This is a genomic window from Duganella qianjiadongensis (assembly GCF_009857915.1).
GTDB classification, from domain to species: Bacteria; Pseudomonadota; Gammaproteobacteria; order Burkholderiales; family Burkholderiaceae_D; genus Rugamonas; species Rugamonas qianjiadongensis.
Genome location: NZ_WWCM01000004.1, coordinates 230,686 through 288,356 on the forward strand (window position 1 = coordinate 230,686; position 57,671 = coordinate 288,356).

At 62.5% G+C, this 57,671-nt stretch carries 44 protein-coding genes and 1 tRNA gene (2 of these 45 only partly in view); 20 read left to right on the top strand and 25 right to left on the bottom strand.

Annotated features, from left to right (window positions below; translation table 11 throughout):
* The 6 genes from GTP27_RS08465 to GTP27_RS08490 all read left to right on the top strand — a co-directional run.
* A protein-coding gene (locus tag GTP27_RS08465) for a TonB-dependent receptor (RefSeq protein ID WP_161038724.1) crosses the window boundary here: on the top strand, window positions 1–1,363 show its 3' portion. It extends 770 nt beyond the left edge of the window; only the last 1,363 of its 2,133 coding nucleotides appear in the window; its start codon lies off the left edge, out of view; it ends in the stop codon at window positions 1,361–1,363.
* Window positions 1,364–1,428: 65 nt separating this feature from the next.
* Window positions 1,429–4,617, top strand: coding sequence for a S8 family serine peptidase (locus GTP27_RS08470; RefSeq protein ID WP_161038725.1), 3,189 nt, complete (start codon window positions 1,429–1,431; stop codon window positions 4,615–4,617).
* A gap of 154 nt (window positions 4,618–4,771) precedes the next feature.
* Window positions 4,772–5,992, top strand: coding sequence for a sterol desaturase family protein (locus GTP27_RS08475; protein WP_161038726.1), 1,221 nt, complete (start codon window positions 4,772–4,774; stop codon window positions 5,990–5,992).
* Window positions 5,989–8,394, top strand: a complete 2,406-nt coding sequence (locus tag GTP27_RS08480) for a TonB-dependent receptor (RefSeq protein ID WP_229633545.1) — start codon at window positions 5,989–5,991, stop codon at window positions 8,392–8,394. The genes GTP27_RS08475 and GTP27_RS08480 overlap by 4 nt, the downstream gene beginning before the upstream one ends.
* A gap of 17 nt (window positions 8,395–8,411) precedes the next feature.
* The gene (locus GTP27_RS08485) at window positions 8,412–9,839 is read left to right on the top strand and encodes a serine hydrolase domain-containing protein (RefSeq protein WP_161038728.1); all 1,428 of its coding nucleotides are present in this window, start codon (window positions 8,412–8,414) and stop codon (window positions 9,837–9,839) included.
* A gap of 337 nt (window positions 9,840–10,176) precedes the next feature.
* Window positions 10,177–10,752: an NnrU family protein gene (locus tag GTP27_RS08490; RefSeq protein ID WP_161038729.1), complete on the top strand. Its 576-nt coding sequence runs from the start codon at window positions 10,177–10,179 to the stop codon at window positions 10,750–10,752.
* Between the two features lie 34 nt (window positions 10,753–10,786).
* On the opposite strand, the gene GTP27_RS08495 is transcribed toward GTP27_RS08490, so the two are convergent.
* The 6 genes from GTP27_RS08495 to GTP27_RS08520 all read right to left on the bottom strand — a co-directional run bounded on the left by GTP27_RS08495 (window position 10,787) and on the right by GTP27_RS08520 (window position 19,818).
* Entirely contained in the window at window positions 10,787–11,254 is a 468-nt protein-coding gene (locus GTP27_RS08495; RefSeq protein ID WP_161038730.1) for a hypothetical protein, read from the bottom strand.
* Complete coding sequence (locus GTP27_RS08500; RefSeq protein WP_161038731.1) at window positions 11,251–12,279, bottom strand: GGDEF domain-containing protein; 1,029 nt, start codon at window positions 12,277–12,279, stop codon at window positions 11,251–11,253. The genes GTP27_RS08495 and GTP27_RS08500 overlap by 4 nt, the downstream gene beginning before the upstream one ends.
* Window positions 12,280–12,289: 10 nt before the next feature.
* A complete protein-coding gene (locus GTP27_RS08505) occupies window positions 12,290–15,361 on the bottom strand; it encodes an efflux RND transporter permease subunit (protein WP_161038732.1) in 3,072 nt (1,023 codons plus the stop codon).
* A gap of 13 nt (window positions 15,362–15,374) precedes the next feature.
* The gene (locus tag GTP27_RS08510; protein WP_161038733.1) at window positions 15,375–16,514 is read right to left on the bottom strand and encodes an efflux RND transporter periplasmic adaptor subunit; all 1,140 of its coding nucleotides are present in this window, start codon (window positions 16,512–16,514) and stop codon (window positions 15,375–15,377) included.
* 76 nt (window positions 16,515–16,590) lie between these two features.
* A complete protein-coding gene (locus GTP27_RS08515; RefSeq protein ID WP_371865900.1) occupies window positions 16,591–18,117 on the bottom strand; it encodes an efflux transporter outer membrane subunit in 1,527 nt (508 codons plus the stop codon).
* Window positions 18,118–18,258: 141 nt separating this feature from the next.
* Window positions 18,259–19,818 carry a S53 family peptidase gene (locus GTP27_RS08520; protein WP_161038735.1) on the bottom strand — a complete coding sequence of 520 codons (1,560 nt, stop codon included), beginning with the start codon at window positions 19,816–19,818 and terminating at the stop codon, window positions 18,259–18,261.
* 237 nt (window positions 19,819–20,055) lie between these two features.
* Between GTP27_RS08520 and GTP27_RS08525 the strand changes: the two genes are divergently transcribed.
* The 4 genes from GTP27_RS08525 (at window position 20,056) to GTP27_RS08540 (ending at window position 26,792) form a co-directional block, all read left to right on the top strand.
* Entirely contained in the window at window positions 20,056–21,720 is a 1,665-nt protein-coding gene (locus GTP27_RS08525; protein ID WP_161038736.1) for an alkaline phosphatase family protein, read from the top strand.
* A 146-nt stretch (window positions 21,721–21,866) separates the two neighbouring features.
* Window positions 21,867–24,254, top strand: coding sequence for a M1 family metallopeptidase (locus tag GTP27_RS08530; protein ID WP_161038737.1), 2,388 nt, complete (start codon window positions 21,867–21,869; stop codon window positions 24,252–24,254).
* Window positions 24,251–24,745, top strand: coding sequence for a DUF6702 family protein (locus tag GTP27_RS08535; protein WP_161038738.1), 495 nt, complete (start codon window positions 24,251–24,253; stop codon window positions 24,743–24,745). Before GTP27_RS08530 ends, GTP27_RS08535 begins: the two co-directional genes overlap by 4 nt.
* A 67-nt stretch (window positions 24,746–24,812) precedes the next feature.
* Window positions 24,813–26,792: a TonB-dependent receptor gene (locus GTP27_RS08540; protein WP_229633568.1), complete on the top strand. Its 1,980-nt coding sequence runs from the start codon at window positions 24,813–24,815 to the stop codon at window positions 26,790–26,792.
* A 44-nt stretch (window positions 26,793–26,836) separates the two neighbouring features.
* On the opposite strand, the gene GTP27_RS08545 is transcribed toward GTP27_RS08540, so the two are convergent.
* The 3 genes from GTP27_RS08545 to GTP27_RS08555 form a co-directional block, all read right to left on the bottom strand.
* Window positions 26,837–27,541, bottom strand: coding sequence for a Crp/Fnr family transcriptional regulator (locus GTP27_RS08545; protein WP_161038740.1), 705 nt, complete (start codon window positions 27,539–27,541; stop codon window positions 26,837–26,839).
* A gap of 151 nt (window positions 27,542–27,692) precedes the next feature.
* On the bottom strand, window positions 27,693–27,935 hold the full coding sequence (locus tag GTP27_RS08550; protein WP_161038741.1) for a hypothetical protein: 243 nt from the start codon (window positions 27,933–27,935) through the stop codon (window positions 27,693–27,695).
* Window positions 27,936–28,023: 88 nt separating this feature from the next.
* Window positions 28,024–29,031, bottom strand: a complete 1,008-nt coding sequence (locus GTP27_RS08555; RefSeq protein ID WP_161038742.1) for an alpha/beta hydrolase — start codon at window positions 29,029–29,031, stop codon at window positions 28,024–28,026.
* 134 nt (window positions 29,032–29,165) lie between these two features.
* Between GTP27_RS08555 and GTP27_RS08560 the strand changes: the two genes are divergently transcribed.
* Window positions 29,166–30,011, top strand: coding sequence for a universal stress protein (locus GTP27_RS08560; protein WP_161038743.1), 846 nt, complete (start codon window positions 29,166–29,168; stop codon window positions 30,009–30,011).
* An 8-nt stretch (window positions 30,012–30,019) separates the two neighbouring features.
* A complete protein-coding gene (locus tag GTP27_RS08565; protein WP_161038744.1) occupies window positions 30,020–30,865 on the top strand; it encodes a universal stress protein in 846 nt (281 codons plus the stop codon).
* A gap of 55 nt (window positions 30,866–30,920) precedes the next feature.
* Here the strand turns inward: GTP27_RS08565 and GTP27_RS08570 are convergent, their stop codons facing one another.
* From GTP27_RS08570 to nosZ, 9 genes are all read right to left on the bottom strand, one after another.
* A complete protein-coding gene (locus GTP27_RS08570; protein ID WP_161038745.1) occupies window positions 30,921–33,068 on the bottom strand; it encodes a TonB-dependent receptor in 2,148 nt (715 codons plus the stop codon).
* A gap of 161 nt (window positions 33,069–33,229) precedes the next feature.
* Window positions 33,230–34,285: an FAD:protein FMN transferase gene (locus tag GTP27_RS08575; RefSeq protein ID WP_229633546.1), complete on the bottom strand. Its 1,056-nt coding sequence runs from the start codon at window positions 34,283–34,285 to the stop codon at window positions 33,230–33,232.
* 50 nt (window positions 34,286–34,335) lie between these two features.
* Window positions 34,336–34,650 carry a c-type cytochrome gene (locus GTP27_RS08580; protein ID WP_161038746.1) on the bottom strand — a complete coding sequence of 105 codons (315 nt, stop codon included), beginning with the start codon at window positions 34,648–34,650 and terminating at the stop codon, window positions 34,336–34,338.
* Window positions 34,651–34,749: 99 nt separating this feature from the next.
* Entirely contained in the window at window positions 34,750–35,280 is a 531-nt protein-coding gene (locus tag GTP27_RS08585) for a nitrous oxide reductase accessory protein NosL (protein WP_161038747.1), read from the bottom strand.
* Entirely contained in the window at window positions 35,277–36,101 is an 825-nt protein-coding gene (locus GTP27_RS08590; protein ID WP_202416623.1) for an ABC transporter permease, read from the bottom strand. The genes GTP27_RS08585 and GTP27_RS08590 overlap by 4 nt, the downstream gene beginning before the upstream one ends.
* Entirely contained in the window at window positions 36,085–37,041 is a 957-nt protein-coding gene (locus GTP27_RS08595) for an ABC transporter ATP-binding protein (protein ID WP_161038748.1), read from the bottom strand. Before GTP27_RS08595 ends, GTP27_RS08590 begins: the two co-directional genes overlap by 17 nt.
* Window positions 37,022–38,299: a nitrous oxide reductase family maturation protein NosD gene (locus tag GTP27_RS08600; protein ID WP_371865901.1), complete on the bottom strand. Its 1,278-nt coding sequence runs from the start codon at window positions 38,297–38,299 to the stop codon at window positions 37,022–37,024. Before GTP27_RS08600 ends, GTP27_RS08595 begins: the two co-directional genes overlap by 20 nt.
* Window positions 38,296–40,491 carry a 4Fe-4S binding protein gene (locus GTP27_RS08605; protein ID WP_371865904.1) on the bottom strand — a complete coding sequence of 732 codons (2,196 nt, stop codon included), beginning with the start codon at window positions 40,489–40,491 and terminating at the stop codon, window positions 38,296–38,298. The genes GTP27_RS08600 and GTP27_RS08605 overlap by 4 nt, the downstream gene beginning before the upstream one ends.
* A gap of 77 nt (window positions 40,492–40,568) precedes the next feature.
* Complete coding sequence (gene nosZ, locus GTP27_RS08610; protein WP_161038750.1) at window positions 40,569–42,485, bottom strand: TAT-dependent nitrous-oxide reductase; 1,917 nt, start codon at window positions 42,483–42,485, stop codon at window positions 40,569–40,571.
* Window positions 42,486–42,498: 13 nt separating this feature from the next.
* Here nosZ and GTP27_RS08615 point away from each other — a divergent pair, with 13 nt between their 5' ends.
* Complete coding sequence (locus GTP27_RS08615; protein ID WP_161038751.1) at window positions 42,499–42,720, top strand: hypothetical protein; 222 nt, start codon at window positions 42,499–42,501, stop codon at window positions 42,718–42,720.
* Window positions 42,721–42,726: 6 nt separating this feature from the next.
* On the opposite strand, the gene GTP27_RS08620 is transcribed toward GTP27_RS08615, so the two are convergent.
* Window positions 42,727–42,802, bottom strand: a tRNA-Gly gene (locus GTP27_RS08620).
* Between the two features lie 243 nt (window positions 42,803–43,045).
* Between GTP27_RS08620 and udk the strand changes: the two genes are divergently transcribed.
* Window positions 43,046–43,681 (top strand): uridine kinase, encoded by a 636-nt coding sequence (udk, locus tag GTP27_RS08625; protein ID WP_161038752.1) that lies wholly within the window; start codon window positions 43,046–43,048, stop codon window positions 43,679–43,681.
* Between the two features lie 35 nt (window positions 43,682–43,716).
* On the top strand, window positions 43,717–43,893 hold the full coding sequence (locus GTP27_RS08630) for a hypothetical protein (protein WP_161038753.1): 177 nt from the start codon (window positions 43,717–43,719) through the stop codon (window positions 43,891–43,893).
* 48 nt (window positions 43,894–43,941) lie between these two features.
* Here the strand turns inward: GTP27_RS08630 and GTP27_RS08635 are convergent, their stop codons facing one another.
* A complete protein-coding gene (locus GTP27_RS08635; protein WP_161038754.1) occupies window positions 43,942–44,328 on the bottom strand; it encodes a VOC family protein in 387 nt (128 codons plus the stop codon).
* A gap of 190 nt (window positions 44,329–44,518) precedes the next feature.
* Between GTP27_RS08635 and GTP27_RS08640 the strand changes: the two genes are divergently transcribed.
* Both GTP27_RS08640 and GTP27_RS08645 read left to right on the top strand, forming a co-directional pair.
* The gene (locus tag GTP27_RS08640; protein WP_161038755.1) at window positions 44,519–44,938 is read left to right on the top strand and encodes a hypothetical protein; all 420 of its coding nucleotides are present in this window, start codon (window positions 44,519–44,521) and stop codon (window positions 44,936–44,938) included.
* A complete protein-coding gene (locus tag GTP27_RS08645) occupies window positions 44,935–45,123 on the top strand; it encodes a helix-turn-helix transcriptional regulator (protein WP_161038756.1) in 189 nt (62 codons plus the stop codon). The genes GTP27_RS08640 and GTP27_RS08645 overlap by 4 nt, the downstream gene beginning before the upstream one ends.
* Window positions 45,124–45,185: 62 nt before the next feature.
* Here the strand turns inward: GTP27_RS08645 and GTP27_RS08650 are convergent, their stop codons facing one another.
* Window positions 45,186–45,590 (bottom strand): hypothetical protein, encoded by a 405-nt coding sequence (locus GTP27_RS08650; protein WP_161038757.1) that lies wholly within the window; start codon window positions 45,588–45,590, stop codon window positions 45,186–45,188.
* A gap of 189 nt (window positions 45,591–45,779) precedes the next feature.
* On the opposite strand from GTP27_RS08650, the gene GTP27_RS08655 reads away from it, so the two are divergent.
* The 3 genes from GTP27_RS08655 to GTP27_RS08665 all read left to right on the top strand — a co-directional run bounded on the left by GTP27_RS08655 (window position 45,780) and on the right by GTP27_RS08665 (window position 54,498).
* Window positions 45,780–48,257, top strand: coding sequence for a TonB-dependent receptor plug domain-containing protein (locus GTP27_RS08655; RefSeq protein ID WP_161038758.1), 2,478 nt, complete (start codon window positions 45,780–45,782; stop codon window positions 48,255–48,257).
* 12 nt (window positions 48,258–48,269) lie between these two features.
* Window positions 48,270–49,184 carry an SAM hydrolase/SAM-dependent halogenase family protein gene (locus GTP27_RS08660; RefSeq protein ID WP_161038759.1) on the top strand — a complete coding sequence of 305 codons (915 nt, stop codon included), beginning with the start codon at window positions 48,270–48,272 and terminating at the stop codon, window positions 49,182–49,184.
* Between the two features lie 136 nt (window positions 49,185–49,320).
* A complete protein-coding gene (locus GTP27_RS08665) occupies window positions 49,321–54,498 on the top strand; it encodes an Ig-like domain-containing protein (protein ID WP_161038760.1) in 5,178 nt (1,725 codons plus the stop codon).
* A 48-nt stretch (window positions 54,499–54,546) separates the two neighbouring features.
* Here GTP27_RS08665 and GTP27_RS08670 read toward each other — a convergent pair whose 3' ends face one another.
* From GTP27_RS08670 to cydB, 4 genes are all read right to left on the bottom strand, one after another.
* Window positions 54,547–56,427, bottom strand: coding sequence for a glycoside hydrolase family 35 protein (locus GTP27_RS08670; RefSeq protein ID WP_161038761.1), 1,881 nt, complete (start codon window positions 56,425–56,427; stop codon window positions 54,547–54,549).
* A gap of 255 nt (window positions 56,428–56,682) precedes the next feature.
* Window positions 56,683–56,958, bottom strand: coding sequence for a cyd operon YbgE family protein (locus tag GTP27_RS08675; protein ID WP_161038762.1), 276 nt, complete (start codon window positions 56,956–56,958; stop codon window positions 56,683–56,685).
* Entirely contained in the window at window positions 56,955–57,077 is a 123-nt protein-coding gene (cydX, locus tag GTP27_RS08680; protein WP_161038763.1) for a cytochrome bd-I oxidase subunit CydX, read from the bottom strand. The genes GTP27_RS08675 and cydX overlap by 4 nt, the downstream gene beginning before the upstream one ends.
* Before the next feature lie 28 nt (window positions 57,078–57,105).
* On the bottom strand, window positions 57,106–57,671 hold the 3' portion of the coding sequence (gene cydB, locus GTP27_RS08685) for a cytochrome d ubiquinol oxidase subunit II (RefSeq protein ID WP_161038764.1). Its footprint extends 571 nt past the window's final position; 566 of the gene's 1,137 nt are visible here — the last part of the coding sequence; its start codon lies off the right edge, out of view; it ends in the stop codon at window positions 57,106–57,108.

Below are 57,671 nucleotides of genomic sequence, written 5' to 3' on the forward strand. Positions count from 1 at the left end.
CGCCTTCAGCCTGAGCGGGGTGAGCGATGCGGCCAGCGCCAGCAGCACGCTGGCATCGGCCCAGCTGGACGAACGCCAGCGCGAACAGAACCGCTTCGTCGTGCTGTCGCTGCAAAAAAGTCTGGGCGCACTCAATTACCAGCTCTCGGCCTACCAGCAGAACTCGGAACTGCACTACCTGCCCGACCCTGTGGGCGATCTGGTGTACAACGGCGTCGCGTCTGACACCCTGCGCGGCAATCGCAGCAACGGTCTGCAATTCGATGCCAGCTACCAGCTGAACCAGCAGCATACCCTGCGCGCCGGTCTGGCCTACACCCGCCAGCACAGCCGCAGCGAGAATGGCGTCAGCGTCTTCGACACCGACGACAGCGGCGCCCAGAGCAGCACCACGCCGCGCCTGATCCGCGACGACAGCAGCATGCTAGGCCGCACCGGCAGCCTGTACCTGCAGGACGAATGGCATATCAGCGCGCCGCTGACGCTGAACTACGGCCTGCGCTACGATCACGTGGACGCCTACATCCGCGAACAGCAATGGAGCCCGCGCCTGAATCTGGCCTATCAGCTCGACAAGGACACCGCCCTGCACGCCGGCTACTCGCGCTACTTCACCCCGCCGCCGCAGGAGCTGGCTTCGCAGGCCAGCATCGACCTGTATGCGGCAACCAGCAACGCGCCCGCCATCGCCCATTCCGATCCCGTCAAGGCTGAGCGCACCCGCTACTACGACGTGGGCCTGCGTCATCAGGCCAGCCCCTATCTGACCCTGACGGCCGATGCCTACTACAAGAAAATCGCCAATATGCTCGACGAGGGCCAGTTCGGCCAGGCGCTGATCCTCACCCCGTTCAACTACCAGTACGGCTATGCCAAAGGGGTGGAACTCTCGGCCATCTACGACCGCAGCCACTGGGGCGGCTTCCTCAACCTGACGGCGCAGCAGGCCAAGGGACGCAATCTGGTCAGCGGCCAGTCGCTGTTCGCCCCCGACGAACTGGCGTACATCGCCAGCCACGCCATCTACGTCGATCACGACCAGACCTACACCGTCTCCGGCGGCGCCCACTACCACTGGGGCGATACCCGGGTGGGCGGCGATTTCCTCTACGGCAGCGGCCTGCGCATGACACCGGAAGGCGGCGCACCGAACTCGGGCACGCTGCCGCACTACACGACGGTGAACCTCTCGCTCAGCCACGAATGGAAGCTGGCATCAGCACGCAAGCTGGAAGCCCGGCTGGCCCTGATCAATGCTTTCGATCAGGTCTACCTGCTGCGCGACGGTTCCGGCGTGGGCGTAGGCGCCCCCCAGTACGGCGCGCGCCGCAGCCTGTATGGCGGCATCTCGCTGAGTTTCTAGGCGCTGCTGGCCTCATTCGATATCAAATCGACTACAATGACTGCTCATTTATCTGAGGAAACAAAATGAGCAGCAACGTAGTCTTTGTGGGGAATGTTTCGTACTCGATCAACCCGCAATTGGGCACGGTGCTGCTGGGCGCAACGGAAATCGACAACCGCTCGCTCACCAGCACCACCGGCACTCTGCGGCTGGAACTCTGGCTCACCACCACGCCGTGGAACGCCAGCGGCAGCAATACCGGCTACGAAGTCGCCACTTACCGCCTCAACGGCAACAGCAACGGCACGCTGGGGCCCAACCAGTATTTTTCCAGTCTGAGCCAGACGGTCAGCTATGCGCCCCCGCCCGCCGGCACCTACTTCGTCACGATGGCGGTGGCCGAATACACGGGCACCGCACCGGGCATAGACAACGGTTTTTCCATCGATGACGCAGTCAGCTTCAGCACCTTCCTGACGGTTAATGCCGACGGCAGCCTGCGCACCGGCAGCGGCGTAACGCCCACCGTCAGTATCAAATCGCAATCCATCGTCGAAGGCGACAGCGGCAGCAAGATGATGGTGTTTACCCTCACCCTGTCGGAAGCCACGCCGCTGGCATCCAGCCTGAAATTCGATACCGCCGACGAGACGGCTGTCGCCGGGCAGGACTATGGCGCCGTGCACCAGACCGTCACTTTCGCCGCCGGCAGCACCACGGCCACCGTCTCCGTGCCCGTCTACGGCAATACCCGTTTCGAACCGGCGCGCGCCTTCGAAGTCAAGCTCAGTGGCGCCAGCAACCTGCAGATCAAGCCCAACTACACCAGCCCTACCGGCAATTCGGAAAACCACGCCATGCCCGATGCCTGGGGCGTCATATTCGATGACGACACCCTGAGCGGCTACCCGCAGCCCAGCGATAACTACCTGCGCTACCAGTGGTATCTGTACACCACCCGCGCGGTGCTAGCCTGGACCCATGCCACCGGCAAGGGCATCAAGGTCGCGGTGATGGATCAGGGCATCGATGGCAGCAACCCCGAACTGGCCGCCAGCGATAATCTGGCACTGGGGCGTATCGCCTACACGCTGCAGCCCGGCGGTGCCCCCGTCACCGTCAATGACAACCACGGCACCAACGTCGCCGGGGTCATCGCCGCAGCACGCGACGGCACAGGCACGGTGGGCGTCGCCTACGACGCCCAGCTGGTGTCCATCTACACACCGATGGCGCTGAACAGCGCCTACCTGACCGAACTGGCCAACGGCTTCAGTTATGCCAAAAACGTCGATGTACTCAACGACTCCTGGGGCTTCGGCAACAAGCTGGCGACCGGCACCAACTGGGCCTTTCTCGACAACGCCCGAGACCCGCTGTATGCGCCCGCCTTTGCCGCGCTCAAGGATCTGGCCAGCACGGGCCGCCAGGGTCTGGGGACCATCGTCGTGCAGTCGGCGGGCAACGGCTATGCCTACGGCGACGACACCAATCTGCACAATTTCCAGAACAGCCGCTACATCATCACCGTCGGCGCTACCGACTATCAGGGCGGCTCCTCCTATTTCAGCACCACCGGCGCCTCCATCCTCGTCTCGGCGCCGGGCGGCGCGGGCAACGGCGACTACGCCAGCATCCTGACCACCGACCGTAGCGGCAGCGCCGGCTACAACGGCAGCAATTACAACTTCACTGACGGCACGTCGTTCTCGGCGCCCATCGTGTCCGGCATCGTCGCGCTGATGCTGGAAGCCAATCCCCGCCTCGGCTACCGCGACGTGCAGCAGATCCTCGCCTACACCGCCCACCAGACCGACATCGGCGTGGGCAGCTGGGCCAGCAACGGCGCCACTAACTGGAACAATGGCGGCCTGCATTACAACCTCGGCGCCCAGTCCACCGGCTTCGGCCAGGTCGACGCGCTGGCCGCCGTGCGGCTGGCCGCCGGCTGGGAAGGCACGCCGCAGACGGTGGCCAACACGGTCGATGTCGTCGCCAGCAAAACCGTGGGGCTGGCCATACCGGACAAGGACAGCAGCGGCATCACCAGCAGCATCAGCATCGCCAGCCAGATGGTGGTGGAACGGGTCGATGTCAGCGTCAACATCACCCATCCATTCATCGGCGATCTCGATATCAACCTGATCTCGCCCACCGGCACGATCAGCAACCTGCTGTACCGCCCTGCGGCGGGCAGCCTGAGTGCGCTGGGCTCCAGCCAGAACGACGTGCACTTCACCTTCGACACGGTGCTGGACTGGGGCGAAAGCGCCGCCGGCGTGTGGCGCCTGGTGGTGCGCGATCTGAGCGGCGGCAATACCGGCACGCTGACCGACTGGAGTCTGGACCTGATAGGCCACAACAGCAGCAGCGCACATACCTTCTACTACACCAACGAATACCCGCTGCTGGTGGCGGCCGATGCCCGGCGTGGCATCCTTAGCGACCCGGGTGGCCAGAACAGCACCATCAACACGGCTGCACTGGGCAGCGATGACCGTATCGACCTGAGCGGCGCAAGCGCCAGCATCATCAACAGCGGCAAGCTGACCATTGCCGCTGGCACCAGCATCAGCAATGCCGTCGGCGGCGATGGCAACGACGTACTGATCGCCAGCCCGAACGGCAGCACGCTGCGCGGCATGGGTGGCAATGACACGCTGACTGGCGGCAGCGGCAACGACCGGCTCGATGGCGGTGCGGGCAACGACGTGCTCGATGGCGGCGCCGGAATTGATACAGCCTTGTATCACGGCGCGCGCAGCAACTACTCCGTCACTGCCAGCGCCACCGGCTACAGCGTGGTAGACAAAGCCGGCAGCGAAGGCAGCGACACCCTGAGCAATATCGAACGGCTGCAGTTTACCGACCAGACGCTGGCCTTCGATACGGGCGGCGTTGCCGGTCAGGCCTTCCGCATCTATCAGGCCGCATTCAACCGTGCGCCCGATGCGGTGGGACTAGGCTTCTGGATCTACCAGCTGGACCGCGGCTATGCCCTGACCGATGTGGCGCAGAATTTCGTTCAGTCGCAGGAGTTCCAGAACATGTATGGCCAGTCACCGGGCAACGCCGACATCGTCACCCACCTGTATGCCAACGTGCTGCACCGCGCCCCCGATGCGGGTGGCGCAGCATTCTGGACCAGACTGCTGGATGAACATACGCTCAGCGTGGCACAGGTGCTGCGCGAATTCAGCGAGAGTGCGGAAAACGTGGCGGCACTGGTCGGCGTAGTGCAGAACGGCATCGCCTACCAGCCTTTCGGCTAGACCGTACTGTACTAAAACTGGATTCATTTGCCATGACAGACTGACTTTATCTGACGCCATTTGTGTGGCATTAACATCAGTATTGCTGCGATTTCTTGTGCAATTTGCACGAATATAGGCATAATCGTTTCGACCTAAACCATCGTCACGCCCTATGAATCCCATCGTACTGGCCATACCGGTTTTTATGCTCACCATCGTGCTGGAAGCATGGATAGCACACCGCCGCGGGCTGGCCGTGTACGATGCTGCCGACGCGCTCACCAGCCTGCATCTGGGCGTGGTCAGCCAGGTCATCGGCGTGCTGGTGCGCCTCGCCATGTTCGGCATCTACAGCGCCGTGTACCAGCAATGGCGCTGCACCACCCTGCCCGAAGACAGCCTGTGGGTCTGGCTGGGCGCACTGGTGGCCTACGATTTCTGCTACTACTGGGCGCACCGCATGGGCCACGAAGTCAGTGTGCTGTGGGCTGCGCACGAAGTGCATCACTCGTCCGAGTATTACAACCTGTCCACCGCGCTGCGCCAGACCTCCAGCGGCTGGCTGCTGGGCTGGGTGTTCTATCTGCCCATGGCGCTGGCCGGCGTCTCGCCCAAAATCATGGCGGTAGTGGCCATGATAGACCTGCTCTACCAGTACTGGGTGCACACCGAGCTGGTGGGCCGGCTGGGCTGGCTGGACCGGGTGTTCGTCACGCCGTCCAACCACCGCGTCCACCACGGCCAGAACGACTATTGCATAGACCGCAATTACGGCGGTATCTTCATCCTGTTCGACCGCCTGTTCGGCACCTTCGCCGACGAGCGCGATGACGAGCCTATCCGCTATGGCGTGCGTACGCCGCTGCGCAGCCTCAATCCCGCCTGGGCCAATCTGCACTACTACGCTGCGCTGTGGCAGACGACGGGACAGGTGAGCGGCTGGCGCCGCAAGCTGCAGGTATGGTTAGGTGCACCGGGCGCATGGACCGGCCAGCCGCTGGGCCACTTCGACCCTGCCAGCTTCCAGTACTACCGCCCGGATACGCCTGCCGGTGCGCAGCTGTATGCCATGTTCCAGTTCGCTTTGCTGGTGCCCTGCGTTTCCCATTTCCTCGCGCTGGCGCCCGCGCTGGCCACCCTGCCGCTGCTGGCCTATGGCGCCTTCATCGTCGCCAGCACGCTGTCGCTAGGCTTGCTGCTGGAAGGCCGGCCATGGGTAGGCCGCATCGAACAGCTGCGCGCACTCGGCGCCGCCTTTGCCTTTGCGCTGCTGCCCCACTGGTTCGGCTACTCCGCCCCTCCGATAATAAAACTGGCGACACTGATCGCCATGGTAATCGCCGTAAGCTGCCTTGAAAAAATCATAAAAACGACACAATGGAGACCCACATGAGCAAGCCGAATCGCACCATCCTTTCCGCCAGCCTGGCCGCCGCGTTTTCCGCATATCTGGTCCCGCCGGCCTGGGCCGCCGACGACATCCAGTCGGTGGTAGTGACGGCGCAATCGCGCAAACAGCTGGTGCAGGATGTGCCCATGACCATGGCCGTGCTGACCAGCAAGGACATCGATGCAGTGGGCGCCAAGGATCTGGCCGACCTGAATGGCTACATCCCCGGCCTGTCGGTCGACGCCACCGAACCAACCCAGCCCTCGTTCGGCATCCGCGGCGTGCAGGCAGCCGATTTCGGCATCGCCACCGATTCGCCGGTCGGCATCTATGTCGATGGCGTCTACACCGGCAAGACCGGCGGCGCGCTGATGAACTTCATCGATGTGCAGCGTATCGAAGTCGTCAAAGGCCCGCAAGGCACGCTGTTCGGCCGCAACAGCGCGGCCGGTGCCATTGCCATTACCGCCAATGAACCGGGCAAGGAACTCGATGCCGCCGGCCACCTCAAGCTGGGCAAATTCGGCCGCGCCAATGCCGACGTGATGATGAACCTGCCGATCAGCGACACGCTGGCCGCACGCATCGTGGCAGTGCGCTCGGGTAGCGAAGGCTGGGCCGATAACACCACCACCGGCAAGAAATCGGGCGGCGACAAGGACTGGGCCACCCGCATCACGCTGCGCAAGGACTTCGACGCAGCCAAAGTGGTGTTCGGCTGGGAGCATGAAAACATGGAGCAGTATGGCCGTCCCGCATTCGGCGTACTGAAAGACCCGCGCCTGCCGCTGAACGGCTATCGCGGTGTGTACGATGCCACCTACACCGCCAATTTCGTCGATCCGTTCACGGCCAAGCTGGAAAACGACCAGCCGGGTACCGAGGGCCGCCTGTTCGATGGCGCCACGCTGCGCATCGAAGCCCCGCTGGGCGGCATGACCTTTAACGCCACCAGCGCCTACCGCCGCTTCAATACTCATAACCTGACCGATAACGACGGTACGGCCCGCCCCACCCTGCAGCTGACCACGCAGGATGCCAAGCAGGCACGCAGCTTCCAGCAGGAGTTCAAGCTGTCCGGCAAGACCGAGCAGCTGGACTGGATCGCCGGCCTGAGCTTCTACAACAACAACGAACATCAGGATGCCGGTGCCTATGTCTCCACCGGTACGCTCGACACGCTGAGCCAGTTCGCCGGTGGCCAGCCCAACTTTGCCATGCTGTTCGGCGGGCTGGGCGCGGCCGGCCTGCCCGGCATAAACAGCAGCACCATGTTCAGCTGGGACGAAACCCACTACAGCGACGTGCATACCCGCTCCTCGTCGGTGTATGCCGACACCATCTGGCACCTGTCGCCGCAGACCAACGCGACCGCCGGTCTGCGCTACACCCGCGACAGCAAGCAGATGACCTGGTTCGTGCCGCGCCGCGTCTCGCCCCAGCTCGATAACTTCCTGAATGCCTACGGTCCGCTGGCGGGACTGAATGCCGCCGCCTTCCCCGATAACGTTATCTTCGCAACCGCAGCCCAGCTGGCGGCCACGCCGGTTAGCCGCAGCAAGGACTGGACCGACTTTAGCCCCCGTCTGGTGCTCGACCATAAGCTCGACAAGGACACCCTGCTGTTTACCTCGCTGGCACGCGGCTATCAGGCTGGCGGCTTCAACATCTTCACGCCGCCCAATCCCGCTTCCGCCACCAGCACCGGCCAGGACCCCAGCTTCGCACCGGAAAAAATGACCAACTTCGAAGCAGGTGTGAAAATGGGCCTGCCGCAGTACCGTGCCACCGTCAACGCCTCGCTGTTTGCCTATAAGTTCAAGAACCTGCAGGACGTGCAGCTGTACAGCGTGGGCACGCTGCCCACCTATAATGTGGTAGCCAGCGACCAGAAAGCACAAGGGCTGGATCTCGATGCGCGCATCCGCCTGTCGCCGCGCATCACCCTGTTCGGCGGCATGGAATACATCGACCAGACCTACACCCGCTACCAGCGTCTCGACGCCAGCGGCAAGGTGACGCTCGATCTGGGCGGCCAGCCGGTCGGCACGCCGCGCCTGACGGCCATGGGCGGCATCAACGTCAACTGGGAAGCCTACGAGGGCCGCAGCAGCATCAACTTCCAGGGCACCCATGCCAGCGCCCAGCGCTGCAACAGCGATACGGCGCGGCTCAACTGCCTGAGCACGGCGCAGCTGAAAACCGGCAGCGCCACCAGCAAGTTCGATCTGCGCATGGCCTGGGATAGCCCCAGCTCGCGCTACGGCGTAGCGCTGCTGGTCAATAATGTGTTCGACCAGCGCTATATCCAGAGCCTGGGTGGCCAGACCGAGCAGTATGGCGCACCCTATGCCTACCTCACCCCGCCGCGCAGCATTGCGGTGGAATTCCGCGCCAGCCTCTAGTTTCACCCTCACTGCCCATGCCGAACAAGCTCCTGAAAACCACTGCCATTGCCGCCCTCCTGCTGGTGGGCGGCGCCAGTGCCGCACTGGCACTGCAACCGCCCGAACTGCTCAGGGTAGGCGCCAATTACAGCGCCAAAATCGTCTGCTCCAATGTGTTCATCGCGGGGCGCGACGCTCAGGCAGTACTGGCCGACGATGTGCAGGCACCGGGCCACCCGCTGCTCAAATTCCTGCGCATCAAGGTGGACCAAAATAAGCAGACCGTCAGCGCCAGCTTATTCGGTCTGTTCGGCGGCGGGCTGGCCGTCTACCGGCCCGGCACCGGCTGTGCCGTGGTGCCGGATGGCGCTGTGGAACAGGCGCGCCGCTACCAGTTCCAGCCGGCAGAAATACGTCCGGGCGCCGTCGATGCACCGTGGCCGGAAGGCCACGAGTTCGATTTCGCGCTGCTGCCGCTGGCGCCCCTGTCCCAGCCCGAACTGACGGGCCCGGGCATGCGCGCCGTAGTCGTGATCCACAAAGGCCAACTGGTCGGTTCGGCCTATGCCGACGGCTACAACTACGCCACGCCGCTGCTGGGCTGGTCGATGACCAAGACCGTTACGGCAGCGCTGATCGGCATGCTGGTCAAGGATGGCAAGCTATCGCTGGCGCAGAGCGGTTTCTGGAACGCGCCGCAGGACCCGCGTCAGGCCATTACACTGAGCCAGCTGATGTCCATGAGCAGCGGCCTGGAATATAACGAAGGCTATGGCGACGTGTCCGACGTGACCCGCATGCTGTATCTGGAGCCGGACATGGCCAGCTACACGGCCAGCAAGCCGCTGATCCATGCACCGGGCAGCCACTGGAACTATTCGAGCGGCACCACGGTAGTACTGTCGCGCATACTGCAGCGTGCTGCGGCCGGCACGGGCAGCGCTACCGATGCCAGCATTCTGGCGATCGCACATGAGCGCCTGTTCACGCCGCTGGGCATGCGCAGCGCCGTGCTGGAAGCTGATGCACGCGGCAATCTGGTCGGTTCCAGCTATATGTATGCCAGCGCGCAGGACTGGGCCCGTTTCGGCCAGTTCCTGCTGCAGGATGGGGTATGGAATGGCCAGCGTCTGCTGCCCGAGGGCTATGTCAGCCAGATGCAGCAAGTCGCGCCGGCCTCGGGCGGCCAGTACGGCCAGGGGCAGCTCTGGCGCTGGGGGCCCTCCGGCGCCAGCGCTGCTGGCGGCAATCCGGACGCGCCCTTCCATCTTCCGGCTGATACCTACTGGATGGAAGGCCACGACGGCCAGAGCGTCACCATCATCCCTTCACAGCAACTGGTGGTAGTGCGCCTGGGGCTGACACCTTCCTCCCTGCACTACCAGCCACAGGCGCTGGTGGCGGCCATCATCAAGGCCCTGCCGGCCGTTTCGCTGCGCGACAAGGCGCCCGCACGGCCATAGCGTGGCCAATTACAACGCTTGAGATTGCGCCGCCGCAACACAGCTTTGCTGCGGCGCCACAAGGCCGCCCCCGTGTTCAGCCGCATGGACATAGCGCATCGTGCCGCCCAGCTGCGCGCATGTAGCCCTAGAAAAGTAGGACGCCAGAGGCAAGTTCAAGGCAGTTTGAATCAGCAGCGCCAGAGCCCCGCCCGGGCAAGGCGGAATCACGGTTTTCCATGTTGCGCCGCACAGAATCAGGCCCGCAGAATAAGTTGAATCTGACATGCATTAATGTTGCAACCCCGGTAAAGCCGGTGTATCTTTTATCAACGACAACGCATAACAGGGGACGCTCATGGAATTCCTCATTCTGGGCCTGATGATGTTTCTTGGCCTCCATTCGACCCGCATCTTTGCAGACGGCTGGCGCTCCTCGCTGCGCGCCAATATCGGCGAACCACGCTGGAAATGCATCTACGGTCTGGGCTCGATTGCGGGCTTTGCCACCTTCCTGCGCGGCTTCTTCGAAGCTGGCCGCGATCCCGAAGTCCTGTGGGTGCCGCCATCGTATATGCACCACGTCGCAGCCGTGCTGATGATGCTGTCCTTCATCCTGCTGACGGCAGCCTACATCCCTCACAACAGCATCAAGGCCAGACTGCATCACCCGATGACGCTGGGCGTGATGGTCTGGGCTATCGCCCACCTGCTGACCAATGGCCAGCTGCATGAAGTCATTCTGTTCGGCAGCTTCCTCGTTTGGTCGGTCATGCTGCTGCGTTCGGCCATCCAGCGCGATGCCGCAGCAGGCGTCAGCTATCCGGCCGGCAGCACGGGCGCCACAGTCACTACCGTACTGCTGGGCGGCTTCCTCGCGCTGGCCTTCGGCCACTGGATCCATCAGGCGCTGATCGGCGTGAAGCCGTTCTGATTGCCGGTTGTCTGATTACCCTGCCCGGCCCGTTCTAGCGGCACTTGCCCCGCAAGGCCGCCGCTACTACCCACGGTAGCGAAAACGGGCCCACCACGCCGAACGGACCGATATAGGCGGGCTGCAGTTTGAGCGCGTCGTCATGCAGACAATCGGGCACCTTGGCCTGATTGAAGGCCGTCGTCATTCTGTCCTGTACCGTCACCGTCGCCGCCCCATAGGCCGCGGCATTGCGCACAGCCAGCGCCTGCGGATGCGGGTCTTCCGCTACCGTGTCGCGCACCGCTTTGCGTATCAGTTCATCCGACAATACCGGCGCGGCGCCGAGATCCGCTGTGAGCAGCAGTTCGGCCGCAGCCTGCGGCTGCCGCGGCATATCGGCGCCGGCAGTCGCAGGCGCCTGCGCACTATTCTGCGCCTGCACCGGGCCCGCTGCAACGGCAACCGTCAGCAGCCAGGCCAGCTGCCCTGCCAGACCACCCTTCGCAGTTTCTCTACTCATGCTATCCCCTTAGGCGGCGCAACCCGCACGGTATTGCGCCCATCTTCCTTGGCCCGGTACAGCATCTGGTCGGCCTGCTCCAGCCAGTCTTTAGGCGAGCTGCGCTTATCCATCAGCGCCACGCCTATCGAAACGGTGACGGGCCGCTGTTCCAGCAACTGCGCCAGCGACACCGCCATGCGCAGATTTTCCGCCAGCCGCTCGGCCGCTTCCAGCTCGGCACCGCTGGCGATGATGGCAAACTCCTCGCCGCCATAGCGGAAAATGCGGTCGGAGGCGCGCGTGTGCTGGCGCAGCACAGTGCACAGCCGCACCAGCACGGCGTCGCCCACGGCATGGCCGTATTCATCGTTAATCGACTTGAAATGATCGATATCGAGCAGCAGCAGACAGGTATCGAGATGCGGCCGGCGCTCGTCGGCATAGTCGCCCAGTTTGCGGTCCAGCGCGCGCCGGTTCAGCACACCGGTGAGAAAATCGCGCTCCACTTCCGTATGCAGGGCACGCGTCTGCAGGCCGGTGCGGTCGGCAAAAATATAGGCAAACAGATTCACCAGCCCTAAGGTCACCACGATGGTGAGCAGATTGAGCGTAGCCAGCTGGCGGCTCAGGATCAGCACCAGCGCCGCCATTGCCACTGCGTTGATCGCCAGCGCCATGCGCGGACGCAGGATGAAATAGGCGGCGATAGTGGTCGGATAGACCCAGTACACCATGGCGACTCCGCGCAGATATACCGTGGCCAGCATACCGGCCGAATAGAATAGCGTGACCAGCAGGCCCGCTACGCGGTGCCGTCCGGTGCGCAGCACATGCACGATCACGGCGATGAAAGCCACCACCAGCGACAGGTCCACGCCGGCCGACAGCCAGCTGCCTTCCCACAGCCGGAACAGGGCAAACGGCAACACACTGGCAATACTGACCATGCACAGCAGGATCAGTATCACTTCCTCCAGACTACGTTTCTGTCTCCCCTGCAGCCAGCTCAGGGAACCGGCTGCCGCTTTTATCTGTTCTACCATCGTTTCTATCTCACACCGCCGGCTCCGCTGCATGGCCATGGCCCGCCGCCTGCGCCTGCGGATCGGCCTTGTGCTGGCCGGACAGGAACAGATACATGGCAGGCACCACGAACAGGGTGAACAGCGTGCCGATCGACAGGCCGGTGAAGATCACCAGACCCATGGCATGGCGGCCTGCCGCCCCCGCGCCCGATGCAATCACCAGTGGCACCACGCCGAACACCATGGCAGCAGTGGTCATCAGGATAGGCCGCAGACGGGTGGCCGCCGCTTCTTCGATGGCTTCGCGCTTGCTCTTGCCTGCCGCGCGCAGGTGGTTGGCCACCTCCACGATCAGAATACCATGTTTGGATATCAGCCCCATCAGGGTTACCAGCCCCACCTGCGTGTAGATGTTGATGGAGGCGAAGCCGAGGAAGATGAAGGTCATCGCCCCGAACAGCGCCATCGGCACCGAGAACAGAATCACGATAGGGTCGCGGAAGCTCTCGAACTGGGCCGCCAGCGCGAGGAACACGATGATCACGGCAAAGGCCATGGTCATCATGAAGCCGCCCGACTCGCTCATGAACTGGCGCGACGAGCCCGAATAGTCCACCGTATAGCCCGACGGCGCCACTTCTTTCACCGTGTTGCGCAGGTATTCGAGTATTTCGCCCTGCGATGCGCCCGATACGCCGGAAATCGTGGCCGAATTGAGCTGCTGGAAGCGGGTGACCGATTCCGGCTGCACCGAGTACTTGATGGTGGCGACCGTCGAGGCAGGAATCATGCTGCCGTTAGGCGCTCTGATATAAAAATTCAGCACGTCGTCGGGATTGAGCCGGTCGACCTGCTGCACTTGCGGGATCACCTTGTAGGAGCGGCCCGAAATCGAGAAGTAGTTGACATAGCCGCCGCCCAGCGCTGCGCCCATGGCATTGCCGAAGTCCTGCTGGGTCAGACCCAGCGTGGCCAGTTTTTCGCGGTCCACTTCCACCCTTGCCTGTGGCGCATCGATTTTCAGGTCGACGTCGGCGAAGTAGAATTTATTGTCCTTTTGCGCCTTGGCCAGCACGGCCTGCGCCACCGCGTTCAGGTTCTCGAACGGTTCGGTGGTGGTAATCACGAACTGCACAGGCAGGCCCGAACTGCCGGGCAGCGGCGGGAACTGGAAGGCCGCCACGCGGCCACCGGCCACGCTATTCCATTTATGCTGGAGATCCTGCTGGATTTCGTGGGCCGAACGGCTACGCTTGTCCCACGACTTGAACAGCACGCCGCCGATGCCGGAATTGGTGGTCGGCACGCCGGTAATCTGGAACATCTGCTCGTATTCGGGCAGTTCGTGGGCAATCTCGAAAATCTGCTTGGCGTAGGCCTGCATCTGGTCCGAGGTGGCCGTGGGCGCGCCCACGACCTGCGACAGCACGATGCCCTGATCTTCTTCCGGCGCCAGCTCCGACTGAGACATCTTGAACATCAGCGCCAGCAGCAGGCTCAGGATCACGCCCAGCACGATCAGCACAGGCCAGGTATTGAGCAGGCTATGCAGCAGGCGCAGATAGCCGTGGTGCACCTTGTCGAACACCCGGTCGATGGCTTTGACGAACTTGCCCTCGTCCTGCTTGGGATCGAAGAAGTGGCCGCACATCATGGGCGACAGCGTCAGCGCCACGATGCCCGACACGGCTACCGCACCGGCCAGCGTGAAGGCAAATTCGGTAAACAGCGCGCCCGTCAGGCCGCCCTGGAAGCCGATCGGCACGTACACCGCCACCAGCACCACCGTCATGGCCAGAATCGGGCTGCCCAGTTCGCGCGCCGCGATGATGGCGGCATCGAAGGGTTTCATGCCCTGCTTCATGTGGCGGTCCACATTCTCCACCACGATGATGGCGTCGTCGACCACCAGACCGATGGCCAGCACGATGGCCAGCAGGGTCAGCAGATTGATCGAATAGCCGAGCAGCAGCATCACGAAGAAGGTGCCGATCAGCGACAGCGGCATGGCGATCACCGGCACGATCACGGCGCGCAGGCTGCCGAGGAACAGATAGATCACAATCGTCACAATCACCAGTGCTTCCACCAGCGTCTTCACCACTTCGTCGATGGAGGTGTTGATGAACTCCGTCGAGTCGTAGACGATTTCACCCGTCAGGCCGTTGGGCAGCTGCTCCTTGATGGCGGGGAAAGCCTGACGCACGCGCTTGGCCACGTCGAGAATATTGGCTTCCGGTGCCACCTTGATACCGATGAAGACGGAACGCACGCCGCTGAACGCTACGTTGAAATCGTAGTTTTCCGAGCCCAGCGTCACCGTCGCGATATCTTCCAGATGGACGATGGCGCCGCCCGCCTGCTTGATGGCCAGCGCCTTGAACTCCTCCACCGTGTGCAGATCGGTACCGGCCGTCAGCGGCACGGTGACCATCTGGCCCTTGCTGGCGCCCAGCCCCGTCAGGTAGTTATTCTGCGCCAGCGCCACACTGACATCGGCTGCCGTCACGCCATGCGCCGCCATCTTGCCGGCGTCCAGCCATGCGCGCAGGGCGAACTGGCGCGCGCCCAGCAGCTCGGCGGTCTGCACGCCCTGGATGGAATCGAGCTTGGGCTTGACCACGCGGGCCAGAAAGTCCGTCACATTATTGGTCGGCAGCGTATCGCTGTAGAAGCCCATATACATGGCGTCGGTGGTCTGGCCCATCTGCACCGTCAGCACCGGCTGCTGCGCCTGTTGCGGCAGCTGGTTGCGCACCGAATTCACCTGGGTGGTGATTTCCGTCAGCGCGCGGTTGGAATCGTAGTTCAGCCGCAGCGTGGCGGTAATCACCGAAACGCCGCTATTGCTGGACGAGGACAGATAATCGATGCCCTGCGCCTGCGCAATGGCCGATTCCAGCGGCTGGGTGATAAAGCCCGCCACCGTGGCCGCATCGGCGCCATAGTAGGTGGTGGAGATGGTCACCACCGCGTTCTGGGTTTTCGGATACTGATTGATCGGCAGGCTGAATAGCGAACGCAGGCCCAGCACGACGATCAGCAGGCTCACCACGCTGGCCAGCACGGGCCGCTTAATGAAGATGTCGGTAAAATTCATGGCGCGGCTTTCCTTAGTGTTCCTGCGGCGTCGGGCTAGGATTGTTGGCCGGTTGCACCTTGTTGTCGATCACGGCTGGCGTACCGTTTTTCAGCTTGAGCTGGCCGCTGGTCACCACCACCTGCCCCGCTTTCAGGCCCGTCAGCACGGCCACTTGATCGCCCCGCGTCGGACCCGTGGTGACGAATACCTGCTGCGCCACCAGCTGGGCATTGCCCTTGTCATCCTTGGGCGCGTCCTTGGCGGCCGATGGCGCCAGCACGAAGACGGTCGCGCCATACGGATTGTAGGTAATCGCCGTTTGCGGCAGCGTCAGGTATTCCTTTTTCTCGCCCTGATCGAGGCTGACATTGGCGAACATGCCCGGCAGCAGCTGGCGTTTGGCATTCGGCACGGTGGCTTCCACCTGCACATTGCGCGTGGCGGCATCGACTTTCGGGCTGATCGAGGTGACTTTGCCGGCAAAGCTCACGCCGGGGTAGGCATCGGCTGTCAGGTTCAGCTTCTGGCCCAGCGACAGGCCGGCCAGCTGGCGCTGCGGCACGTAGAAGTCCACATACACGGTATCGATGGTCTGCAGCGTCACCAGCTTGTCGCCGGCGTTGAGGAACTGGCCCGGATTGACCGCCGTAATACCGAGCTTGCCGGCGAACGGTGCGCGTATGGTTTTCTTCTCGACCAGCGCCTGCTGCTGGGCCACCTGCGCCTTGCGGCTCTTCAGATCGGCTTCATCCGCGTCGAGCTGGGCCTGACTGATGGCCTGTGCGGCAAACTGCAGCTTGTCGCGCTTGAGCACGGAGGCCGACAGTTCGGCTGCGGCCTGCAGCGCCTGCAACTGGGCCACGTCGGCCTCGGCATTCAGCGTGAACAGCACCTGACCGGCGCGCACTTCTTCGCCCGAATGAATGTGCACCTGCCGCACCATGCCTGCCAGTTCGGTACTCACCTCGACGCCGCGCACGGGCACCAGCGTGCCCACCGAAGCAATCTGCGGCTGCCATGCCGACATTTCCGCCTTCATTGCCGTCACCGTCTGGGCGCCGGGCTTGGGTGAGGAAGCGATCAGTTTCTGGATCTGCATATATTTGCCGAACGCCAGCACGGCGATCAGCACTATTACTCCGCCTATCATGATGAACATGCGCTTGGTCATGAATCAGTCTCCTGCCTTGGTATCAATCAATGAGTCAGCCGGGGACGCCGCCGCCCCCGTCTGTAAGGAATTATGCTTAACGGCTGCCGCCGGCGCCATACACAGGCGCAGCGGAGACAGTGCTCGCTGCTGGCATACCGCCGTTGCGGTTCCACCAGCCGCCGCCCAGTGCCTGCAACAGCGCTGCCGTATCGGCGTAGCGCGCAGCCTGTGCCTGCACCAGCGCCACGTGGGCCTGCTGGTAGCTGCGCTGGGCGTCGAGCAGGGCCAGATAGCTGATGCCGCCCAGCTTGTACTGCTGGGTAGCCAGCGCCAGCGCTTCGCCTGCCAGCGCATCGGCATCGGCCTGCGCCTTCAGGGCTGCTGCATCGCTTTCCAGCGCGCGCAGGCTATCGGCCACCTCTTGGAACGCGCTCAGCACGGTGGCACGGTATTGGGCTGCTGCGCCATCGTAGGCCGCTTCCGCCGCACGTTTTTTCGCGCTCAGTGCGCCGCCGTTGAAGAGGGGCGCCGTCAGGCCGCTGGCCAGACTCCATGCCGTCGTCTCGGCGTCGAACAGCTTGCCGAAACTCTGTGCCGAGGAGCCGTAGCTGCCGCTCAGGGTGAGCTGCGGATACTGGGCCGCAGTGGCCACCCCGATGGCGGCGCTGGCCGCATGCAGCTGCTCTTCGCTGGCGCGGATATCGGGCCGCTGGCGCACCAGCGCCGACGGTAGTGTCAGCGGCAGCTGCTGCGGCAGCGTCAGTGTATCGAGCGTGAACTCGGGCAGACCGCCCTCGCCCGGCAATCTACCAGCCAGCGCGGCGAGCTGGTGACGGCTCTGGGCCAGGGCTTTTTCCAGCGGCGGCACGCTGGCGCGCAGCTGCGCCACCTGATTACGCTGGCTCAGCAAAGTAGTGCGGGGGATGGCGCCCAGTTCGAACTGCTTCTCGATCACGGCCAGCTGCTTGCTCAACGCATCGAGCACTTCCTGCGTGGCCTGCAACTGGGCGCGCAGCGAGGCTGCCCGTATCGCAGTCGTCACCACATTGGCACTCAGGGTCAGATAGGTCGCTTCGACCTGGAAGCGCTGGTAATCGACCTGCGCCTGTGCGCCTTCCAGCGTACGCCGGCTGGCGCCGAACACGTCGGGGGTATAGGACACGTTCACCGAAGCGTTGTACAGAGTGAACACCCCGGCCCCATTGCCAGCGCTGGCAGGCGCCAGTTTTTCCCGCGCCACACCGAGCTGGCCATTGACGGACGGGTAATTGAGGCTACCGGACTGCGCCTTGTAGACTTCCTGCGCCTGCCGCAGGCTGGCTTCCGCCGCTGCCATGCTGGGATTCTGCGCCAGCGCGGCGCGCACCAGTTCATCGAGTGCAGGCGATCCGAATAACTGCCACCACATGGCAGGCAAATCCTGCCCGGCCACAAACTGCTGGGCCGCGCCGCCCGTAACGCCGGGGGCTGCCGCGGTACGTTCCGGTAAAGCTGTGCTGGTGTAACTGCTGGTGGCAGGCGCCGCCGGCTGCCTGAAATCCGGTCCCGAGGCGCAGGCGGCCAGGCCTGCGGCAACGACAAGCGCCAGTACCGAGCGCTGCAATCTAGGTTTTTTTCTCACAAATGCCCCCACAAAATGGCTGCGCAAAATGACTGCATTCTGGCAACCAGCTAGCTGAACAGATCCGTAGGGCCACATATTCGCATTTTTTGCCCAGTCGGTGTGTCTTTTTATAACGGTTGCGAACATCCATCGGTCGCTCTATGCACTGAGCAACTGCAGCAGCCGGCCACCCACCGGGCTGCCCCAGCCGCTGCCCGCATCCCAGCCCGGCACGGCCGCCATGGCGCCATTCGTACCCTGTGCCACATCGCGCGTGCCGCCCTGACCGCGCAAGGTGCCGTAAAGTAGCGGCTGGAGAAACCCGACCGGATAGCCCAGCTGCTGGTTGATGCGCGCCAGCAGTCCAGCCCACAGCGGTGCTACCGCGCTGGTGCCGCCCACGATCTGCTCATGACCATTGACCCGGATGCAATAGCCACTGGCCGGATCGGCATGTCCCGTCACATCGGGCAGGCCACGGAACTGTGCTGTGCCGGCCAGCGTGGACTGATAGCCGGGCCGGCTGAAGTAGCGGCTATAACCGCCGCCCGAGGCCAGCGCGGGACCACCGTTCCACACCACTTCGCACAGCTCGCAGTCGGGATAGCTGGCGATGCGGGTGCCGCCGCAGGCCAGCGCATGGGGCGCCGATGCAGGAAAATCCACATGCAGCTGGCCATCGGCCACGCCATCCGTGGCGCCGTTGTCGCCCGCCGCGCACAGTATGGTTACGCCCATGCTGGCGGCCAGACTGAAAACCTCCTCGATAGCGCCCATGGCCTGCTCGGTCCATGCTGTCTCCGGCGCGCCCCAGCTGATGGAAATGACCGAGGGCTTGTTGACGTCATCATGCACCGCGGCAGTCACCGCGTCGAGGAATCCACGCTCGCTGTTGGGCGCAAAGTACACGGCGATCAGCGCTGCCGGCGCCAGCGCGCCGGCGATTTCGATATCGAGCATTACTTCGATATCGGCGCTGGCGTCATGGCCGGGCCGGTTGGCGCCATGATCGACGGCGATGCTGCGCACGCGTGGGGCCTTCAGCCCCAGCGCTTTGAAATAGGCACGCAGATCAGCCGCGCGGCTGCCGCCACCGAGTTCGATCAGGCCTATGCACTGGCCGCGGCCATCGAGCCCGGGCGGAAACTGGTACATCTGCGCCAGCTGCATAGGCGTGTAGGCCAGCGGCGCCACGCTGCTGGTCAGCGTCTGGGCCGAGCGCAGGCGGAAGCGCGGTGTGGCAATCGGCCGGTCATCCAGCCCGAACACGCCTTCCACCACATCGGCCAGTTCGGCCGGCACGCTCAGTTCTCCCGTGCGGCCACGGTAGCCGCCGTCCCCGGTCTGATACTGCTGCAGTTCGGCGCCGAACAGTTGCGCCATCTGCTGGGCCGAGCCGCTCAGTACCACACGGCGCTGGGCCACGCTGGTAGCCAGCACATGCAGGCCGTTGCGGCTGGCAAAATCGCGCACGCGCCCGATGTCCGCCTCGCTGGCGCCGTGGGCCTGCGCGCACTGCGTACGGCTCAGATACACGCGCTGGCGCGGCAACTGTTCGCCACGCGCGGCCGGATCGTCGCCCGCATCACTGACAGCGGCGCGCAGACGCATGGTGATTTCCAGCGTCAGCGCGCTATCAACGGGACCGAGTGCACGCGCTCCGGGCAAGGCGGATTGCGCGCTTCCGGGCAGAATACGGGGTAGGCTGATGGTAGGCATGGGGTTCTCCTGCAAACGTGGATGGACTCGGACTATTCCGACAATACTGCGCCACCCGCACTGCCGGTTGACGCAGCACAGAGGTGTCCGCGATGCCCCCACCCGCCCCACGCGCAGCGGCGCATGAAGGCGGCCGCCGCCATTGTCATCCTGCTGTCACAAGCAGCCGCTAACATTTGCGCCACAACGTGATACGCTATGCGCCGCAGTCTTTTTTATAACGAAAACCGACATCCCATGATCAAGCAACTGTCCCTGCCCGTCCTCGTCCTTGCCAGCGCCTTGCTGGCCCAGCCCGCCGCCTTTGCCGCCGCACCGGCCCAGCCAGCCGCCCAGCCCAAGCTGGTAGTGGTACTGGTGGTCGACGGCCTGCCTAACGAACAGGTGCTGCGCTACCGCGACCAGTTCGGTCAGGGCGGCCTGCGCCGCATGCTCGATCAGGGTGCATCCTTCAGCAACGCCCATCAGGCGCACGGCATCACCGTCACGGCAATCGGCCACAGCGCCGTGCTGACCGGCGCCTATCCTTATGTGCACGGCATCATCGGCAATAACTGGATAGACCCGCAAACGGGCAAGTCGGTGTACTGCACGGAAGACACCAACTACCACTACCTGAACGAAGAGACCAAGCCGAGCGACGGCACCGCGCCTACCCGCCTGAAAGTCGATACGCTGGGCGACCAGCTGCGCTATGCCACCGGCGGCCAGGCCAAAGTGGTAGCCGTTTCGGGCAAGGACCGTGGCGCCATTCTGCTGGCCGGTAAAACCGGCACGGCCTATATGTACATGGACAAGACCGGCAACTTCGCCAGCAGCAGCTACTATATGCAGCAGCATCCGGCCTGGGTGCAGCAGTATCAGGCGAGCAAACCGCAGGACCGCTACTACGGCAAGACCTGGGCGCCCCTGCTGCCCGCCAGCGCCTATGCCGGCGACGCACCGGAAGAACTCAATCAGGTAAAGGCCGGCACCCACAACCGCCTGCCGTTCAGCTACTACAGCGAAAGCGGCAACATCGACGCCGACTACTACAACCTGCTGAAAACCGGTCCGTATCTGGACCAGCTGACGCTGGACTTCGCCCGCGCTGCGGTGGAAGGCGAAAATCTGGGCCGCAATCCGGCCGGTGTGCCGGACCTGCTCGGTGTCAGCCTGTCGGCGCATGATTATGTGAACCATGCTTTCGGCCCGGAAAGCAAGCTCTCGCACGACCACCTGCAGCGCGTCGACCGCATGCTGGCCGAGTTCTTCAGCTATCTGGACAAGCGGGTGGGCATGGATAACGTGCTGGTGGTACTGACCGCCGACCACGGCTTCCCCAACACGCCGGAATTCTCCCGCACCCAGCATATCGACGCCGAGCGCATCGATGGCAGCGCCATGATGAAGGCACTCGACCAGCACCTGAGCGCAAAATTCGGCGGCGCCAAACTGCTCGGCGCCTGGTCGCTGCCTAACATCCACCTCGACTACCAGCAGATCGAGAAAAGCGGACTGAAACGCGAAGAAGTGGAAAATGCTGCGGCCCGCTTCCTGCTGGCGCAGAAAGGCATCGTCGAAGCCTACACCCGCACCCAGCTGGAAAGCGGCGCCGCCAACACCACCCGCATGGCGACCCTGATGCGCCGCGCCTGGAACCGCGAAGCTTCGGGCGACCTGATGGTAGTCACCAAGCCTTACTGGTACTTCGGTACGGGCAGCAGCGGCACTTCGCACGGTTCGCCTTACGCCTACGATACCAACGTGCCACTGCTGATCATGGGCAAACGCTGGATTAAACCGGGCGCCTACGGCCAGTACGCCGAAGTGGTGGACATTGCGCCTACGCTGGCCCATCTGCTGCACGTCCGTCCGCCCGCTGGCGCCGAAGGCCGCGTGCTGACGGAATCGCTGCAATAATTTCCGGCCAGCACCACCATCCATCGCGGCTGGTGGTGCTGGCGGATGGTGGTTTAGTTTGTATTTTATTGTATCAACCGGTTAATCTTGGAAAGATTGCTATACACTAGCTTTTTTTCTTTGGGTAAACATAGGAAATACAAACTATGCGCAAGACTTTTGGCTTTATGGCCCTGTGCCTGACGGTTTCTGCCTACGCCGCCGAACCGTTCGACGACAAATTCCGTCAGCTCGACGAAGTCCTCCCTACTCCGAATACCTATCGCACCGCTTCCGGCGCGCCCGGTGCGGCTTACTGGCAGCAGCGGGCCGACTACACCATCCGCGCCACGCTCGATGAAAGCAAACGCGCCATCAGCGGCAGCGAACAGATCCGCTACCACAATAATTCGCCAGATACGCTCAGCTATCTGTGGGTGCAGCTCGACCAGAATATCTACAAAAAAGATTCCGATGCCCGCAAGATGCTGACCCAGCCTTCGCGCGAAGCCTGGGCCAAAGGCCGCTCGCCGGAAGACGGCTTCAAGTTCGAAGGCATGCGCGGCATACTGGCCGGCCTCGATTTTGACGGCGGCTTCAATATCAAGGCAGTCAGTGCCGGCGGCCAGCCGCTGAAATACGTCATCAACCGCACCATGATGCGCATCGACCTGCCCACCCCGCTCAAGCCAGGCCAGAGCTTTGCCTTCAATATCGACTGGTCCTACAACATCAACGAACAGAAGGTGCTGGGCGGCCGTTCCGGCTACGAGCACTTCGACGAAGACAAGAACGACCTGTTCGAAATCGCCCAGTGGTTCCCCCGCATGGCCGCCTACTACGATGTGATGGGCTGGCAGCACAAGCAGTTCCTCGGTTCGGGCGAATTCACGCTGGAATTCGGCGACTACGATGTACAGCTCACCGTGCCGGCCGACCACGTGGTGGCCGCCACCGGCGAACTGCAGAACGCAGGCGAGGTGCTGAGCGCAGCCCAGCGCGAGCGCTTCAACAAGGCCCGCACGGCCAGCGCGCCCGTGCTGATCGTGACCCAGGAAGAAGCGGAACAGGCCGAGAAATCGGTTAGCAAGGCCAGCAAAACCTGGCACTTCAAGGCCGCCAACGTGCGCGACTTTGCCTGGGCTTCGAGCCGCAAATTCATCTGGGATGCGCAGGGCTACAAGAAAGACGGCAGCAACCTGATGGCGATGTCCTACTATCCGAAGGAAGGCAATCCGCTGTGGGGCAAGTACAGCACGCAAGCGATTATCCACACCATCGAGCAGTACAACAAGTTCAGCTTCGACTATCCGTATCCGACGGCGATTTCCGTCAACGGCCCGGTGGGCGGCATGGAATACCCGATGATCTCCTTCAACGGCCCGCGCCCCAGCAAGGATAAGAAAACGGGCGAGCTGACCTGGTCGCAGCAAACCAAGTACGGCCTGATCGGCGTAATCATCCACGAGGTAGGCCACAACTACTACCCGATGATCATCAACTCGGACGAGCGCCAGTGGACCTGGATGGATGAAGGCCTGAACACCTTCGTGCAGTATCTGGCCGAGCAGGCATGGGAAGACAACTACCCGTCGCGCCGCGGCGAACCGCGCAACATCGTCGACTACATGCGCAGCCAGAATCAGGTGCCTATCATGACCAATTCCGAATCGCTGCTGCAGTTCGGGAATAACGCCTATGCCAAGCCGGCCACCGGCCTGAACATCCTGCGCGAGACCATACTGGGCCGCGAACTGTTCGACCACGCCTTCAAGGAATATGCACGGCGCTGGAAGTTCAAGCGCCCGACCCCGGCCGACTTCTTCCGCACCATGGAAGACGCTTCCGGCACGGACCTCGACTGGTTCTGGCGCGGCTGGTTCTACACCACCGATCCGGTCGATATCAGCATCGACGGCATCAGCGAATACGGTGTGAACACCAAGGATCCGGAAAAAGAGAAAGCCTGGAAAAAAGCCCAGAAAGACGCCCAGCCTATCTCCGTCTCCGAACAGCGCAACAAGGAACTGCCTAAGCGTCTGGACAGCCATCCGGAACTCAAGGACTTCTACAACGAGCATGACGAATTCACGGTCACCAACAAGGACCGCAATATGTATGCCGAAGCGGTAGAAAAACTGGAGCCGTGGGAAAAAGACCTGCTCGCCCAAGGCAAGCACCTGTATCTGGTGGACTTCTCCAACCTCGGTGGTCTGGTCATGCCGCTGATCCTGGAAATCGAACTCAAGAGCGGCAAGAAATACATCGAGCGCATTCCGGCCGAAGTATGGCGCTACTCGCCGAAGAAGATCACCAAGCTGATCGTCACCGACGAACCCATGGTGGGACTGACCCAGGACCCGTACTGGGAAACCGCCGACATCGACACCAGCAACAACAGCTGGCCACGCAAGGTTACCCAGTCGCGCGTCGAACTGTTCAAGACTGAGCGTGACCGCAACAACCTGATGCGCGACTTTAATACCCCGCTCAAAGGCAAGGGCAAGGGTGAAAAAGACGACGCCAAAGCTGACAAGGAAGCTGCCAGCGAATGAAGTGGCGCCACTCCCTGCTGGCCGGCAGCATGGCGCTGCTGCTGGCTGCGGGCAGCGCTGCTGCCCACAACTTCCACATGGGGCTGGCCGATATCAGTTATAACGCACGCAGCGGCAATACCGAGATCGTGCACACCTATACCACCCACGATGTCGCCACCCTGCTCGCCAACCTGTACGGGCGCAATCTCGATCTGGGCCAGCCCGACAGCGAAGCGCCTATCCGCAAATATGTGGAACGCCAGTTCTATCTGGCCGATGGCCAGGGTCAGCGTCTGCCCGTAAAATGGCTGGGCGTTAAAGCAGACGCCGATACGCTGACGATATTTCAGGAAATCGAAGGCCGCAAACTGGGCTCTGCCACCCGCATCCACAATGCCGTGCTGATCGACTTCCAGCCGGCGCAGAAAAATACCGTCAACATCCAGACCGATGGCCCAGTCCAGACGCTCATCTTCGACCAGCAGCACCTTGAGCTGGAAACCCGCTAGCACGGCCACACTGGCCATCTCCATTGCCGTCTCGTTCAGCAGCACAGTACAGGCCGATGATCTGGTCATGCAGCGCGTGCTGGTCGATGGTGCGCGCAGCAATCCGCTGGGCGTGGCCGATGCGGCCAGCATGGGCAGCATCAGCGGGCAGGAACTGGCGACGCGCACTGTCTACCGTGCTGGCGAAATGCTGGAAGCCACACCGGGCCTGATCGTCAGCCAGCATAGCGGCGAAGGCAAGGCCAACCAGTTCTACCTGCGTGGCTTCAATCTGGACCACGGCACCGACCTGCGCACCACGGTCGATGACATGCCTGTCAACCAGCGCAGCCACTCGCACGGCCAGGGCTGGACCGATCTGAATTTCCTCATCCCCGAACTGGCGGCACGGCTAGACTACAAAAAAGGCCCGTACTCGGCACAGGAAGGCGATTTCGCTTCCGCCGGCGCCGTCTCGGTGGTGTATGCCAACCGCTTGCTGCAAGGCGTCGCCAGCGTTACCGGCGGCCAGAACGGCTATGCCCGCACGCTGCTGGCCAACTCGGTCGAACTCGAACGTGCAGGCCATCAGGGCAGCCTGCTGTATGCGCTGGAACTGCAGCACAACGACGGCCCCTACACCCGGCCGGACGACTACCAGAAGCTCAACGCCGTACTGCGCTACAGCGAAGGTTATGCCAACAATGGCTTCCACCTCGGCCTGATGGCCTACCATGCCGGCTGGAACGCTATCGACCAGATTCCCCAGCGCGCCGTACAGAGTGGCACGCTGGGCCGCTATGACGGCATAGACCAAAGCGATGGCGGCAGCGCGCACCGCTACAGCCTGTCCGGTGGCTGGCGCCGCACGCAGGACGACAGCGCCAGCAGCGTCAGCGCCTACCTGATCGCCAACCAGCTTGCGCTGTTTTCCAACTTCACGTATTTTCTCGACGATCCGCTGCATGGCGACCAGTTCGCCCAGCCGGATAAGCGCGTGACCAGCGGCCTGCAAGCCAGCCATAGCTGGCACCAGCATGGTCAGGATGGCAGCGGCAGCACCACCACACTGGGCGTTCAGCTGCAGAACGACACTATCTACAACGCCCTGCTGCGTACACAGGCGCGCCAGACGCTTGCGGTAACGCGGCAGGATCACATCGTCGAGGGGAGCGCCGCCCTGTATCTGGAACAGCTGACACGCTGGAGCGAGAGCCTGCGCACTACGGCCGGTGCGCGCATGGACTTCTACCGCTACGATGTGCGCAGCGATCTGGCGATCAATAGCGGCAAGGCCAGCGACCACCTGCTCAGCCCCAGCTTCAATCTGGTCTACAGCCCGTGGCAGCACAGCGAGTTTTACGCCAACATCGGCACCGGTTTCCACAGCAATGATGCGCGGGGCACTACCATCCGCGTCGATCCGGCCAGCGGCGCGCAAGCCGACCGCGTCACCCCGCTGGCGCGCTCGCGCGGCATGGAGTTAGGCGCACGCAGCAACTGGCTGCCCGGCCTGCAAAGCGTGGTGTCGCTATACCGGCTCGATTTCGATTCGGAGCTGACCTTTATCGGCGACGCCGGCAATACCGAGGCTGGCAATCCCAGCCGGCGCTACGGCATCGAATTCTCCAACTACTACAAGCCGCTCAGGTGGCTGTCGATTGATCTCGATCTGGCCTACGCCCAAGCACGCTGGCGCGATACCCCGCCACAGGCTAACCATATTGCCGGTGCCATCGAAGGGACCGGGCAGCTCGCCATCAATGCCGATAACGGCGGACCATATTCGGCGGGGCTCAAGCTGCGCTACTTCGGCCCGCGTCCGCTCAATGACGAAAATACTGTGCGCTCGGCCAGCAGCCTGACGCTCAACGCGCGGCTAGGCTGGAAGCTGGGCAAACAGCTGCAACTGGAACTGGAAGCTTTTAATCTCGCCAACCGGCGTGCGTCCGCCATCGACTACTACTATGCTTCTCGTTTGCTAGGCGAAGCGCAGGCAGTCAGCGATGTGCATTTTCACCCTATCGAATCGCGCTCGCTGCGCGCCACCCTGACGCGGCGCTTCTAATCCTTTGCAGCTACCGCTGCGGCGCGCGGCTATTGCGGCGCTACTCAGCTAGCGACGTAGCAGCTGCCAGCGCGCCGCTCCACCGCGCTGCGGTCCAGCACCACCACCGTGCCGCGCCGGTATTCGATCAGGCCATCATCCTGCAGTTTGCCAGCGCAACCGGTAATGCTCTCGCGCCGCACGCCGAGCAGGCTGGCGATCATTTCCTGCGTTACTTTGAGTTCGCTGGAGATCGAGCGATCAAGCCGGTCCAGCAGCCAGCGGCACAGGCGCTGCTCGATGCTGCCATGGCGCACCCCGGCTACCGTTTGCGCCAGCTGGGCAAACAGCGCGCTGGCATGGCGCATCAGCTGCTGGGCCAGAGCGCCGCCATCGAAAAACGCCGTGCGCAGCACCGCGCCACGGATACGGTAGCCATAGCCTGCGCTCTGTACCACCGCCGTACAGCTGGCACACTCGCCCTCGTACATGGAAGCGCCGACCACGCCCTCGCGCCCTACCACGGCAATCTCGCTGGCGCCGCCATCTTCCGTCACATACTGCAACGAGACAATGGCATTGGTGGGGAAGTAGGCGCTATCGAGCTCCTGCCCCACATCGAACAAATGCTTGCCTGCGGCCAGCGGCATCAGCTCCAGATGCGAGAACAACGCCATCAGTTCTTCGCGCGAGAGAGCACGCAGCAATTCGTTTTGCTGGGCGCCTAGCAGGCTGATGGTGGCAGGGGCAGAACTGGTGTGAGCGATCATGGCGGGCCTCTTTGTGCGTTGCCGGTCTATGCGACCTGATGAACACAACTATAGCCACCTGCCCTGCCTCAGCTTATAGGCGCACAACACGATGCTATGTAGGTAAGGAACATAAGCCCCTGTCGTCCCAGTCCTACAGCTCAGTCCAGCGCTAGACTTTGTATTTGAAGCGCGTGGCCGTTTCCAGCAGGCGGTCGTCGCGCCCGCGCAAGCGACCGGGATTGCGCCGGTGCTCAGGCGCCGTCAGTACCCGTTCGATCACAGTGGCTGGCACGCCACGCGTGCGCAGATAGGCGGCAGCGCTTTCAACGCCCTGCCGGTCAGCAACTTCAATACCTGTCTCGACAATTTCGGCACCGGCATCATCAGGCCGGAACGTATGGATGGTGGACATAGCGAACTCCCTAGGGTGTACACATCTCCTGATTGTAGGCGGCCTTGCGCGAGCCGCAAGGTCAGATTTGTAGCCGTGTCAGACCACTCTAGCGCACAGGCAACTGCTGCTTCAGGAAGGCAAGTATTGCATCCGTGGTCGGCTGCAACCACGGATCAAACATCCAGAACGAATGCGGCGTTTCAGGCAACGCCAGCCCGGAACTGGCAACGCCTAGCTGCTGCATGCGCGCCATCATCGCCTCCTTGCCGACGGAGAAGCGCGGCTTGCTGCTGGCAATAAACAGCATAGGCGGCATACCGGCCCGCACATATTGCAGCGGCGAAGCTTCACGCCAGCGCGCCTCCTGTTCGGCGTAGCGGCCGCCTAACCACGCACCGGCGGCGGAGGGCTGCTTGGCCGGATCATCCTCGTAGCGCAGGGCAGCTGGCGCAGTAAAATCGGACAGGCCGTCGATATTGATAATGGCTTGCACAGCGCTAGACACATCGCTTGCAGCGGCGCCCGGATCGAACGCGGGCAAGTGTCCCGTCACGCCGGCCAGACTGGCAATCTGCCCGCCCGCCGAACCACCGGCCAGTGCGAACCGGCTGCCGTCGAGCCGGTAGTCGTCGCCATGCACGCGCAGCCAGCGTATCGCGGCGCGCACATCGTAGATGGCAGCGGGATAGCCTGCCTCGCCGGAAAGCCGGTAGCTGATCGTGGCTGCAGCCCAGCCCTGCTGCGCCAGCCGCACTGCCAGCGGGGCAAATTCGTCGCGGTAGCCGGAGCGCCAGCCGCCGCCATGCACCAGCACCACCACGGGATGCGGCCCTGCAGCATGAGGCAGGTAGAGATCGAGTTGCAGGCAACGGTTGCCGTACTGCACGTATGTGAGGTTCTCTACCTTGGCGACATTGTCCGGCAGTGCCGCGCTGGCGATGCGGATAAACGGGTATTCCTTCTGCAGCTTGGCGTAAGTATGCGCAGCGTCATAGGTATTGGCCGGATCGGCCGCCGGTGCGACGCAGGGGGTGGCCGACGCAACACCGGCCAGAGCGCCCGACAACACAAAAAGGTAAGGCCAAATCACCGTACGCCAGCCCGTCAGACCCATGGAAAACCCCGTAAAAATCAGGGCTGCCAGTATGCCATATGCCTCAGACGAAGACCGGGAATTTTGATCCAGATCAATCAAAAACCGGCTTGAAATCCCTAGGATGGCTATATAGCACAACACAGGAGGCCTCAATGTCGTACAAGACCATACTCGTTCATGTCGATCAGTCGCGCCATGCAGCAAAACGGATAGCCCTTGCGGCCGAAGTGGCCCGCGCTTTCGACGCCCATCTGGTAGGCGCTGCGTCGAGCGGTTTCACGCGCGAGTTCTATCGCAACAGCAGCGTCATGTACGCAGGCCCGATACCCCTGCCGGAACTCGATGTGCTGACCAAGGCTGCCCAGCAGGCGCTGCAGGGCTACGAAGAACAGGTCCAGGCCGCCGGTGTCACCTCCTACGAGCGCCGCATCAGCGACGATGAAACGGAAGTCACGCTGTTGCAGCAGGCCCGCTACGCCGATCTGGTGGTGCTAAGCCAGAGCGATCCGTCCGACGATGCCAGCAAGCTGCTACGCGGCCTGCCGGAGAGCATCACCCTGAACAGCGGCCGCCCTGTGCTGCTGGTGCCGTATGCCGGTGAATTCAGCAATATCGGCCAGCGCGCACTGGTGGCATGGGATGGCAGCCGCGCCGCCACCCGCGCCATTACCGATGCGCTGCCGCTGCTGCGCCGTAGCAGCGCCGTCACACTGGTGGTCTACAACGCCGACCAGCAAGCCGGCGTACATGGCGAACAGCCGGGCGCCGATATGGCCCTGTATCTGGCCCGCCATGGCGTGAAGATCGAAGTCATGGCGCAGAAAACCCCGGCCGGTCTGGATGTCGGCAACGCTCTGCTGTCGCTGGCGGCCGATCTGGGCAGCGACCTGATCGTGATGGGCGGCTATGGCCATATGCGCTGGCGCGAAATGATCATGGGTGGCGTTACCCGCACCCTGCTGCAGACCATGACTGTTCCTATCCTGATGTCGCACTGAGGCCCCGCATGAGTTATCGCACCATCCTGCTGCATGCCGACATGGCGCACCACGCGGCGGCACGTTATACGCTGGGCTGCCGGATTGCGGCCCTGCTCGACGCCCACCTGATCGGTGCGGCGGCTACCGGCATCTCGCGCTTTGCGCCGGTGGCTGTGGCAGCCGGCATCTGGCCACTGACGGCAGAGCACATGACGCAGATGAGCGATAACGCCAGCAAGGCGCTGGAAGCCTGCGCCGCCAGCGCTGCCGCGCATGGCGTGACTTCCTACGAAAACCGCCTGCTCAGCGACGATGCCGCCAGCGCCCTGCTGCTGCAATCGAGCTGCGCCGATCTGCTGGTACTGAGTCAGGACGATGGCAACGAAACGCTGGCCGACCGTGCCAGCGCACTGGTGCCATCGCTGCTGCTGCATGGTGCGCGGCCCATCCTCGTGGTGCCGAAAGCGAGCCGCGTGCCGGTCGATGTCCAGCCCTGCCAGCGGCCTCTGCTCGCATGGGATGGCAGCAACCATAGCGCCCGCGCCCTGCTCGATGCCCTGCCGCTGCTGAAACTGGCGCGCAGCATCACGCTGCTGGTGCTGAATGCAGAACAGCATACTGGCCAGCACGGCCAGCAGGCAGGTGCCGACATGGCCCTGTTCCTGGCCCGCCACGGCGTGCAGGTAGAGCTGATCAGCGACAGCACCGATCTGCCGGTGGCCGAAGCCATACTGGGACAGGCCCGCGCGCTCGGCAATGACCTGCTGGTGATGGGCGGTTACGGCCACACCCGCTGGAGCGAGGCCGTGCTGGGCGGCGTGACCAGCACCATCCTTGACACCATGGATATTCCGCTGCTGGTGGCCCACTAGCAGCAGATAGCCACCAATAGCGGCCGCCCCAGCGGACGGCCGTCCGGCTCCCCCTCTAGAACTTCAGGTGCAGATTGGCGCGGATGGCACGCGGCGAACCGGGCGTGATGTTGTTATCGCCATTGGCTGCCGCATAGTATTTGCGGTCCGCCAGATTCTCGATATTCAGCTGCGCCGTGCAGCCGGGATGGATGGTGTAGAACAGCGCCGCATCGATGCGGGTAAAGCCGGGCAGCACCACCGCATTGCTGGTTGAGGCATACATATCGGTGCGGCGGATCAGCCCCAGGCCCACGCCCAGCCGGTCACTCAGATCATAGCGGTTCCACAGCGATAGCGTCTGGCGCGGTACCGCATTGACGGTAGCGCCATTGAGCGCCGTGGCGGACACACTGGCCAGCAGCCTGGCATCCTGATAGGCGTAAGCGCCCTGCACCTGCCACGCGGGCGCGAGCTTGCCGCTGACCGCCAGTTCCAGCCCCTTGGTACGCTGTCCATCCACCAGCTGGTCGGCGATGCCGGTGGCCGGATTCGTCACCGCCACATTGCTGCGCTCGAGCCGGTACAGGGCCAGCGTGGCCAGCAGATCGGGACTGTATTGCAGCTTGGCGCCCGCTTCGTAGTTGGTGAACTGCTCCGGCTTCAGGCTCTGGTTCACCACCGTCAGGCTACTCAGCTGGTCGCCGCCGCGGGGCACGCTGGCCACGCTGTAATTGGCGTAGAGCGCAAGCATATCGACCGGCTTGTACACCAGCCCCGCACGGGGCGACAGCAGATGATCACGGCTGGACAGTTGCGCCACCGCCGGCAGCAGGGCGCCCACGCCCGCCGCTACATTGTTGTGGTAATCCAGCCGGAAGTCGTCATAGCGCAGACCCGCCACCAGCTGCCATTGCGGGCCGAAGCTGATCTGGTCCTGCAGGTAGAGCGCTGCCACCGTGGCTTTGCTGCGGCCATCACGATCCGAATTGCTACCGCCGAGCACATAACTCACCGGCAGCGCCGCGTCCGCCTGCGCCAGCGGCACGCTGATGCTGGTCGCCTGACCGGCGAACAGGCCAGTCTGGCGCAGGTAGTCCGTATTCTGCTGGCCCAGTTCCATCCCTGCCAGCAGCTGATGGCTGATATCACCTTGCTGCACCAGCATGGTCAGATCCGTCTGGTTGAACAGGTTCTTGCGCCACTGGTGGTTGTTATAGGCGCTCAGCGTCACCCGGCTGGTGGCCGCATTGACGGCGCCGGGCGAAATGTTCTGGTACAGCTTGTCGTAACTGGTGTAGCGCGTCTTGTTCGACAGTTGCAGGCCGTTGGCAAAGCGGTGTTCGATCTGGCTGCTGACGGCGTCGGCCAGCACGCGCGCGGGCCGCGTCTCGGCGGCAGGATTGCCGAAGAAGGCATCGACCGGCAGATCGAGCGGACGGCCATTGAGCGAAGGCACGCCACGGTCCGCAGTGCGGTAGTCCTCGAAATGTTCATAGCCCAGCACCACACTGGTGGCCTTATCCGGACGTATGGCCAAGGTGGGATTGATCCCTTTGCGCTCAAGGCCGAAGTTGCGCTGGTAGCCGCCCGAATCTTCCGCCAGCGCAGCCACGCGCACGGCCAGTGCCTCATTGACAGCCTGCCCCAGATCAGCCGTCAGGCGGCGCTTGCGGTAATTCCCCGCGGTCAGATCGAGCGCGCGGATGGTGCTGAAACTGGCCTGCTTGCTGACGCGGTTGATCACGCCACCAGAACCGCCACGGCCAAACATCATGGCATTGGGACCGGTCAGCGCATCGACCTGCTCGACGTTGTACAGATCGCGGTAGTACTCGGCGTCGTCGCGCACACCGTCCATGTAGAAGTCGCCCGATGCACTGGTGCTGCCGCGGAAAGCGGGCGCATCGCGGTTGCCCTCGCCGCTGGCCATGCCTATGCCGGGCACATAGCGCACCACGTCGGCCATGCTCTGCATGGACTGGTCGCGCATCAGCGCTTCGCCGATCACCGTCACCGCCTGCGGCAGATCGGTCAGCGCCGTATCCGTTTTGGTGGCGCTGCTAACGGCCCGCACCAGATAGCCGTCGCTTTCGGCGCTGGCATTGACATTGATAGTGGGCAGGCTGTGGGTGGCGCTTTCTCCGGCCTGCGCAGTGGCCGCAAAAGCCAGTGCCAGCAGGGCGGCAAGTGTAGCGGGACGAGGAAGAATTCGGTCATGCATGGATAACTCCGTAGCTCAAAAAGTAATGAGATTCATTATCATTTGAGGGTGAAGCCGTGCGCAAATGCAGACGGGATTTACATGATTTATCTTAAAAAAAACCGCGCTCCCCCTGCCAGTGAAGCGCGGTGCGGCAAACGAGTCGCCAAGCTGATGAAACTCTAGTGCGTTGCGGCGGCGATGCGCTGCTCCATGGCTGGCGTGAGGTAAACCTTGCGTCCGGTATCGACCAGCAGTACCTCTTTAAGTCCTAGCCTGTCGGCCATGGCCTGCCAGCCTGCAGCGCCGGTGATAAACAAGGGTTTGGAGTTACCGTCGGAGCGCAAGCCCGCTGCACCGCCGCCGCTGGCAATGATGGTCACTGATGCCACCAGATCGATGGGATAGCCGGTGCGCGGGTCGATGATGTGCGGCCGGCGTTTGCCATCTTTCATGAAGTAACGTTCGTAGTCGCCGCTGGTGCCTATTGCTTCGTTATCGTTGAGCGCCACGCTGGTCAGGGTGCCGCTGCTGCGCGGGTCGCGTATGCCCACCTGCCACGGGTGGTTGCCGGGCCGGCCTATGGCCAGCACATTACCGCCGATATTGATCAGCGCCGCTTTTACATGGCCTTCGCGCAGGATGGCAGCAGCGCGGTCGAGCGCATAGCCTTTGGCATAGCCGCCCAGATCGATCATCACGGCGCGGTTCACGCTGCTGATGGTATTGCCCTTATAGCGCAGATCCGTCAGGCTGGGGCGGGCATCGACCCAGCGGCGGATTTCGGCCGCATCAGGCTGCTGCGCTTCGATGGCGCTGCTCTGGAAGCCCCACAGCCGGATCAGGTGGCCGATGGTGGGGTTGAATAATTCGCCGGAACGCACGGACAACTGGGTGGCCGATTTGAGCAGGCCCACCATTTCGGCATCAGCCACGAACGGCTCGCCACGGGCAATGGCGTCGTTCAGGCCCGTGAGCATGCTGGGTTCCCACGCATGGAATTTGTGGTGCAGACGGTCGAATTCGGCCAGCACCTGCCCGCTCAGCAGATCGGCGCGCTGCTGCGAGCCGCCATAAATGGTCACTGCCACCGTGGTACCGAACACATGGCCGGTCGTCTTGTACGTGTTCTCGCTATGGCTGCACGCAGCAAGCAGGCCTGCCAGCAAACCTATGACCGGCAGCATCAGCAGCCAGCGCCACTGCGGCAGCATCCCGTTCAGCCTCACCCTGTCCATTCGCACTCTCCCGAAACCTGTGGCCGCCAACAAGGGCGGCCGCTGACTGCTTATTTGCTCTTGCTGACCATGAAGTCGATGGCCGCCTTGATTTCTTCATCTTTCAGGCCGGGATTACCTCCGCGCGGCGGCATCATCTTGAAGCCTTTGGTGGCATTGCCATACACCGTGGCCATGCCCTGCGCGACGCGCGGTTTCCATGCTGCGGCATCGCCCACTTTGGGTGCGCCCATCACGCCGGTGCCATGACAGGCCATGCAGGTAGCCTGATAGACTTTTTCGCCATTGGCGGCGGGTGCTGCGCTGGCAGTGGCGGTGGCTAAGACCGCCGGCAGCAAAGTTGCCAGTAGAATGGTGTGTTTCATGTGTACTCTCTCTGATGTCGAAATTGGCCAGCGCCCGACTGCTGCGCTGGTACTGCTAAGGGCCGTTGCCGGCCCGGATTAGTTGACGGCTTATTGGGTCTAGTGGCCCATGCCGTTATCATGCATGCTGTCCGCAGAGCGGTTCAGCATCGCCGTGGTGATCTGTTCAAAGCGCAGCACCTTGCCGCCGGATTTCTGCACCAGCGCTTCCGCATCGGCCTGCGCAGCGAATGGCACGATGGTCGGCCCCATCGAGCCCTGCGCGCTACTGCCCACCACATAGAAAGCCTCGCGCGCAGCGATCCAGTTGCCCTGCGGGTTCTGCCAGTCGGCCTTGCCCATGTCCTGCACGTAGTAGCCGCTAACGGCGCGGCGCTGCTCCGGTGCCAGCATGGCGCCCAGCAGTTCCATCACGTCGCAGAAATAGTCGGTCTGGCTATCGGCATAGCGCACCTGCGCTTTGGCGCCGGGGAAGTCGCGCAGCAGCATGCCGTCCAGCGCGCATGCTGCCTGATCGCCGGGTTCCAGCGCCTGCAGCGGCGCAGTCGTGCGCGAGCAGGCGGCCAGTATCAGGGCGGCTAGCAGCATGGGCCAGCGGGCGCGGCGCGGGTTGAAAGCGGGATGAGTCATGAAAATCTCCTGTGAGCAAAATAAAATGGCAGCAGCATCCAGCCCAGCATCACCGCCACCAGCACGGCCGGATGGGTCCAGGCGGATGGCATGACGGTAGCGAGGCCATACATGCCCTGCGCCTGATCGGAACTGAACACATTCAGCAGCCGGAACACATCGGCCGGATTGAGCATCAGCAGTGCGGCAAACACGCCGCTGCTGATGCCGCCCTGACTGGCCACCAGAGCCCCCATCAGCAGCAGATCGAAGACCAGCACGAAGAAGAACCACAGCGCCAGCGCCGTGCCGCTGGCGCGCACGCGGTCGCGCGCCCACACGGAAATCAGCATGGCGATGCTGAGGAAAGCTAAGCCCATCAGCACGGCGCTGCCGACAAAACCGGCATAGCGCCAGCCCTCGGCCACGCTCAATTCGGAAAACAGCGGCAGCAGGCCCGCGCCAAAGCCGATGGCGGTGGCACTGGTCAGCGCGGCAGCGAGGCCCAGATATTTACCGAGCAGGACTTCCAGCCGCGAGATCGGCATGGTCAGCAGCAGTTCCAGCGCGCCCCGCTCGCGTTCGCCGACGATGGTGTCGTAGCCGAGGATGAGCGCAATCAGCGGCACCAGATAGATCACCAGACTGGCCAGGCTGGCGATGGTGGCTTCGATGCCGTGAAAGCCCACCTGCCCCTGCTGGGCCGCGCCGAAATAGGCGATGGCCAGGGCAAATACGGCGAACACCAGCGCCACGGCCAGCACCCAGCGGTTGCGCAGGCGGTCGCGCCATTCCTTGCTGGCGATCACCGCCACCTGACGCCATTCAATGGACATGTGCATATGCCGCTCCATAACCGAGAAATACCTGTTCCAGTGTCGATTCATGTACCGCCACATCGCTAGCCATGGGCAGCAAGGCAGACAGCACGGCCATCTTGTCGGCCGGTGCGCAGCGCACACTGAGACGGTCGCCCTGCGTGCTGACATTGAGCGTCTCGCGGCTGCCAGCCTGCACGGCGGCCAGCGCTGCCAGCGCCTGCGCTTGCTGCGGCGCTGCCACGGTGACCACCACAGTCAGCGGCAGCGCCATGCCCTGCCGCAGTTGCGCCAGCGTGCCCTGCGCCGCCACGCGGCCACCGTGCATGATCAGCAGGTGGTCCACCCGCTCCTGTATCTCGGCCAGTATGTGCGAGGTAATCACGATGGTGGCACCGCGTGCCCGCACGCTATCGAGAATGGCATAGAAATCAGCTATGCCCTGCGGGTCCAGTCCGTTGGTGGGTTCGTCGAGGAAGATCAGCTGCGGTTCGCCCAGCAGCGCTTGCGCCAGTCCTAGACGCTGGCGCATGCCCTTGGAATAGGTCTGTACATGGCGCCCTGCCGCTGCCGTCAGTCCCACCAGATCGAGCAGATCCGCGCAGGCGCGGCGCGGCACCTGCTTCAGATCAGCGAACAGCTGCAGCACTTCGGCGCCGCTCAGATTATCGTAAGTGACAAAGTTCTCCGGCAGGTAGCCGATCTGGCGGCGGGTCTGGCGGAATGCAGCGGCACCGGTATCCTGTCCCAGCACTTGCAGGCTGCCGCTAGCGGGCCTGAGCAAACCCAGCATCAGCTTGAACAGCGTGCTCTTGCCCGCGCCATTGTGGCCGATCAGGCCGAACATCTGGCCCCGGCCGATATCGAAGCTCACCTCCTGCAGCGCTGTGAAGTCGCCAAAGTGATGGCTGACGCCACGCAGGCAGATAGCGCTCATGGCCGTTTCAGCGTGGAGTGATTTCATTCCATTTTTTCCAGTTCTGGTTGTAAGGCTGCATGCGCGGATGGCGGTCGATCACGCTGGGCGCGCGCAACAGGGGGAACTGGCGCGCCACGAAACGCAGCGTGCGCAGCGAAGGACTGGCTGCCAGCAGTTTGAGCATGGGGTACTGCCAGTTCAGACGGTCTACCAGATCATTGGCTTCGTAAGGCACATCGCCCCTGCCGTCGCCATCCTGATCCCAGCCGCTGTAATTGCTCCAGTAGTTGGCGCGGTTGCGGCCCCACTCCACGTCCTTGGCGGCGACGAAGCGCACCTGTTCCTGATTGCCGATAAAGTCGTTACCGTCGATCTGGTTGTTGGACGAACCGGCCGACAGGTGTACGCCGGTGCGGTTGTTGAGCACAAGATTGCCGCGCACGATGTTGTACTCGGCGTCGTAGATGAAAAAGCCGCGGTCATTGCCCACCACGATATTATTTTCGATCAGTGAATCCTGTATGGTGCGCAGCATGATGCCGTGGTCGGTGTTACCCCATGCCAGATTGCGCCGCACCACCAGATTGCGCACTTCCATCAGCGCCAGACCGGCGCGGCTCAGATAGACTTCATTGTCTTCCCATGTACTATGGTTGGTGTTCATGTAGTGCGTACCGTAGCGCACGTGATGGATGCGGTTTTGCCGGAACAGCGCCTGACGCGACACATCGACATAGATGCCGTCGCGGGTGGAGCTGATCTGGTTGCCGATCACCTGCACGCCGGTAGTGTCGTACACCTGTATGCCATTGCCGCGCGCCGCCGACTGCAGATCGCGCCGCCCCGTAATGGTATTGCGCAGCAGGCGCGCATCATCGGAGCGCTCCAGCCACACGCCGAACAGATTGGCCACCAGCGTGCAGTCGGCCAGCTGGAAACGGTGCGAACCGGGCAGCACATAGATACCGGCATTCTGCGCCGTCAGGTCACTGCCGCTGTCACGCACGATCAGATCCTTCAGGCTGACATCAGGCGCATGCACGCGGATGGTGTCGTCCTTGCCCTGGCCGCTGATGACGGGATGGCCCACGCCTTGCAAGGTCAGCGGCTTGTCGATCAGCAGATTTTCCTTATAGGTGCCTGCTTCGATACGCACCGTGTCGCCAGCATGGGCGCGGCCTATGGCGGCGGCGACGGATTCACCCGCCCGCACCGGCAGCACGGCAGCGTGAGCCACCGCAGCCGCCAGTACCTGCACGCAGCCCAGCGCCAGCACACAGCGCAGCATCGAAGTGATTCTCATGCGCCGTCCCCGCCTTGCTGCGGCCTGGCCGGGCGCTGACTCTCATGCAGACTATTGCGCAAGCTGTCGAGCGAAACGAAATAGCCATCGGCACCGATACGGGTGAGCGCCTGACCGGCATTGCTGCGGCGCTTGCGCTCCTGCACCAGCGGCGGGCAGGCGTGGTCGTCGTAATACATCACCATGCAGTCGAGGCACAGCATGCACTCGGTCTGGTCGATGCGCCCGGCACTATCGATGGCATGCGAACCGCAACCGGCAGCGCAGGCGTGGCAGGTGCTGCACTCGGCCTTGCGTTTCAGCCCGAACAGGCGGAAGCGGCCCGGCAGCGCCAGCCCTGCTCCCAGCGGGCAGATATATTTGCAGTATGGCCGTTCGCTGAACAGCGACAGCAGCAGTATGCCGCCGATGAAGATCCAGAACGGCCAGCTGCGGTTCCACACGCCGACCAGGAAGGTGGTCTTGAACGGCTCGATTTCGGCCAGATGCTCGGCCGTTTCCATCGATACCAGCGACACCGCCAGCAGCGCAAAGAACACGCCGTATTTGACCCACTTGAGGCGGTCATGCCAGCGTTTGGGTAGCAGGCCCTGATAGCGCTTCAGGCCGATGACAGCCCCCAGCTTGAGCATCAGATGCTGCAGGGAGCCGAACGGACATAACCAGCCGCAGAAGAAACCACGGCCCCACACCAGCACGGTGATAATGATGAACCACCACGACAGGAAGATGAAGGGATCGGACAGGAACAGCTCCCAGCGCCACTGGTGCAGCAGCGAGTGCACCCATGTCATCACCTGCGTGATCGATGGCTGGGCCTTCAGATAGAAGCCGACGAAGCCCACGCTGATCAGCCAGATGGCCAGACGGGGACGGCTGATCCACGGCTTGTGGCGGCGCGTGGAAGCGCGCACCAGCCGGTCGCGCTGGGAATACAGCAGCGCCGTGGCAGCCAGCAGCAGCACAAACACCGTGATCTGCCACCACTGGCCCTGCCAGATCAGCTGCCATGCCGGCTTGGCCGTCACCACGACAGGATGACCACCTTCCAGATAGCGCTCCGGCAGCCAGTAGGCCTGATCGTAGCGGGCAAAGCTCTTGACGCCATTGGCATCGCGCTTGTTGGCCAGAATATTCAGCGTCCATGGCCATGCAGGATTGAAGCCGGCAGAACGGATAATGAAGATGGCCGACTCTTTAAACTGCGGCACATCGGCCGGCTCCACATGGTACAGATTCAGATAGTCGGTATCGCGGAAGGTGAAGCTTTGCGGGTCCTGCCGCACCTGCAAACGGTCATAGATACCACCGCGCACAAAGCCGGAACCTTTGAACGAAGTCTGGCCGCGCGCAATCAGGAAGATCGCATGTTCGTCCGGCTTCAGATCCTGCATCAGGCGCTGGTAGCCTTGCTCGCCCAGCACGCTCTTGCCGATGGTGGGCGTATTCAGATAGCCGAAATACACATCGATATAGTCGCCATCAGCAGGATCGACGCCCACTTCGGCAGCAGGTATCACCAGCCGCCCTATCGCCCCTTCGTCCTGCAGCTTGCGCCAGTTCAGGCGCTCATCGATAGCCGTAAAGCGGGCCGGTGGCCGTGCAGCGGTGGTGAAGATACCGACCTGACGGCCAATTTCGTAGGCACTGCGCGAGATCACCTGATTCTCGGCGATGGCCGTCACGGTGGCGCCGCTGATGGCATCGAGGCCCACGCTGCCATCGCCGCCCCGGCCGATTTCCAGCTTGGCGTCACCACGCTGGCCGATGTACTGGCCGATGAAATCGAGCAGAGCTTTTTCAGGTATCCCCGCCAGCAGTATAGGTTCGGAGTGCTTGAGCACGCGCACGCCGGTAATGATGCCCTTGGTATCCATACCGATCAGGGTAATCACCGGTTTGCCGGAATACGCGGGAATATCGACCACATCGGTCGAGAGGAATACATAGCCGATGACCTGCTCGGCGCTATTGGCGGCCGCACCGGCTGCACGGCCAAATGCCTGCACATACTGGGGCGAGCCCATACGCTGCGAGAAGCGTGTGGCCTGCGGCATCACGTCCTTGCAGGCAGCGTGCGCGCACAGATCGGGGCCGTGCATCAGCCCTTCCGGCAGCTCGGCGTCGTACACGGTAGCCTGTGCCAGCGGCAGCAGGCTGATGGCCAGAAGCAGAGTGCACACGGCGCCCAGCCATTTCAATAAAACTTGGAAATGTGAATTCATGTCGTAACGGGCATGCCGGTTTGTCTCCGGCATGCCCTGCTGGCTTAGGCTTCTACCAGGAAGCGGCTACGCATTTCCAGGTGCAGCGCGTGACAGAAGTGGGTGCAATACATCCAGAACGCCCCTGCATGGTCCGCCTTGAAGGTGACCGACTTGGTCTCCTGCGGGTTGACGATGAAGTTGATGTTATAGGTAGGCAGTGCACAACCGTGCGCCAGATCTTCCACCTTGTCGTGGTTGGTCAGGGTGATGGTAACTTCATCGCCTTTTTTGACCTTGATGACTGGCATGCTGTAGGCCGGTGCTACCGACATCAGACGTACATGCACCTTGTTGCCTTTGCGTTCGATACCGGCAGTCTCCGGCTTCACGGCATTCGGGAAGTCGTCGAGGTTGTAGATCTGGCGGGTTTTCACTACATCGCGGCGCACGATGATGCCGTCATGCGGTTCCGAATACGCCGTGTGGTCGGCGATCAGCTTCATGCTGGCGCCGCTGATGTCGATCAGCTGCTCCGTTTCCGGATGCAGCGGGCCGATCGGCAGGAAGCGGTCTTTGGAGAACTTGTTACCCGAGTTCAGATATTTGCCGTCGGCTTCCTTGGTTTCGCCCATGGACGAATAGTTGTGGCCCGGCTGGTAGTGCACATCGAGTTTTTCCAGTATCACTTTGGCGTTCTTGTCGCCTTTGAACTGGGCGATGGCGGCGTCCACATTCCATTTCACGCACTGGCTGTCGAGGAACAGCGAGGTGTAGGCATTGCCCTTGCCGTCGAAGGCGGTGTGCAATGGACCCAGACCGATTTCCGGTTCCGCTACCACGGTATCGCGCGGGGTTTTCACCTCGCCGGCGAACCATTTGGCCACCAGCGCCAGATCGATCACGGTGGCCGTTGGCGACAGCTTGCCCGAGCAGACGAAGTATTTTGCATCCGGGCTGGCGTTCACGCCGTGCGGGTTTTTACCCACCGGTACGTAGCAGGTGATGGCGGTTTTGGGATCGCTGTTGGCAGCGGCGCGGCCATCGACCACAGGCACTTTGGAGCCGCCGATGGTGCTGAACTTGCCTTCCTTGACCAGCTTCTCGATACGTTCGATGTTGAAGAACACGCAGGCGTCGCGCTCCGACGACATCATGCCGCTCAGGTCCGCCGCATTCTCGGTGTTGTACTGGTTCGATGCTGCCAGCTTGCCGTCATAGGAAGTGGCTACCAGATCCATATTGCCGTCCACGCGTACTTGCCACATCAGTTCCATGGTCTCGGCATTGACGCAGCTGAACAGCGCGCCCCACTTGGTCGGATCTTCCAGATCGCGGCCATCGTTAGGCAGCGGAATGTGGAACTCGCCGCCGCAGAACACGCGGGTGGTGTAGTTGATCTTGCTGTCGACCGGATCGCACTTGTCCGGGAACATGCCGTGGAAGCCCATCACGTTCGGCAGTTCCACAATCTTGTCGCATTCCATGGTGTCTATGCGCACGCGCGCCAGACGCGAATGAATCTTGTCGTTGACGAACAGCCAGCGGCCATCATAGGTGCCGTCCTTGTAGCTGCCGTGCACGTGGTGGGTATCGCCGGTGGTGTACTTGAGCGAGCCGTCGGCCTTGGTGCCCATGATAGCTTTGGATTCGTTGGTCACGCCCCAGCCGACCATGCAATCCGTATTGAATACGGGGATACGCTTGAGCGTACGGCCCGATGGCAGACCCAGCGCGCGCATTTCGCCGCTGTGGCCCGAGCTGATGAAAGCATAGTATTCATCGAGCTGGCCCGGCGCCACTTCGTGGCCGCCAGCCGCCTTGGCGGCACCGGCAGCAGCGCCTTTGGCTGCACTGCCATCGTCCTTGCAAGCCGTCAGGCCTGCGGCCACGCCGGCTACGCCCAGCGCTGCGCTCTTGCTGAGAAAGCCGCGACGTGCGGATGTCGTTGCGTCAGCCAAATCCTTATTCTTGCTGTCCATCAGAAGTTCTCCCTTGAATGCATCTATGTATGCGGTTGATGCCGAAGCTGCACCACGCAGCTCGCCGACACCGCGCATTTTGCGGGCAGGAAATAAATACAAGAATGATATGGATCATCGTTTTTCCATGATCCGACGCAACACGGCCCGCCATGCGCTGTGGCAGCGCGCGGATTTTTCAGCGCAGCGAATAAGGGGGACGAAAATGAAAAAAGCAGCCCGTGGGCTGCTTTGAGAATTCTGGAGCGGGAGAAGAGTCTCGAACTCTCGACCTCAACCTTGGCAAGGTTGCGCTCTACCAACTGAGCTACTCCCGCTTGGAGTGATGTGCTTCACATGTCGTAAAGCGGGGAGAATTATAGCTAGAGCCTGGCAGGTGGTCAATAGTGAAAAGCCGGAGCCGGAAAAATTTCCCCTGCAGGTAGACTGGGAGTCGCCCATGCGGCCCCGGCCGGAACAGGCGGGCCGGGACGCTGCATAGGCTGCCAGAGCAGCATCCATGCGGTCTGGCGGGCGCGGCACTATCTACCGGATAGTGCCAGCTTCCGGTATCATTCGGCATGAACAAGATTTCTTACCAGCCCTTTATTATTGGCGTCGCTGGCGGTAGCGGCAGCGGCAAATCCACAGTATCCCAGCAGGTGCTCGCTTCGTTCGGCGCGGAAATGGTATCCGTCGTCATGCAGGACGACTACTACTGCGACCAGACCCACCTCTCGCCGGATGTACGGCGCCAGCAGAACTACGATCACCCGCAGGCATTCGACTGGCCATTACTGGTGCAGCACGTGCAGGCGCTGCGCAACGGTGAAACCATCAACATGCCCGAGTACGATTTCACCATCGACAATCGCTCGGACCGTACCATCCTCGTGAAACCGGCGCCCGTCATCGTCATCGAAGGCCTGTTCGCCCTGTACGATGCCGACCTGCGTAAATTGATGTCGCTGAAAATCTTTGTCGACACAGCATCCGACGTGCGCTTTATCCGCCGCATGCAGCGCGATATCACGGAACGCGGCCGCACTGTCGATAGCGTGGTCAAGCAGTACATGGAAACCGTGCGCCCCATGCACAAGCAATTCATCGAGCCGACCAAGCGCTACGCGGATGTTATTATTCCGCACGGCGCCAACGGCCCGGCGGTAGATGTCATCACCACCAAGGTCGCCAGCGTTATCAGCCAGCTCAAATAATTCCGCCGTGCGCCAGCCTAGCAAGGAGTTCTATCGTGAGTACCTACGCTATTGCCCTGATCTGGACCCTGTCCAATATCGCCTGCCACCTCATTGCGCATCAACGCCAGATCCGTATCACTCCGGCCCGGGCGATGCTGGCAGCCGTGCTGGGGCCGCTGACCCTGCCTGCGGTGGCGCTACTCGGGCCCGCCCGCAGTAGCGGCAAATGAAATAAGGCGGCACTCGCGCCCCATTTCGCTACCGCTTCCGGCGCAGTTTTACTGGCCGGGCACCGGCTCCCACAGTTCGACCTTATTGCCCTCCGGGTCCATCACCCAGGCAAACTTGCCGAACTCCGAGGGTTCGCCCACTTCCACCACATGACAGCCCTCGTCACGCAAGGCCACCAGCAAAGCGTCCAGATCGGCCACACGGTAGTTGATCATGAAGGAGCTCGTACTGGGCGCATACTCCTTGCCGTTGTCCGCCGAGATGGTCCATGCCGTTGCGCCGGCAACTGGCTGGCCGTTGGCGTCAGTCCAGTCGAACACGGCACCGCCCCATGCCTGCACATCGACCCCCAGATGGGTTTTATACCAGGCGCGCAATGCGACCGGATCTTTCGCTTTGAAGAAAACACCGCCTATACCCGTTACCCGTTTCATGCCTGCCTCGCGTCGTGATAGGACTACCAGTCTACACCGGGCCACGACTTCACTGCGAAAATAGATGACCTTCCTGACATGATTGCCACAGTACCGGAAACGCGCAAATCCCGCATGTAAAGTTTGCTTGACATACGGCGCAGTCCTTCCTAATATGTAAAGCATACTTTACAACCTGATGGAGGAAGTGATGCACAATTCTGCAGAACCACGTTTTTCCGCCAATGAACGCAAACACAGCCAGCAATATCTACGCGAGCTAGGCAGCAGCATCGCCATCTATCTGGCCATAATGGTGCCCTCGCTGATGTATGGCCCCGGCATGGCCGAGGGCCTGCTGAAAACCGCTGCACTCACGGCGCCCGTACTGGGCTTTTTCCTGATGATCTGGGCCATCGCACGGCAGGTGCAGCGCATGGACGAATACCAGCGCCGCCTCACGCTGGAAAGCCTGAGTCTGGCCGCAGCCATCACCGCCGCCATCACCTTCACCTACGGCTTTCTGGAAAACGCTGGCTATCCGCGGCTCAGCATGTTTGTAGTCTGGGGCATCATGGGCAGTGCCTGGGCGATTGCGGGCCTGCTGCGCTGCTGGACTGCGCGGCGATGAACAACAGCATCCGCGAACTGCGCGCCGAACGGGGCTGGAGCCAGGCCCATCTGGCGGACCAGCTGACTGTATCGCGCCAGACCGTCAACGCCATCGAAACGGGGCGCTACGATCCCAGCCTGCCGCTGGCCTTCGCCATCGCCCGTCTGTTCGGTCTGGCCATCGAAGACATCTTCAGCCTGTGAAATATGCCGGCTGGATGGCGATGCAAGCATCCGGCCGCGCAATTGCACATCCTTGCTGTCGCTTACTGGCCAGCCGGCTTGGCGGGTTTGATCGCCAGCGACATTTTCTCTTCACCACGGGTCCAGCTGACTTTCGAAGTCTCGCCCAGCTTGGCCAGCACGCGCGGCTGAGCCACCACTTTGGCCGCTGCCTGCGCCGAGTCGCGTATGGTCAGCGCCAGATCCACCGCATTGCTGCTGTCCTTGCCCGTCAGTTCGATCACCCAGCCATTATCCAGCGTCACCATGGTTTTCTTATCCAGATCAAGCAGCAACTGCTTTTCGCTGCGCTGCACATGGCTGATGCCCGACATTACAGGCTCTATCCGCTCGAACTCCAGCGCCAGACTGACCTGATTTGCGCCCGCATGGGCCAGCCCGCAGGCCAGCGCCAGCAAAGCACCAAGTATTCCGATTTTTCTCAGCATTCCTGTCTCCTTATCTTATTTATCCGATGTCTCCGCGTGCGGAGGATTGACATATCCTATAGCCTTTTGTGCAACTCGACAATTTCGCCTCACCCTGCTGCATAAGCATATAGACAATTGTTTGTTGATAAAATAATGTAGCGCCACGTAACATGGACTTTTGGTTTTTTTTCCAGCAAGGAATTCATCATGCATCACACACTCCCGCCACTGCCGCTGCGCCGCAGCGCGCTTGCCGTCGCGCTCCTGCTTTCTAGCCAGATACAAGCACAGGAAACCGCCATCCCGCCAGCCAATAGCATTGGTGCCGCAATGGATCAGGTCACCGTGGTGGGCTCGCGCGCGCGCAACCGCACTGTGTTCGACAGTGCTGTGCCTATCGACCGTTTTGGCGCGCATGAAGTGGAAAATGCCCTGTCCAGCGGCGAGCTGGGCGCGGCGCTGCAAAGCCTGGCCCCATCCATCAACTTCCCTCGCATCGAATCGAGTGGTGCGGCCGACTCCGTGCGCGGCATACAGTTGCGCGGGCTGGCGCCGGATCAGGTACTGGTGCTGATTAACGGCAAGCGCCGCCACGCCAGCGCCGTGCTCGATACGGAAAGCAGCTTTGCCGGCACCGTGCCGGTGGACATCAATGCTATCCCTCCCGGCGCCATCGACCACATCGAAATTCTGCGCGACGGCGCGGGCGCCCAGTACGGCAGCGATGCCGTGGCCGGCGTCATCAACATCGTGCTGAAAAATGCCCGCAGTGGCGGCTCCGCCTCGCTGGGCTACGGCGCCAACCACACTGATTTCAAGCCGACTAACGAAACCAAGACCGACGGCCAGACCAAAACCGCCAGTGCCGACTACGGCATACCACTGGGCGATGCGGGCTTCCTGCGCTTCGGTGCCGATACCCGTAGCCGAGCAGCTACCCAGCGCGCCGGTTTCAGCGACGCCGGCTGGACTTCGTGGAACTCCACGCCTGCCGATCTGGCACTGGACGGCAAGGTGGTGTTCAAGTCGGGCGATTCGCACAGCAATAACAACTACCTGTTCTACAACGCCATGCTGCCGCTGGAAAACGGCGTCGATGCCTATTCCTTCGCCACGGCGAACCAGCGCAAATCCACCGGCAGCGCATTCTTCCGCTACCCGGGCGACCCTAGCAATGTGCTGGCCCTGTATCCGCAAGGCTACCGTCCCGACACCCACGGCGACATGAGTGATGTCAGCGCGGTGGCCGGTGCGCGCTTTAGTGCGCAGGGCTGGAACTGGGACGTCAGCGCACGCCACGGCGGCAACCTGTTCCACTACGACCTGAGCAACTCGGTCAATGCTTCGCTCGGTGAGCGCAGCCCGACCAGCTTCCATCTGGCCACCTTCGACTTCCGCCAGAACGCCCTCAATGCCGACCTGACGCGCGAATTCGATGCCGGTCTCGGTACTCCTGTGAGCGTGGCTGTGGGCGCCGAATTCATGCATGAAACCTATCAGAGTTCGCCCGGCGATGCGGCCTCCTACGCGGCCGGTCTGATCACCGATGCGCCGCCCGGTGCCCAGGCCGGTCCCGGCTTGCGCCCGCAGGATACGTTCGACGGCAGCCGTTCCATCCGCTCCGTCTACGCCGATGCCGAGGCCAGCCTGACCAGCCGTCTGCTGCTGCAGGGAGCCGTGCGCTATTCCGACTACAGCGACTTCGGCAACGCCAGCACGGGCAAGCTGGCCAGCCGCTATAAGCTGAGCGACAGCCTGCTGCTGCGCGGCTCGCTGTCGAACAGCTTCCGCGCGCCGGCACTGGTGCAGACCGGCTTCCGCTTCTCCACCCTGAATTTCAACAGCGATGGCAGCGGCGTGCAGACCGCCTCGCTGCTGCCGGCCAGCGATGCGCTGGCGCGCAGCTTCGGTGCCCAGCCGCTCAAGCCGGAAAAATCCACCAATCTGTCGCTGGGGCTGGCATGGCGGCCCGAGCGCCACACCAGCTTCACGCTGGACGGCTATCGCATCAAAATCCGCGACCGCATCACCCGCAGCAGCGATCTGCAGAGCGATGCTGCCACCGCCTATCTGGCCAGCATAGGCCGCAGCGATATCCAGTCGGTGGCCTATCTGGCCAATCTGCTCGACACCAGCACCACCGGTCTCGATGCTGTGCTCAACCACGACCTGCCGCTGGCTGGCGGTACCCTGAACCTGAACGCAGCGCTCAATCTGAACCGGACCCGCATCGATCAGGTGCATCAGGCATCGAGTGCGTTAGCCAAAATCGATCCTGCACTGACGCTGCTGACGGATAACAATCTGTTCCGCATCCGCAACGCCTCGCCGAAAAACAAGCTGGTACTGAGTGCCGACTGGCAGGCTGCACGCTGGAATCTGCAGGCCCGCGCCACCCGCTTCGGCGCCCTGCAGGACTTCTCCTATGATGACACCGCGCCGCTGGTCGATGGCGTGCATGCCCAGTCGTTTGCGGCCGTCTGGTCGGTCGATCTGGAAGCCCAGTACAAGCTGACCCGCCAGCTTACACTAGCCGTAGGGGCCGACAATGTGTTCGACCGCTATCCCGAGCGCGTGCGCCAGACCAATAGCGCCAGCTACGGCGGCGCCCTGCCCTATAACTTCATCAATCCTATCGGCGTCAACGGGGCCTATTTCTATGGCCGCGTACGCTACACCTTTTAATCGGGGAACTTTATGACATTGAAACAGCTAAGCAAATTCTTCGCCGCCGCCTGCCTGAGCACCGTGCTGGCCGCGCAAGCCCATGCCAGCAACGCGCTGGTGCTGCTGACCGACTTCGGTACTTCCGACGGCGCCGTCTCCGCCATGCATGGCGTGGCCTTCGGGGTCGATCCCAAGCTGCAGGTTTCCGACCTCACCCACAACATTCCGGACTACGACATCTGGCTCGGCGCCTACCGGCTGTACCAGACCGCCAACTACTGGCCGCAGGGCAGCGTGTTCGTGGCCGTGGTCGATCCGGGTGTAGGCACCAGCCGCAAATCGGTAGTACTGAAAACCCGCGAAGGGCGCTACTTTGTCGGCCCGGACAACGGCCTGTTCACCCTGATCGCGGAGCGCGACGGCGTGGCCGAACTGCGTGAAATCGACGAGAACGTCAACCGTCTGGCCGGCTCCGGCGAGTCCTACACCTTCCACGGACGCGACGTGTATGCCTATGTGGGTGCGCGTCTGGCTTCCGGTGCGATCAGCTTCGAACAGGTGGGTCCCGTGCTGCCTAGCGCTTCGGTAGTGAAAATCGCTTACCAGAAAGCCGTGCGTCAGGGCGACACCCTGCGCGGCATTATCCCTGTGCTCGATGTCAAATACGGCAACGTCTGGACCAACATCCCCAAGGCGCTGTTCGACGAACTCAAGATCGGCCTGCATGACAAGGTACAGGTGCGCATCCTGCACAAAGGCAAGCAGGTAAATAAAGTGGTGGCACCGTTCGAGCACACGTTTGGCGGCGTGGCGCAGGGCAAGCCGCTGGTCTATCTGAACAGTCTGCTCGATGTGGCTGTGGCGATTAGCCAGGGCAACTACGCCAAGCAGCACCACATCGAATCGGGTGTGGACTGGGAAGTGGAAATCAGCAAAGTCAAATAATCCCCTAAGGCGCGCCGTAGCGGCGCGCCATGCCACTCGGCATCCCGCACAATTTTGCTCAATTCAAGGACAAGAGGCAGGATGCCAAAAATCATGCAAGAAACATTCATCTCCAAATAGCACCCTGCAACTATCCATGCTGAACCACCCGTCTGCCTCCCCCATCTCCCCTGCCTTCCTGTTAGCACCTGCAAAACTGTCCGCACATCAGCAACAGCGCACGCTGCTGTTCATCATGGGCGACGTCGCTGACCATGCCACGCTGCTCCATGATCTGGCAGCGCAAACGGAGGTACATCTGCTCGATCCGGCCGCTGACGGGATACGCCAGATTGCAGCCTTGCTGGCCCAGCAGCGGAATATCACGGCACTCCATCTGCTCAGCCACGGCGCAGCGGGCCAGCTATCTTTAGGTAGCGTCAGCCTGACCATCGCTAAGCTCGACCTCTACCGCGCCGAGTGGCAGGTGATACGGGCAGCGCTGGCGCCCGAGGCAGAAATCCTGCTGTACGGCTGCGAAATTGCCGCCGACGGTGGTGAGCTTGCCGCAGCGCTGGCACATCGATGCGGCGTACCCGTCGCTGCTTCCAGCAGCCCGACTGGTGCAGCGGCACTGGGCGGCGACTGGCTGCTCGACTATCACAGCAACAGCATGCAAGCCCGTATCCCATTCAGCCCTGCCGCCATGCGGGGCTATAGTGGCCTGCTGATGACCGTCAGCAACGGGGCGCAGAGTTTAGCGAATTTCACTGTGGCGCCTAACTATACAGATTTGCGGAACGCCAACTGGACCATAATCAGCTACCTCGATGGTCAGCATAATTATCTGGATACTGACGGCAGCGTAATCTGGGCCGAAGGCGGATGGCAAGGCGCCAGCACCGGGGCGTATCTCGAGATCAAACTGAACGCGACCGGCAGCTTCATTCTGACTAGCGCCAGCATCGGCGATCTTGAAAGCTGGCAAGACTCGTCGGGAAACGACTTCAGCAATGTGTATGTGGTTGGTCTGGCCAATGGCGTGCAGGTGGCCGGCACGTCCACGCATAACAGTACCAATGTCTACGAAGACGACTACAACTTCAGCTATTCGAACTTTAGCGGTGTGCGTATCGATAGCTTCCGGGTGTACTACACCACGGCTGCAAGTAACTATGTCAACGAACTGGCGCTGAAAGGTTTTTCGATTTCCGCTTACTCCAGCTCCGCCGTCGGCAGCAACGTCGCGCCCACCTTTATCGGCGCCACCACCACACTCTCTGTCGCACAGAATGCCGGTGCCACCTCGGCCGCCAGCGTGCTGCATGCTAGCGATACTGACGGCAGCCAGACCCTGAGCTGGACCCAGTACACCGCCCCTAGTCATGGCACGCTGAGCTTCAGCAGCGCCACGGCCGCGACCGGCAGCAGCGATATCACGCCGGGCGGCACCATCAGCTACACCCCCACCGCAGGCTATGCCGGTACCGACAGTTTTACCGTGCAGGTCAGCGACGGCACAGGCAGCAGCACGCGCACCATCAGCGTCAGCGTCACCCCCGCCACACCGAGTGCTCCCACGCTGGCTGCCGCCAGCGACAGCGGCAGCAGCAATAGCGATCAGCTGACCAATGCCGGCTCGCTCAGTTTCAGCGGCACCGGTGCCAGCAGTGACAGCAGCAGCACCGTACGCGTATTCATCGATGCCAATGCCAACGGCAGTTACGATGCCGGCACCGACCCCACCGCCACGGCCACGCTCTCGTCGGGCAGCTGGAGCGTATCCTCGATCAGCACTTCCGGCCTCGGTGACGGCACCTACCATGTGTATGCCATGACCACCAGCGCCACCGGCAGCCTGAGCAGTTCGCGCAGCGCGGCACTCGACGTGACGCTGGATAAGACAGCGCCCACCATTACCGTCGGTAGCATGGCCCTGTCTGCCGATACGGGCAGCAGCGCCAGCGACTTCATCACCAGTAGCGCCGCCCAGACCATCAGCGCCACCCTGAGCAGCGCCAAAGGTGCCAGCGACACGCTGCAGGGTTCGCTCGACAATGGCAATAGCTGGACCAGTCTGAATGCCATGCTCAGCGGTACCAGCCTGAGCTGGACCGGGGTCACTCTCAGCGCCAGCAATACCATCAAGCTGCGGGTGGTCGATGCGGCCGGCAATGCCGGCAGCACCGCCAGCCAGGCTTACACACTCGATACCAGCACTCCGTCCGCGCCGTCCGCGCCCGTAATGAGCGCTGCCAGCGATAGCGGCAGCAACCATAGCGACGGCATTAGCAATAACACCACGCCCACCATCACCGGCACGGGCGAAAGCGGTGCCACCGTGCGCCTGTACGACAGCGATGGCAGCACTGAGCTGGGCAGCGCCAACGTGAGCGGCGGCAACTGGAGCATCACCAGCAGCACCCTGAGCAGCGGCAGCCATAATCTGAGCGCCAAGCAGACCGATGCGGCAGGCAATACCAGCACGGCCTCCAGCAATCTGAGCATCGAGATCGACACTACAGCCCCCAGTGCACCGGCACTGAGCGCCACCACGGTCCAGCAAAGCAGCGCTACCAGCGGTGCCACCATCGCCACCATCAGCGCTAGCGATAGCCATAGCATCAGTTATGCGCTGGCCACGGGTAACGGCAGCAATGATGCCGACAACGGCAGCTTCAGTGTTAGCGGCAGTGCGCTGCAGGCTGCCAGCAACCTGAGCGCCGGAACTTATGCAATCTATTTGCAGGCCACCGATGTAGCCGGCAATGCCAGCTATCAGAGCTACACCATCAACGTGGTCAATGCACCCGCCATCAGCAGCATCGCGCGGGCCGGCGGCGCAGCGGCCAGTGTGGCCGCTAGCGCCAGCTCGGTCAGCTATACGGTGACGTTTGACCAGAGCGTCACCGGGGTGGACTTGAGCGACTTCAGCCTGACCACCAGCGGCAACGCCAGTGCCACGCTGGCATCGCTGAGCGGCAGCGGCAGCACCTATACCGTCACGCTCAATACGCTGGGCGGCGATGGCACGCTCAGGCTGGACTTGAAAAGCAGCGGCACCGGCATCCAGAACGCCAGCACAGTAGCCATCACCGGCGGCTACACTAGCGGCGCCAGCTACACCCTCGACCACACGGCGCCCGCCGCGCCTGCCACGCCGGCAATGAATGCCGCCAGTGATAGCGGCAATTCCAGCAGCGACGCCATTACCAGCAACACGACGCCCGTGTTCAGCGGTACGGCAGAAGCCTCTGCCAGCATCAGTCTGTACGATGGTGCCACCCTGCTCGGCACGGCCAGTGCCGATGGTTCCGGCAACTGGAGCATTACCGGCAGCACGCTGGCACCGGGCGGCCACAGCATTACAGCCAAGGCCACCGATGCCGCCGGCAACGTTTCGAACGCCAGCAATACACGGGCCGTTACCATCGACACCAGCGCCAGCGCACCGGCGGGACTGGCACTGGCAGCGGCCAGCGATCACGGCAGTTCGAACAGCGACCGCGTCACCAATCTGGCGACGCCGCAGATCACTGGCAGTGCCGAAGCGGGCGCCAGTGTGCGCCTGTACGATACGGACGGCACCACCGTGCTAGGCACCGCCACCGCCGACAACAGCGGCAACTGGAGCATTTCCAGCAGCAGCCTGGTCAACGGTAGCCATAGCCTGAGCGCGAAACAGACGGATGTAGCAGGCAATGTCTCGGCTGCCAGCAGCACGCTCAGCGTCACCATCGATCTGGCTACCCCGTCCGCCCCCTCCGCCCCGCAACTGGCCAGCGCCAGTGACAGCGGCACGCAGGGCGACAACCACACGGATATCACTACGCCCAGCATCACCGGCACGGCAGAAGCCTATGCCACCGTGCGTCTGTACGACAGCGATGGCACTACCGTACTAGGCAGCACCAGCGCCGACGGCAGTGGCAACTGGAGCATCAGCAGCAGCGCGCTGGGTCTGGGCCTGCACAACCTGAGCGTGCGTCAGACCGACCTCGCCGGCAACCAGTCCGCCACCAGCGCTACGCTAGGCATCACCATCGACAGCCCGCCGGAACCGGCGATTCCGCTGGTCGACGGCGTGGCCGTCAGCGAACAACTGGTGCTGGGACCGGACGGCCATTATGTGACCGAGTTGCAGGTTCCCATCGTCACCAGCGACCGCAGCGATTCCAGCGGCAACGGCAATACAGCGGATATTCCTCTGGTGAGCAACAGCGGCAATACCCTGCTGCTGGCGCAGGTGCCGACCGGTCTGGGACTGAGCAGCAGCGGCAGCAATAGCAGCAACAGCACAGCTTTCCAGCAATCGCTGCTGCAAGCCATAGGCAACGCCACCGGCACACAAGGCAATAGCGCCCAGAGCAGCCTGATCGGCAGCGCCGGCAGCTTCCTGCACAGTCTGCCCGGCGATGCAGCCCTGCTGGTTCAGACTATCCGCCCCAGCGATAGCGGCACGGGCGGGGTACTGACCCTTAATGGCACCCAGCAAGGAGGACAGCATACGGCGCTGGTGATCGATTGCAGCACCCTGCTCAAACCGATTACGCTCGCGCTGCAGTCGGTCGATTTCGCCAGCGTGATCGGCAGCAGCACCGTGCACCTCAACAGTGGCAGCCAGATCGTCAGCGACGGTCAGCAGCAGACCTTCGAACTCATGGCCGGCATGGCGGCCAGCATCAACGCCGGCGGCGGCAATGATGTGTTCCAGCTCAGCCGTTCTGGCGCCGTCAGCGGCGGCGCGCCGCGGGTACAGGGCGATGCCCTCGCCAGCACCACCATCCTGCAGGGTGGACAAGGGGTGGACCGGGTCAGCTTTGCCGGTCCGGCCAGCGACTACACGGTGGAATACCATCAGGGCTACCAGCTGGTAACGGCCAAGGCCACGCCTAACCAGCATACTCTGCTCATCAATATGGAATACCTTGGCTTCGGCGGCTTGAGTCAGGCCATACAGAACCGCGCGGCCTTGGGCACCATTGCCGGCCTGTATCAGCAGATACTGGGACGCCAGGCCGATTATCTGGGCATGGACTTCTGGGGCAGCAAGCAGGCTGGCGGCGCGCAGCTCGGCGACGTCGCGCTGGCCATGCTGGGTTCGCAGGAATACAGCCAGAACCACGGCAACGCCTTCAACGGCGATGCCGGCCACGATGTGGAAGTGCTTTACCAGAGCCTGTTCGGACGCCATAGCGATGCTGCCGGACTGGCCTTCTGGTCCGGCCAGCTGCAACATGGCCAGACGCTGGCACAGGTGGCACAGAGTTTTGTCACCGCGGCAGAGATGTCGGCGCACACGGTCGGTGTGGCCGACTGGAACTTCTCGCTGTAAGAGCGTGGCCGCTACGCGGATGGGCTGGCAGCCCATCCGCGTGTCAGCCTAGCGCACGGCTGGCGTATCGAACACCGGTTCGGCCAGCCCCTGCATGGTGCTGGCCGTCGGCGCGGCAGTACTGAGCAGCAGCACCTCATTGGCCCCCGCTTTGAGCCAAGAGGCCGGCAGGTACAGCGTCTGCTGCGGCCCGATCTGCCAGTAGCGCCCCAGATGGTGGCCGTTCACCCACACCTGCCCCTTGCCCCAGCCACGCGTATCGAGGAAGGTATCCACCGGACGTGCAAGTTGCAGCGTACCGCGCCAGAAACCGGGCGGCGCCAAGTCTGCACCGGCAGCCTGACCATCAGCCCGTGCCGCTAACGCCTGCGGCGCCAGCCTGGCCAGACTGGCGCTATCGAGCGGCAAGGGATAGACCATCCAGTCTTCCAGTTCCTCATCACCCAGCTTGACGCCGCGCGTAATACCTTTGTTATCGTCCACCAGCTTGGCACCAAAGCCGATACGTCCCATAGCTTCCACCAGCAGATCGAGCTGGGTACCCGCGGGAAGATCCACAGTCAGCGTGCTTTCGTTCAGACGCCGGTCCAGCCGTCCTATTACTTTGCCATCGGCCAGCACGGTGGCCTGATCGTGCAGCCCTTCCAGCACCAGCTTGCCCTGCGCCGCCTGAGCGAGTTTTTTGCGGTACAGGATATAACCGTAATTCTGGCCATATTCCTCCATTGCCCGCGCCCAGCGCGATGGCTGCCCTTGCGACAGCTGCGGCAGTTGCGCCAGCACGCTGCCAGCCGGCTGCATGGCAAACGACGCAATAGCCTGCGGCTGCGGCGCGGCAGGTACCGCTGGCAATGGTCGCGACAGGTGGCGCGCGATGACGCTGCGCAGCGCATGGTATTTGGCAGTGGGCCGGCCCGCTTCATCGAGCGCGGCATCGTAATCGTAGCTGGTGGTATCAGGCTGATATGGCTCCTTGCCCGAGTAGTTGGCGCCGGCCAGCCAGCCGAAGCTGGTCCCGCCATGGAACATGTAGATGTTGAACGACACACCCTGCTGCATCATCCATTCCACGGTGCGCGCCGCGTCTTCCGGGCTCTGGCTGTGGTGCTGCTCGCCCCAATGGTCGAACCATCCCGCCCAGTATTCGCCCGCCATACGCAGTCCCTGCGGGCGCCACGCCGCCAGTTCCGCGATCGATGCTCTGGCGTCGTCGGCGCCGCCGCCGAAATTGACCACGGCCGGAATATCGGCCAGCGTACCGCCTTCGAATAGCCGCCCGGCGCCACCGTCGGAGGTGAACAGGGGCGCATCGAAGCCGGCACGCTGCATCTGCGCGCGCACGGCACGCAGATAGTCATGATCACGGCCGAAAGAACCGTATTCGTTCTCCAGTTGCAGCATCAGTATGGGGCCGCCACGGCTGCTCTGCAGGTCGGCCACCTCCTTTGCCAGCCGCTTGAAATAGCGCGCACTGGCAGCCAGATAGCGCGTGTCCATCGAACGCACGCGCAGCCCCGGCGTGCGCAGCAGCCATGCAGGGAAGCCGCCGAAATCCACCTCGGCGCATACATAGGGCCCGGGCCGCAGCACTACCTGCAGCCCCTCCTCCGCTGCCGTGCGGATAAAAGTACGGATATCGTTCTGACCGCTGAAATCCCACTGGCCCGGCTGCGGCTCATGCTGCGACCAGAAGGCGTAGGTGGTGATGGTATTGAGACCCATGGCGCGCGCCATGCGCAAGCGCTCGCGCCATGCGGCGCGAGGGATACGCGGATAATGCATCTCGCCGGAGCGGATCACGAAGGGCTGGCCGTCCAGCTTGAACTGCGCCCCTTCGATGGCAAAGTGCGGCACCGGCGCCGCCAGCGCGACGCTGCCTGCAGCGCAAGCCAGCGCCAGTAGGCCCGCCATGATCAGATTCTTCTTCAATTTAAGCTACTCCCACAGCAGAACCGGCAGTTCCAGAATACAACTGCACAGGCAAGCCGCGCCTGCCACAGCAAGGACTCTAAAAAACAAATCCCAGAGTGGTCAACCAAAAGAAAGTAAATCGGAAGGTTATGCGGGTCAAATCTGCAAAATATCTTTCGTTTTCCCATTTCGGAAAGCGATCGACTTTTGCTTTAGTCGCGTATTCGCAACAACTTCGCCCATGCTGACCGATCTACCAGCTCAGGTCACATTTCAGATTTTCAGCATTGCGGCCAACAGCAGACATAACAGGCAGCTCCAGCCCGAGAATAGCCAGCGCAGCACAAACCGCACTGGCACATAGCCCACACCACGCACCAGCCCCGTGCTCATGGCTGCGAAGAGCAGCGCGGCCAGCATATGATCGGCGCTGCCATCGGCCCGCTGGAACATGGGCGGGTACAGCGTCGCCGCCAGCATCAGCAGCAAGCCCGCAGCCAGACTGGGACCGTGCAGGCGCGAGAACTGTTGCTGCTGCGTCGTGCTCATGGCTGCCCTTCCTCGACTTGGCTCGCTACGCGTGCCGCCTGATTCTCGCCCCACATGGCGTTCAGGATCGCCAGCGCTAGCGCAAAGCCCACACCCAGTATCCAGGCAAAGTACCACATGATTTTCTCCTTTTCGAAATGGCTGACGTTAATAGAGCGTATGCTCATGCCGCGCAATATGTGCCGTCGTCACCTTGCCGCGCATGACGCGATAGGCCCACGCGGTGTAGGCAATCACCAGCGGCATGAAAATCAGCGTCGCCCACAACATAATGGCCAGACTCAGGTGGCTGGACACGCTATCCCATACCGTCAGGCTGGCATTGGGCATAGCCGACGATGGCAGCACGAAGGGGAACATGGACGCCCCCGCCGTGCCGATCACGCCGACCAGCGCCAGCGACGACAGCACGAAAGCCGGCAGCGTCCTGCGCTGCACGAGCAGCAACGCGGCCAGCAGCGCACCGCCCAGTCCCAGCGCAGGCAGCAGCCATAGCATGGGCTGGCGCGCATAATTGTCCATCCACGCCCCCGCTACACGCACCACGGTCTTGCCCAGCACATCGGGCAAGGCGGCAGTATCAATGACGGAGGTGATGCGGTAGCCGGCTATGCTCTGCAGCCAGACGCCCGCGGCAGCAAAACTCAGGCACAGCAGCACGGCGGCCAGTACGCCAGCGCGTATGGCGCGGGTCTGCAATTGCCCTTCCGTGC

Bases quoted from the DNA above. Each gene is read 5' to 3' on its own strand.
- GTP27_RS08575 (WP_229633546.1), bottom strand. From the start codon at position 34,285: ATGGACAGGGTGAGGCTGAACGGGATGCTGCCGCAGTGGCGCTGGCTG.
- GTP27_RS08525 (WP_161038736.1), top strand. From the start codon at position 20,056: ATGATCAAGCAACTGTCCCTGCCCGTCCTCGTCCTTGCCAGCGCCTTG.
- GTP27_RS08520 (WP_161038735.1), bottom strand. From the start codon at position 19,818: ATGCCTACCATCAGCCTACCCCGTATTCTGCCCGGAAGCGCGCAATCC.
- GTP27_RS08590 (WP_202416623.1), bottom strand. From the start codon at position 36,101: ATGCACATGTCCATTGAATGGCGTCAGGTGGCGGTGATCGCCAGCAAG.
- GTP27_RS08555 (WP_161038742.1), bottom strand. From the start codon at position 29,031: ATGGGTCTGACGGGCTGGCGTACGGTGATTTGGCCTTACCTTTTTGTG.
- GTP27_RS08540 (WP_229633568.1), top strand. From the start codon at position 24,813: ATGCAGCGCGTGCTGGTCGATGGTGCGCGCAGCAATCCGCTGGGCGTG.
- GTP27_RS08545 (WP_161038740.1), bottom strand. From the start codon at position 27,541: ATGATCGCTCACACCAGTTCTGCCCCTGCCACCATCAGCCTGCTAGGC.
- GTP27_RS08560 (WP_161038743.1), top strand. From the start codon at position 29,166: ATGTCGTACAAGACCATACTCGTTCATGTCGATCAGTCGCGCCATGCA.
- GTP27_RS08665 (WP_161038760.1), top strand. From the start codon at position 49,321: ATGCTGAACCACCCGTCTGCCTCCCCCATCTCCCCTGCCTTCCTGTTA.
- GTP27_RS08660 (WP_161038759.1), top strand. From the start codon at position 48,270: ATGACATTGAAACAGCTAAGCAAATTCTTCGCCGCCGCCTGCCTGAGC.
- GTP27_RS08535 (WP_161038738.1), top strand. From the start codon at position 24,251: ATGAAGTGGCGCCACTCCCTGCTGGCCGGCAGCATGGCGCTGCTGCTG.
- GTP27_RS08595 (WP_161038748.1), bottom strand. From the start codon at position 37,041: ATGAAATCACTCCACGCTGAAACGGCCATGAGCGCTATCTGCCTGCGT.
- GTP27_RS08495 (WP_161038730.1), bottom strand. From the start codon at position 11,254: ATGAGTAGAGAAACTGCGAAGGGTGGTCTGGCAGGGCAGCTGGCCTGG.
- GTP27_RS08510 (WP_161038733.1), bottom strand. From the start codon at position 16,514: ATGACCAAGCGCATGTTCATCATGATAGGCGGAGTAATAGTGCTGATC.
- GTP27_RS08645 (WP_161038756.1), top strand. From the start codon at position 44,935: ATGAACAACAGCATCCGCGAACTGCGCGCCGAACGGGGCTGGAGCCAG.
- GTP27_RS08480 (WP_229633545.1), top strand. From the start codon at position 5,989: ATGAGCAAGCCGAATCGCACCATCCTTTCCGCCAGCCTGGCCGCCGCG.
- nosZ (WP_161038750.1), bottom strand. From the start codon at position 42,485: ATGGACAGCAAGAATAAGGATTTGGCTGACGCAACGACATCCGCACGT.
- GTP27_RS08635 (WP_161038754.1), bottom strand. From the start codon at position 44,328: ATGAAACGGGTAACGGGTATAGGCGGTGTTTTCTTCAAAGCGAAAGAT.
- GTP27_RS08675 (WP_161038762.1), bottom strand. From the start codon at position 56,958: ATGAGCACGACGCAGCAGCAACAGTTCTCGCGCCTGCACGGTCCCAGT.
- GTP27_RS08600 (WP_371865901.1), bottom strand. From the start codon at position 38,299: ATGAGAATCACTTCGATGCTGCGCTGTGTGCTGGCGCTGGGCTGCGTG.
- GTP27_RS08475 (WP_161038726.1), top strand. From the start codon at position 4,772: ATGAATCCCATCGTACTGGCCATACCGGTTTTTATGCTCACCATCGTG.
- cydX (WP_161038763.1), bottom strand. From the start codon at position 57,077: ATGTGGTACTTTGCCTGGATACTGGGTGTGGGCTTTGCGCTAGCGCTG.
- GTP27_RS08530 (WP_161038737.1), top strand. From the start codon at position 21,867: ATGCGCAAGACTTTTGGCTTTATGGCCCTGTGCCTGACGGTTTCTGCC.
- GTP27_RS08580 (WP_161038746.1), bottom strand. From the start codon at position 34,650: ATGAAACACACCATTCTACTGGCAACTTTGCTGCCGGCGGTCTTAGCC.
- GTP27_RS08470 (WP_161038725.1), top strand. From the start codon at position 1,429: ATGAGCAGCAACGTAGTCTTTGTGGGGAATGTTTCGTACTCGATCAAC.
- udk (WP_161038752.1), top strand. From the start codon at position 43,046: ATGAACAAGATTTCTTACCAGCCCTTTATTATTGGCGTCGCTGGCGGT.
- GTP27_RS08650 (WP_161038757.1), bottom strand. From the start codon at position 45,590: ATGCTGAGAAAAATCGGAATACTTGGTGCTTTGCTGGCGCTGGCCTGC.
- GTP27_RS08490 (WP_161038729.1), top strand. From the start codon at position 10,177: ATGGAATTCCTCATTCTGGGCCTGATGATGTTTCTTGGCCTCCATTCG.
- GTP27_RS08570 (WP_161038745.1), bottom strand. From the start codon at position 33,068: ATGCATGACCGAATTCTTCCTCGTCCCGCTACACTTGCCGCCCTGCTG.
- GTP27_RS08640 (WP_161038755.1), top strand. From the start codon at position 44,519: ATGCACAATTCTGCAGAACCACGTTTTTCCGCCAATGAACGCAAACAC.
- GTP27_RS08565 (WP_161038744.1), top strand. From the start codon at position 30,020: ATGAGTTATCGCACCATCCTGCTGCATGCCGACATGGCGCACCACGCG.
- GTP27_RS08655 (WP_161038758.1), top strand. From the start codon at position 45,780: ATGCATCACACACTCCCGCCACTGCCGCTGCGCCGCAGCGCGCTTGCC.
- GTP27_RS08585 (WP_161038747.1), bottom strand. From the start codon at position 35,280: ATGACTCATCCCGCTTTCAACCCGCGCCGCGCCCGCTGGCCCATGCTG.
- GTP27_RS08550 (WP_161038741.1), bottom strand. From the start codon at position 27,935: ATGTCCACCATCCATACGTTCCGGCCTGATGATGCCGGTGCCGAAATT.
- GTP27_RS08505 (WP_161038732.1), bottom strand. From the start codon at position 15,361: ATGAATTTTACCGACATCTTCATTAAGCGGCCCGTGCTGGCCAGCGTG.
- GTP27_RS08485 (WP_161038728.1), top strand. From the start codon at position 8,412: ATGCCGAACAAGCTCCTGAAAACCACTGCCATTGCCGCCCTCCTGCTG.
- GTP27_RS08500 (WP_161038731.1), bottom strand. From the start codon at position 12,279: ATGGTAGAACAGATAAAAGCGGCAGCCGGTTCCCTGAGCTGGCTGCAG.